We start from the raw sequence: 55,873 nt of genomic DNA on the forward strand, positions 1-55,873 counted from the left end.
AGACGCCCAGGGGCGCGAGGCCGGCCAGGAGCCCTGCATCCTGGCCGAGTGCGGGCGAGCCGGATCGCTCGATCGCCGCCGAGAGCGTGCAGCCCTCCGCCTCCGCCACCGCGCGCACCAGCATCCGCCCCATGCGCCCATCGGCGCCCACCACAACGAGCCGCATCCCGGTTTTTGCCCTCGCCTCGACGTTCAGGGGAGCGAGCCTCGTGGCCCCCTCCCCCGCGTATAGTCCGGACGCCGGCGGCGCCGAAGCCCGGACCGGATCAATCCTTCTCCGGCGCGATCGGCTCAAGCCCGCCGATGTGGCGCTGGGCGTAGAGCGGCAGGCCGATATTCTTGATGAGGTCGAGTTGCGTCTCGAGGAAGTCGATGTGACCCTCCTCGTCCTCGGCGAGGTCCTCGAACAGCCGCATGGACACGCGGTCGTTGATCGAATCCGCATAATGCGCGGCTTCGAGGTAGAGATCGCGCGCGCCGTGCTCGGCCGCAAGATCGCACTCGATGACCTCTTGAACGTTCTGACCGATCCGCAGGGGCTCCAGCTCCTGCAGGTTGGGGAAGCCATCGAGGAACAGGATCCGATCGATGAACCGATCGGCGTGATTCATCTCTTCGATCGATTCCTTGCGCCAGAACTTGGCGAGATCGATGTAACCCCAGTTGTTCAACATGCGGAAGTGCAGCCAGTACTGACTAACCGCAGTCAGCTCGCTGCGCAGGCCACGGTTGAGATACTCGATGACCTTTGTGTCGCCCTTCATAGCCCCCGGACTCCTTGACGTCTTCTTGGGCGGGGGCAGTCACGTCAGGCCGCGACTCCCTCATCCGCAGTTTGGAGTAAAACCAAACTGCAAGCCCGAGTGCAAGCGGCGGTGCAGACATGGCTGCCCTCCGCGCCGTCATCCTGGCCGAGGGCGCTGCGCATGATGGCCCGGATGGTCCGGGCGCAACGCCCGCATTTCGGACTGCATCCGAGGCAGGCATAGACCTGCGCGGGGGTTCGCGGACAGCCCGGACCTGGCGCCAGACACGACCGGACGGCGCCGTCCGAAATGACGTTGCAAGAACAGACGATCATGCGCCTCGCAGATCCCGCCTTCTTCCAGCGCCTCCCGCGTGGACGGGCCGCGCCATTTCGGTGCGCCAGTTTAGAAAAATTGAAAAGTGGCGTCTTTTCAACATCTTACCGGTCTGGCGCCGAAATGGCACTCGATATCCGGCGGGTCAAGGGACGGGATCCGCCCGCACTCAGTTGCACACGCGCACCGTCAGCGGGCGAGCTCGCGGAGCCCGAGGCGGATCAGCACCTTCGCCTCGTCATCGGGGCCGGCCTCCTTCAGCGCGGCGGCGATCGCGGACGCGGCCTGAACCTGGGGGTAGCCGAGGTTGACGAGCGCCGACACGGCGTCCGCGACCGGGCCGGGGGCCGTACCGGTCTCGGCGGCGCCGGCCAGGGCGACCAGGGCCGGATCGATCGGGGCGAAGGCGGGGGCCTTGTCCTTCAGCTCGGCCGCCAGCCTGGCGGCGAGCCGGGGGCCGACGCCGGGCGCGCGGCTGATCGCGCCCTTGTCCCCCGTCGCGATGGCGCCGGCCAGCACCTCGGGCTCCAGCACCGAGAGGACCCCGAGGGCAACGCGGGCGCCGACGCCCTGCACGGTCTGGAGCAGGCGGAACCATTCCCGCTCCGCATCGGACCGGAAGCCGTACAGGCGGATCATGTCCTCGCGGACATGGGTCTCGATGGACAGGTCAGCCGGCTCGCCGACCTTCGGCATGCGCTGGAGGGTCCGCGCCGAGCAGTGCACGATGTATCCGACTCCGGCGACGTCGAGGATGACGAAATCCTCGCCGAACGAATCCACGATGCCCTTGAGTTTTCCGATCATTTTGCGCCTGCCCGCTGTTCGGGATTGCCTACAGAACCCCGCGCGCGTCCGCCAGACGCGCTTGAGTGAGCCGGAACTTCATGAAATCAGGGGCGCCGCGCCGGCCGAGCTCGGCCGGCCGCGGGGGACAACGCCCGGGGGGACGACCATGCGCGCGCCACTTCTCGCCCTGCTGGGCCTGCTGTCCCTCGCCCCGGCCCGGGCGGCGGACGACCCCGCATCGGCCGTTCCGGTCGCGCCGAGCGCGGACCCGAACCAGGTGCGACCGGGGGCCTACGTGCTCGATCCCGATCACGGCAAGATCACTTGGTCGGTCTCCCATCTCGGCTACTCGACCTATTACGGCCAGTTCGCCGGCCTGACCGGAACCCTCACCCTCGACCCGAAGGCTCCGGAGAAGAGCCAGCTCTCGGTCAGCGTGCCCCTCGGCGGCGTGATCACCGGCAGCTCGCGCCTCAACGAGCACCTCGCGGCGCCGGACTTCTTCGACACGGCCAAGTTCCCGTCCGCGACCTTCACCGCCACCAAGGTGGAGCCGACGAGCCCGACCACGGCGCGCATCACCGGGGACCTGACGTTACGTGGCACGGTGAGGCCATTCGCGATCGACGCGACCTTCAATCAAGCCGGCATCCACCCGGTGGATCAGCGCTACACGGTCGGGTTCGACGGGCGTGCGGTGATCAAGCGCTCGGACTTCGGCATCAACGCCTACCTGCCGCTGCTCGGCGACGAGGTGACGTTGCGCATCGAGGGCGAGTTCAAGGCGGCGCCGTAGCGGGTCAGACCCCCGGGCAGACCCGTTGGCGGCTGCCCCGGGCCCGGTGTAGGCAGCCGCCGTCGCAAGGCATCATGAAGGTCGACGATGACTCAATGCGGTGTCGCGAGGGACCGAACGCAGCGCGTTTCGGCGGGGAGCCGCCCCCGTCCGGCGATGATCCTTCTGGCTCAGCTCCTTGCCGGCCCGGCCATCGCGCAAGTGCCGCCCGCGGCCGCTCCGGCCTCGCCCCTCGACAGCTACGCGGATGCCGCCACCACGACGATCATCGCGGAGCAATCCTGCCCCGGCGTGCAGATGAAGGCCGGGCAGCTCACCAACCTGCGCCTCGCGGCCCGGGTCAACACCGGACAGGAACCGGCGCTTCAGGAGAAGCTGCGGACCCGCGCGACGCAGGTCCGCCAGCAACTCGCCGCTGTCGGCCGCGACGCCTGGTGCGCGAACGCCCTGGCGGCGTTCGGGCCGGATGGCACCACCGCCAAGGGCGTCCTCGTGCCGGGCACGCGGTTCCGCTGAGGAAGGCGTCGGAGGATTGACACGCGGTCGCCCCGCCCCTAGTGAGCCCGCATGGCGCGCGGCCTCTCCTCGGGGTCCGCGCGTTTCGCGTTGTCCGGGCCGAGAGCCCGTTCAATGACTTCAAACAAGAAGCCGGTCCAGGGACAGCCGTCCCGGAGGCCGTTCGAGAACACGAGAGAACGATGTTCGCAGTCATCAAGACGGGCGGTAAGCAGTACCGCGTCGCCGCCAACGACACCATCACCATCGCCACCCTGGCCGGCGAGGCCGGCGAGGCCGTGACCTTTGGCGAGGTTCTGCTGTTCGCCGACGGCGCCGGCGCCACCCAGGTCGGCGCCCCGACCCTGTCGGGCATCAGCGTCACCGGCGAGATCGTGCGCCACGGCCGCGACAAGAAGGTGATCGCCTTCAAGAAGCGCCGCCGGCAGAACTCGCGCCGCAAGCGCGGCCATCGGCAGGACCATACGGTCGTGCGCATCACCGGCATCTCGGCCTGAGGCACGGCTAACGCTGGGCGCGTGAGGGTCCCCGGGGATCCGATCCGCGACCGCATCGCAGCAGATCAGAATTCGGAGTTCATCCCATGGCACACAAGAAGGCAGGCGGCTCGTCCCGCAACGGTCGTGATTCGGAAGGCCGGCGCCTCGGCGTCAAGAAGTTCGGCTCGGAGGCCGTGATTCCGGGCAACATCATCGTGCGTCAGCGCGGCACCAAATGGCATCCCGGCGCCAATGTCGGCATGGGCAAGGATCACACGCTGTTCGCGCTGATCCCGGGTCATGTCCGCTTCGAGACGCGCCGCGGGCGCGCCTTCGTGACGGTAGCACCGCTGGACGAGGCCGCGGAATAACAGGCGGGCGCCCGGAGTGGCGAAGCTGGCGTCCCGCCCGGTGTCCCACACCGGACCGGAGACGTCGTAGCCGAGCCCCCGACGGGCCGGATCGGACGGAACACCGGGGAGGATGGGACGCCATCCTCCCCTTCGTCGTCTTGAGGCGGTGCCCCGGAGCTGGGCGCATCGCCCTGCGAGGGCACGATGTTCCCCAATCTGACCCGTGACGATGTCTTCCGGCTCGAGACGCGCCGGCTGTGGCTGCGCTGGCCGACCGCGAAGGACGTGCCGGCCATCGTGACGCTCGCGGGCGAGCGCGCCGTGGCCGAGACGACGAGCCACATCCCCCACCCGCTCGAACGCCACGCGGTTGACGAGTTCCTCGTCACGGTGCGCGGCGCCAACAGCGCCGGGACGGGTCTGACCCTGGCGCTGGCGCGCCGCGAGGCCCCCGGCAGCCTGATCGGGCTGATCGGGATCGCGGGGGCCGAGGACGCGCCGCATCTCGGCTACTGGCTCGGCCGGCCCTGGTGGGGGCACGGGCTGATGAGCGAGGCCGCGGCGGCCCTGGTCCACGCCTTCTTCGCCTATTCGGGCGGAGAGCGGCTGACGGTCGGCGCCCTGCCGGGGAACGGCGCCTCGCAGCGGGTGATCGCGAAGACCGGCTTCCGCTGGGTCGAGCAGCGCTTGACGCCCTGCCCGGCGCGGGGTGGCCAGCGGGCGCTGGACTGGTTCGCCCTTGAGCGTGCCGAGTGGGAGCGCGCGCGGGCGGCGGCCGCTCCGGATCTGGCACTGGCCTCCTGATCGTCCCGCATCCCATATGGAACGCGAGGCCGCTTACGAGCGGCCCGCAGGCATGAGAGACGAACCGTGAAATTCCTCGACGAAGCCAAGGTCTATGTCCGCTCCGGCGACGGCGGTCCCGGCTGCGTCGCGTTCCGGCGGGAGAAGTTCATCGAGTTCGGCGGTCCGAACGGCGGCGACGGCGGCCGCGGCGGCGACGTCTGGGTGGAGTGCGTCGAGGGGCTCAACACCCTGATCGACTACCGCTACCAGCAGCACTTCAAGGCCAAGAAGGGCGAGCACGGCATGGGCTCGAACTGCCATGGGGCCAACGGGGCCGACACCGTGCTGAAGGTCCCGGCCGGCACGCAGATCTTCTCCGAGGATGGCGAGACCCTGCTCGCCGACCTGACGGAGGTCGGCCAGCGGATCCGTCTGGCCAAGGGCGGCAACGGCGGTTTCGGCAACGCCTACTTCACCACCTCGACCAACCGCGCCCCGAAACACGCCAATCCCGGCCTGGAAGGCCAGGAGATGTGGATCTGGCTGCGGCTGAAGCTGATCGCCGATGCCGGCCTCGTCGGATTGCCCAATGCCGGCAAATCGACCTTCCTGGCGAGCGTCACTGCCGCCAAGCCGAAGATCGCCGATTATCCGTTCACAACGCTCCATCCCGGCCTCGGCGTGGTCCGCTCCGACGGGCGCGAATTCGTGCTTGCCGACATCCCCGGGCTGATCGAGGGGGCGCACGAGGGCGTGGGGCTCGGCGACCGGTTCCTGGCGCATGTCGAGCGCTGCCGGGTGCTGCTGCACCTCGTCGACGGCACCACCGAGCATGCCGGCAAGACCTACAAGCTCGTCCGCGGCGAGATCGAGGCCTACGGCAACGGCCTCGCCGAGAAGCCCGAGATCGTGGCGCTCTCCAAGGCCGACGCGCTCGATGCCGAGACGCTCAAGAGCCAGGTGGCCAAGCTGAAGCGCGCCGCGGGCCGCGCGCCGCTGGTCCTGTCCTCGGCGAGCCGGAAGGGCGTACCGGAGGCGCTGCGGGCGCTGCAGGCCGAGATCGACGCCAGCGCCGAGGCGGATCGGGAGCCGGTGGCGGCTTGGCAGCCGTGAGTGACGGAGCGGCGCCTGCGCGATAAGCTGGCGCCGGAGATAGCCCGATGCCCAAGCTGGTGACGATTCGCGACGAGGACTTTCAGCGCGCGCGCAACCTTGCCGGCCGCCTCGGCACCTCGCTCGATGAGACAGTCGCGACCGCCCTTCGAGACCTCGACCGAAACACATCCGGTGAGGGCGAACTGAATTCCGAACAACAGGCCGAGCTCAGGGCGATCCGAGCCCTGGTGGAAGAGGCGCGTCCGCACATCGTACCGGGAGCCTTCAACGATCACGGCTGGCTCTATGATGGGAACGGTTTGCCGGCGTGATCGCGCTGGACAGTTCCGCCCTCGTCGCGATCGCGATCGGCGAACCCGAGGGGCAAATCTTCGATGCGATCATCGTTCGTCGTCGGGCGCTCGTGGGAGCGCCGACGCTTCTCGAAACCCGAATGGTGCTTGGCTCTCTGATGCCGACCTTCGCCGACACGTTTCTCGATCGCCTTATCGCGACGCCGAGCATCCGGACCGTCGACTTCGGTGTGGACACCTACCGAGCCGCGGCCGACGCCTTCAGCCGCTACGGCAAGGGTCGGCATCATGCCGCCTGCCTGAACTTCGGAGACTGCCTGTCCTACGCCGTCGCCAAGGTCTACGCCGTCTCGCTCCTCTTCAAGGGAGACGACTTCATCCAAACCGATCTCGTGCCCGCCTACAGCCCGGCAGCCTGAGCGCGTCACCCCGATCCGGTCTCTGCCCCCAGCCTCGGTGGGCCGCTGTGCTGGACCAAAAACCTCGTCCAAACCGGCCCCGTGCCCCCGTGTGCCAAGAACCATGATCCCGTCCCTCGAAGATTTCCGTCGCGTCGTCATCAAGGTTGGGTCGGCGCTGCTGGTCGACCGCAATGCCGGCCGCCTGCGGCATGCGTGGCTCGCGGCCCTGGCCGAAGATATCGCCGAGCTGCATGTGCGCGGGGTCGACGTGCTGGTCGTGTCCTCGGGCAGCATCGCGCTCGGGCGGACGGTGCTCGGCCTGCCGCCCGGTCCGCTGCGGCTGGAGGAGAGCCAGGGGGCGGCTTCCGTCGGGCAGATCACCCTCGCCCGGCACTGGGCCGAGGCGCTGGGCCATCACGGCATCGTGGCCGGCCAGATCCTGGTGACGCCGCAGGACACGGAGGAGCGGCGCCGCTACCTCAACGCCCGGGCGACCGTGCTCAAGCTCCTGGAGATGCGCGCCGTTCCGGTCGTCAACGAGAACGACACGGTGGCGACCTCGGAGATCCGCTACGGTGACAACGACCGCCTCGCCGCCCGGGTCGCCACCATGATCGACGCGGACGTGCTGGTCCTGTTCTCGGACATCGACGGCCTCTACACCGCGCCGCCGAAGAGCGACCCGGAGGCCCGCCATCTGGCCGTCGTCGACCGCATTACCCCGGAGATCGAGGCGATGGCAGGCGGTCCGGCCTCCGAGCTGTCCCGGGGCGGCATGCGCACCAAGGTCGAGGCGGCCAAGATCGCCGCATCGGGCGGCACCCATCTGGTGATCGCGGACGGGCGTGGAAAGAACCCGCTCAAGGCCGTGCGAGAGGGTGCGCGCTGCACGTGGTTCCTGTCCGGCTCCACGCCGACGGCGGCGCGCAAGACCTGGATCGCCGGATCCCTCGAACCCCGGGGGGCGCTCACGATCGATTCCGGCGCCATGAAGGCCCTCCGGGGCGGCGCCAGCCTCCTGCCGGTCGGCGTCCGGGCCATCGAGGGGAGCTTCTCCCGCGGCGATGCCGTCGAGATCCGCGACCCGGAAGGCCGGGCCCTGGGGCGCGGCCTCGTCGCCTACGACAATGCCGAGGCCGCGTTGATCATCGGTCATCCCAGTGCGCGTATCCCGGACTTGCTCGACTATCCCGGTCGCGCCTGGATGGTGCATCGCGATGACTTGGCATTGTTCTAAGAGTGTTGCGATCGATCTGCATTCGCTCGGTCCAACCCCGTTAAGTATTGTCGTCCTCGGTGCTGCGGCACACTTGTCGGTGCGCCGCGCGATGTGCAAAGACGGCTCCCCTGCCCTGTCGCGCCGATGAGCGGCCGTCGCTACCTGAGGACGCCAGCGTGCCCGTCCTGAATCTGAGATCGGACTTGGCCGAGGCCGATGCCCTGCCGGAGCAGATGGCGGCGATCGGCCGGCGGGCCCGGGCCGCCGCCCGGGGCATGGCCCTGGCCTCGGCCCAGACCAAGGACATCGCCCTGAAGGCGATCGCCGAACGCCTGCGGGCCAACCGCGACGAGATCCAGTCCGAGAACGCCCGCGACGTGGCGGCGGCGCAGAAGGCCGGCCAGAGTGTCGCGCTGATCGACCGGCTCACCCTCGATCCCGGCCGCCTCGCCGCCATGGCGGACGCGGTGGAGAAGATCGGGTCGCTGGCCGATCCGGTCGGGCGCCAGCTCGCCGCCATCGAGCGGCCGAATGGCCTGCTGATCGAGCGGATCGCGGTGCCGCTCGGGGTGATCGGCGTGATCTTCGAGAGCCGCCCCAACGTCACAGCGGATGCCGGCGCCCTCTGCCTGAAGGCCGGCAACGCCGCGATCCTTCGGGCCGGCTCCGACAGCCACCGCAGCGCCATGGCGATCGCCCGGGCGATGAGCCTGGGGCTGGCCGATGCCGGTTTGCCCGCCGACGCGATCCAGCTGGTGCCGACCCGCGACCGGACGGCCGTGGGCCTGATGCTCGCCGGCCTCGACGGCTGCGTCGACGTGATCGTGCCCCGGGGCGGGCGTGGCCTCGTGGCCCGCGTCCAGCAGGAGGCGCGGGTGCCGGTCTTCGCCCATCTCGACGGGATCAACCACGTCTACGTCGCCGCCGGGGCGGACCTCGACATGGCGAAGACCGTGCTGCTCAACAGCAAGATGCGCCGCACCAGCGTCTGCGGCGCCGCCGAGACCCTGCTGGTCGACCGCGCCTGCGCGGACACGCATCTCGCGCCGCTCGTGACCGCCCTGCTCGATGCCGGCTGCGCCGTGCGCGGCGACGCCGCCGTGCGGGCGGTCGATCCCCGGGTGACGGCCGCCTCCGAGGAGGATTGGCACACCGAGTACCTCGACGCGATCATCGCGGTCCGCGTGGTCGACGGGATCGGCGCGGCGATCGAGCATATCGAGACCTACGGCTCGCACCACACCGACGCGATCATCACCCAGAACGATGCCGAGGCGGCCCGCTTCCTGGCTGAGGTCGATTCGGCGATCGTGACCCACAACGCCTCGACGCAATTCGCCGATGGCGGCGAGTTCGGGTTCGGCGCCGAGATCGGCATCGCCACCGGGCGGATGCATGCCCGCGGCCCGGTGGGTGTCGAGCAGCTGACGACCTTCAAGTACCGGGTCCACGGCAGCGGTCAGATCCGTCCGTGACGGCCTGTGAAGGTCCGGCGTGCGGCTGAACCTGCCGCCGAGCGCGCCCGGCATGCGGATCGGCCTCTACGGCGGATCCTTCAACCCCGCCCATCTCGGTCACCGCCACGTGACCCTGATGGCGATGCGCCGGTTGGGACTGGACCGGGTCTGGTGGCTGGTGAGCCCGGGCAATCCGCTCAAGAGCCGCAGCGCGCTGCCGACCGTCGCGGCGCGCTGCGCGCAGGCGCGCCGGATCGCCCGGCATCCGCGCATCGCCGTGACCGGCGTCGAGGCGGCGCTCGGCGTGCGCTTCACCGTTCAGACGCTGCGCTTCCTCAAGCGGCGCTGCCCCGGCATCCACTTCGTCTGGATCATGGGTGCTGATTCGCTCGGTACCTTCCACCGCTGGAAGGGCGCCCCGGAGATCGCACGGCTCATGCCGATCGCGGTGATCGACCGGCCCGGCTCGACCATGACGCCGCTCAGCGCCCGGGCTGCCCGGCGACTCGCGAAGGCGCGCATCCCCGAGGAGGCCGCCTCGACCTTCGCACTGCGCCGCCCCCCCGCCTGGACCTTCCTGCACGGGCCGCGCTCCAGCCTGTCCTCGACAGAGATCCGTAACGGTATGCGCAGCCCCAGCCGGGACGCGACGCCGGCGCGGTTGCAATCGCGGCCCGATGCCGCCAATTTCAGAAAACCCAGCGGGGCGTGACGCCGCGCGGCCCCACGAGGAACCAGGACGCTGCCCGAAACCATCCGCACGGAGACGATCCGCACCCCCGTCCACGCCCCGGAGGAGCCCGGTTTGGCGCGCTCGGAAGACCTCAAGGCCCTCGCCCTCGAATGCCTCGACGAGATGAAGGCCGAGGAGACGATCGCCATCGACCTCGCCGGCAAGACGTCGCTAGCCGACACGATGATCATCGCGTCGGGCCGGTCGCAGCGCCACGTGGGCTCGATCGCCGACAAGGTCATCCAGGAGATGAAGAGCCGCGGTTTCGGCAACGCCCGGGTCGAGGGGATGCCGGCTTGCGACTGGGTGCTGATCGATGCGGGCGACGTGCTCGTGCACATCTTCCGACCCGAGGTGCGCGGCTTCTACAACCTCGAGAAGATGTGGGGCGCGGATCGGCCGGTCGGCCTCGCGGTCGGTTAGGCCGGCGCTTGCGCCTTCTGCTGGCGGCGGTCGGGCGTCTAAAGGCGGGGCCCGAGCGCGAGTTGGCGTCACGATATGGCGAGCGCGCCGGCCAAGTCGGGCGCGGGCTCGGCTTCCCGGCCTGCGACAGCGTCGAGATCCCGGAATCCCGCGCGCGGCGCGCCGTCGACCGCAGCACCGAGGAGGCGACGGCGCTGAGCGCCCTTCTCCCGCCCGGCGGCATCATGATCGCCTATGACGAGCGCGGCCGCGCCGATATCTCCAGCGAAGCCCTGGCGGAGCGCTTCGCCGGCTGGCGCGACGCGTCGCGGCCGGCACTGATGGTGGCGATCGGCGGGCCGGACGGCCTCGACGCCTCAATTCGGTCGAAGGCGGAGCTGATCCTGTCGTTCGGGGCGGCGACCTTGCCCCACGGACTCGTGCGCGTGCTTGCCCTCGAACAGATCTACCGCAGCCTGACCATCCTGGCCGGCCACCCCTATCACCGGGGCGAGGCGGGCTGACGGATCGTGGCTGAGTTCGAGATGGAGAACGGTTGGATCCGGCGGGCGATCGAGGCTGCGCTCCGGCCGCGCGCATCGAAAAATCCCATCCCCGCCCCTCATCCTGAGGTGCCCGCGTTAGCGGGCCTCGAAGGAGGGCTCCAGCCGGCCGCGCGATCCCTGGAGGGCTCCTTCGAGGCCTTCGCTTCGCTTCGGTACCGCAGGATGAGGGGGTTGGGTGGGAGGAGCCGACGCCGAGCCCTGCCCATTCTTCTCTTGGCAGCCACCTGCCTCGGCGCGCCGCTGCACGCCGAGCCCCCCTCCCCCGCGGATGCCGAGGCGACTCAGAAGGCGAGCGAGGAGCGCGACCGTCGCGCCGAGAATCTGAAGCGCGTTCAGGATGCCTTGAACGCCAGCACCACTCAGCGCGCGCAATTCGAGGCCGAGATCGCCGCGATCGGGTCCGACCGGTCCAAGCTCGACTCCGCCCTCCTCGATGCCGGCCGGCAGGCGCAGGCGACCGAGGAGCGGCTGAGCCGCCTCGAAGAGCGCCTGAAGGCCATGAGCGAGAGTGAATCCGCCATCCGGCGCTCGCTCCAGGCGCGCCGGGGCGTCGTCGCCGAGATCCTGGCCGCACTGCAGCGCATGGGCCGGCGCCCGCCCCCGGCGGTTCTGGTGAGCCCCGAGGACATGCTCGCGGCCATCCGGACCTCGATGCTGCTCGGCGCCGTGGTGCCGGAACTGCGCGGCGAGGTCGACACGCTGGCCGCCGATCTCGCGGAAATGATCCGCCTGCGCGGCCTGATCGCCCAGGACAAGGACGGGCTGACCACCGACCTCGCCGGCTGGGCGCGGGAGAAGCAGCGGCTCGAAGCGCTGGTGGCGGCGCGGCGCGCCCGTCAGGCCGAGGTCGAGAGCGGGCTCAGCGCCGAGCGCCGCCGCGCGGCCGAGCTCGGCGCCCAGGCCAAAACCCTGAAGGACCTGATGGACCGGACCGAGGCCGAGGCCGCCGCGGCCAAGCGCTCGGCCGAGGAGGCCAGGGCGGCGGCCGAACGCGAGGTGAAGGCGACCCAGGAGCGATTTGCCGCGGCAGGCTTCCGCGATCCCGCCCGGCTGGCACCGAAGGTGCATTTTGCCGAGTCGCGGGGCGAAGTGCCGCGGCCGGTGAGCGGAAAACTGGCGCGGGGCTTCAATCAGCCCGACGGCAACGGCGGAACCAGCCGCGGCGTCTCGTTTTCGACCCGTCCCAAGGCGTCGGTCTCGTCGCCGGCCGACGGTTGGGTGCAGTTCGCGGGTCCGTTTCGGTCCTATGGCCAACTCTTGATCATCAACGCGGGCGACGGCTACTATCTCCTGCTCGCGGGGATGGAACAGATCAGCGTCGAGGTCGGCCAGTTCGTGCTCGCGGGCGAGCCGGTCGGCAGCATGGGCGAGAAGGGCGCGGGCTCCAGCGGGTCCGAGGGCGATCCCACCCTGTACGTCGAGTTCAAGAAGGACGGCGGCTCCATCGATCCGGAGCCGTGGTGGGCGAAGAGCCCGAAAAATACGGTACTTGGCGAGAAGGTTCGCGGCTGATGCGCAAGACTTCCCTGATCATGCTCGGCGCCTTCCTGGGTGCCGGCACCTCCATGGTGGCGACCCAGACCGACTTCCTGTCGGGCCCGCGGGCGGTGGCCGCATCGGCCGAGACTTATCGCCAGCTCAGCCTGTTCGGCGACGTCTTCGAGAAGGTCCGCACGGACTACGTCGAGAAGCCCGACGAATCCAAGATGATCGAGGCGGCCGTCAACGGCATGCTCGCCTCGCTCGACCCGCATTCGAGCTACATGGACGCCAAGGCGTTCCGCGACATGCAGACCACGACCCGCGGCGAGTTCGGCGGGCTCGGCATCGAGGTCACGATGGAGGACGGCCTGATCAAGGTCGTCACGCCGATCGACGACACGCCGGCCGCCAAGGCGGGCCTGCTGGCGAACGACATCATCACGCAGATCGACGACGACCAGGTCCAGGGCCTCACCCTGAATCAGGCGGTCGACAAGATGCGCGGGCCGGTGAACTCCAGCGTGAAGCTGAAGATCAGCCGCAAGGAGTCGAAGGACCCGATCGACGTCACGCTCACCCGGGACGTGATCAAGATCAAGCCGGTGCGCTCGAAGGTCGAGGGCGGCGACGTCGCCTATATCCGCCTGACGCAGTTCAACGAGCAGACCTTCGACGGCATGCGCGCCGCGATCGACAAGCTGTCGAGCGATATCGGACCCGACAAGATCAAGGGCTACATCATCGACCTGCGCAACAACCCGGGCGGCCTGCTCGATCAGGCCGTGATGGTGTCGGACGCGTTCCTGGATCGCGGCGAGATCGTCTCGACCCGCGGCCGCAACCCCGACGAGACCCAGCGCTTCTCGGCCAAGGCCGGCGACCTCACCAAGGGCAAGCCCGTGGTGGTGCTGGTGAACGGCGGCTCGGCCTCGGCCTCCGAGATCGTGGCCGGTGCCCTTCAGGATCACAAGCGCGCGACCATCCTGGGCACCCGCTCCTTCGGCAAGGGCTCGGTGCAGTCGATCATCCCGCTCGGCGGCTCGGGCGCCCTGCGGCTGACCACGGCGCGCTACTACACGCCCTCCGGTCGCTCGATCCAGGCGAAGGGCATCGAGCCCGATGTCGAGGTGACGCAGGACGTGCCGGACGAGCTGAAGGGCAAGGACGAGACCAAGGGCGAAGCCGGGCTGAAGGGCCACCTGAAGCAGAAGGATACCGACGAGCGGGGCGGTTCCTCCGCCTACGTCCCGCCGGACCCGGCCAAGGACAAGCAGCTGATCGCGGCCGTCGACTTCCTGCACGGCATTCAGAAGGGCGCCGCCAACGGCACGCCGAGCGCGCAGCAGCAGCAGAAGCCGATGCCGAACTGATAGACAGGGCCGGAAACGGCGTCTTTCGATCCCGTCCGGAATCTATTCCGGGCGGGATTTTCATGTTCAGGATCCGAAATTAGCGGATCGTTAACCATACCGGCCCGCAATAGTGCTCGGAATCCGCGTCGCTCCGGCGCGGCTGGAATCGCGATTCCGCATCGAGCGCCGCTTGACCGAATCCACCGACGATATCCTCACGCGGCCCCTCGGGGTGCCGGAGGCCAAGGCGCCGGACCAGCCCGACGGGCGGTTCGGCAGCGTCGTCGCGATGCTGCGCCGACCGAAGGTCGCGGCGGGTTCGATCGCGGCGGCCCTGGCGGTATCGCTCGGCCTCGTCATCGCCCTCGGCGATCCCCAGGGCGGTGAGCCCCGCGCGGAGGCCGTCATCGTGATCCGCGAGGCGCCGGCGCGGCCCGCTGCCCCGGTCGCCGCCGCGGAGGCGCCGGTCGCCACCACGGCGCCTGGACAGGGACAGCTCCAGCGCAGCGCGGAGGAGATCGAGACCGCCTCGGGCGTGACGGTCGTGCGCCCGCTGGGCTCCGGCCCGACCGATGCCGTCGTGATCCGCGTCCCGCCTCCGAGCGCACCCCGGCTGACGGCCGCACCGGATTCGCGTATCACCGAGCCCAGCCGGCACGGTGTCCTGCCGAAGCTCGGCGAGGGCCGGGTGCGCGCCCTCGACGTCTACGCCCGCGCGGAGGAACCCGGCTCGGGCCCGCGCATCGCCGTCGTGGTGACCGGCCTCGGGGTCGGTCAGGCCGCCACCGCCGGCGCCACGGCCCGCCTGCCGGCGGCCGTCAGCCTCGCCTTCCTGCCCTACGGCAGCGAGGTGGAGCGTGCCGCCGCCCGGGCCCGCGACGCCGGACACGAGGTCTTCCTGCAACTGCCCATGGAGCCGTTCGACTATCCCGACAGCGATCCCGGCCCTCAGAGCCTGCTCACGGCCCTGAAGGGCCCCGAGAACGCCGACCGGCTCGGCTGGGCGCTGGCCCGCTTCCCCGGCTATGTCGGCGTCGTGAACTTCATGGGATCGAAGCTGATGGCGGATACCGCCTTCGAGCCGATCCTGCGCGAGATCGGCGCACGGGGCCTCGGCTTCCTCGACGACGGCACGGGACCCAAGCCGGCGACTGCCCCCGCCAACAAGACACGGACACCGGTCGCCCGGGCCGAGATCGTCCTCGACGCGACACCGCGGGCCGAAGCAATCGACGCGGCCCTGGCACAGGCCGAGGCGCGCGCGCGCGCCAACGGTTTCGCCCTCGTCTCGGCCAGCGGCGCCGCGTTGACCGTCGATCGAATCGCGCGCTGGGCGCGGGACCTCGATACCCGCGGATTGCGACTCGTCCCGGCCAGCGTCGCCCTGCGCGGCGCCCGCGACAAACGCGTTTCTACGGCCGATTGAGTGCCGGCAATAGCGGCTCCCGCACAAATGAATTTCGCGCCGGGACGACGCCCGAGAGACCGCGGTGGCGTTGCGGCGGCCCGCGCCGCTGACCTATGGTCCGGCCGATGACCACCGATCTGGATCCGGGCAGCCTGCCCTACCGCCCCTGCGTGGGTGTCGCGCTTATCGCACGGTCGGGCGGCGTCTTCGTCGGGCGCCGGAGCAAGGACGCGGGACCCGAGCACGTCGCCGGCCCGCATATGTGGCAGATGCCGCAGGGCGGAGTCGACCCGGGCGAGGATCCGGAGGCAGCGGCCCGCCGGGAACTCTTCGAGGAGACCAACGTCCCGCCGGAGGCGATCCGTAAGCTCGCGGAGATCCCGGACTGGCTCCCCTATGATCTTCCGCTCGACGTCGTGAAGCAGGCTTGGAAAGGGCGCTATCGCGGACAGACGCAGAAATGGTTCGCCTTCGGCTTCGAGGGCCACGAGGATCTGATCGACGTGCTCCATCCGGGCGGGGGCGCCCACAAGGCGGAATTCGACGCGTGGCGCTGGGCGCGGTTCTCCGAGCTGACGGACCTGATCATTCCGTTCAAGCGCCCGGTCTACGAGCGGGTGGTGGCGGCCTTCTCGGGCCTCGAACGCTGGGCGGACGCGCGGTGACGCGTCGGCCGGGATCCTGAACCATGCGCTGGCTCGCGGTTCTGCTCGGGCTCGCCCTCGCGTGGCTCGCCTTCACCGCGAGCCCGCTCTGGTCGCTCTACGATCTCGCGCAGGCCGTGCGCCGGCACGACACCGCGTATGTCGAGAGCCACGTCAACTTCCGGACGCTGCGCCTGTCCCTGGTGCGGCAGATCACGGCGGCAATGCGCACCGCCTCGGAGAGCGACCCGGACATCGAGCCGCGGGACCGCCAGCGCCTCAACGATGCCGCATACGGCCTCGCGCTCGCCCTGTCGGAGACGATGATCACGCCCGATACCGTGATCGACCTTCTCGCCAATGGCTGGCCGGACAAACTCGATCTCGAGCGACCGGCCGGGACCCGTCCCGAAGGACTTGCGATCCGCAATCTCGGACGCCTGCTTCCCTACTTCACCGCGATGGAGATGCGTGGTTTTCGCGCGGTGGTGATGCCCGTCCCCCCGGAAGCTCCCCGCGGTGAGCGCACGCGCATCCGGCTGCGACTGCGCGGGTTCACATGGCGTCTGGTCGATATCGAGATGGCCGGAACGCTGCGCGATCAGATCGCCGCCAAACTCGGGAAGGCCCTCGCCCGGGCGAAGATCGGCGCGAGTGCCGGCGAGGAGCGCTGATCGTCGAAAGCCCGCTGCGGCGCCGTCATTTCGCCTTCGGAGGCGCGGCCTCCTTCGGCTCGCGCGCCTCGATCAGGCTCTCGGCCTTGTCTTCGTCGGTGTCGCCGCCTTGCTCGATGGTCTTGCCCGGGTCGGCGAGAAGCGACTTCGCGACCCCGAGCAGCACCTCGCACTCGCCGGGAAACTTGTAGGTGTCGAGCACGATTGCGGCGTCGCGCAGCGTGCGCAGGTCCCGCACAAGTTGGGCATTGGCGTCGGACCGCAGCGCGCTCTTGGCCGCGATGGCCTCCTCGATCTGGGCCCCCTTCACGTCGCAGGCCGCGACGGCGGGCCCCACCGACGACGCCAGCGCAAGACCGAGTGCAGGAACGAAGCGCCACATAGCGGGGGTCCTCGGAGATCCAGTCAGGCGTGGAGAAGGGCGGCGTTCAGCACGTCGCGGGTGAGGGCCACGATCTGGCTCGGCCGATAGGGTTTCGGCACGAACACCGAGCCCGGTACGGCATCGCGGCTCGCGAGGCCATCGCGGCCGCCGGAGGTATAGACCACCGGCAGATCCGGGCAGAGATCGCGGGCGCGTCGTGCGAGGGCAAGGCCGTTCGTGTTGCGGGCCAGATCGATATCGGTGAAGAGCATGTCGACGCTCTCGCTGGCCAGGATCGCCTCGGCCTGCCAGGCATCCGCCGCAATGAGCACGTGATAGCCGGCGTCGAGGAGCGTTTCGGCGGCCAGTTCACAGACGTTCGGCTCATCTTCGACGATCAGGATCGTGGCGGATGCCGGGTCCGGAACGGGGATGGACGGACAGGCAAACGCGGCGGCAAACGGAACCATGACGCAACTCCCACTCACCCGGCGGGGGCACGGTGTCCCCCGACCGGATCGCAGGGGCAACGGCCCCTCCCGACACGGTGTTCACCCTGTTTCGATCGAATTGCACGGGTTTGGTGAGTGGCGCGTTAACCGCCCTTCGATGGTGCTAAACGAAGCGATCCGAATGGTTAACAGGTCGTTACCGCGGTCGGACCGGGAGGCGGGATCGTGAACCGGACCTATCAGCTGGGGCTCGGTCTTCTCCTAACGGGTCTCGCCGGATACGTGGACGCCCTCGGCTTCGTGCGGCTCGGCGGCCTCTACACCTCGTTCATGAGCGGCAACACCACGCAGCTCGCGGTCTTCGGCGCGGAGGCCGATCCGCACCGGATGGTGCTCCCGGCGATCCTGATCTTCGCCTTTCTCGCGGGTTCGGTGCTCGGCAGCGGGCTCGCGATCCTCGTGCCGAGCCGGTGGACGACGCCGGTGGTGCTGGCCTACGAAACGCTGCTGATCCTCGGCGGCCTCGGGCTCGGCCTCGAATCGCCGGAGCTTGGCCTCGCTGCCGTCTTCGTCGCCGTGGCGATGGGTTCGCAGAATGCCGTGCTCGCGCAGGTCAAGGGTTTTCGCGCCGGCACAACCTTCGTCACCGGTGCCCTGTTCAGCCTCGGGCAGAAGATCGCCCAGGCGCTGACCCGGACCGGGGATCCGCTGGGATGGGTCGGAGACGGCTTGGTCTGGCTGTCCCTGCTCCTGGGGGCCTTCCTCGGCGCGCAGGCCTACGCGCTGTTCGCCCTCTACGCCCTGATCGCGCCGGCGGCCCTGTCCGGCGGCCTCGCGCTGGTGACCGCGATCCTGGTCTTGCGCGCAAGCGCGGCTGCCGCGAAGGTCCCCGCGCCGTGAAAGCGCCGTGAAAGCGCCATGACAGCGCCATGAGAGCATCTTGAGCAGCACCTTGAGCAACCCGTCCCTCACCCAGCACGTCACCGCGCTCGATCCCGGCGCGCACGTGATCGCGGCCCACGTCCTGAAGGATGTTCCGGCCCTGGCGCTCAGCGACGGCACCGTCGCTCTGATGCGGGACGGGAGCCTGACGCGGCTTTCCGTGCATCCCGAGGCCGGCATCCTGGTGGCGGCCGGCAGTGCCGATCGCCTGCTCACAGGTGGCGATGACGGCCGCGTCGTCGCGATCCGGGCCGACGGTGCGATGGACCAGGTCGGCTCCGCGAAGGGCGGAGCCTGGATCGACGCGCTCGCGCTCCATCCGGACGGCGCCGTGGCGTGGTCGGCCGGGCGCAACGTCGTGGCGCGGGATGCCAAGGGGCGCGAGCGCAGCTTCCAGGCGCCCTCGACCGCACGCGGGCTCGTCTTCGCGCCGAAGGGCTACCGTCTGGGGGTCGCCCACTATAACGGCGTCAGCCTCTGGTACCCGAACCTGGAGACGCCGGCCGAGGTGGTCGGTTGGAAAGGCTCGCATATCGACGTGACGTGGTCACCGGATGGGCGTTTCGTCGTGACCACGATGCAGGAGAATGCCCTGCACGGCTGGCGGCTCCAGCCCGATCGCGGCCACATGCGGATGTCGGGTTATCCGGGCAAGGTCCGCTCGGTGGCGTGGTCGTCGGACGGCCACTGGCTCGCCACCGGCGGCGCCGAGGCGGCGATCGTCTGGCCGTTCGACTCGAAGGAAGGGCCGACCGGCAAGCCCCCGCGGGAATGCGGTGTCCGCCCCGCGCGGGTGTCCCGGGTCGCGTTCCACCCCAAGGCACCGGTTCTGGCCATGGGCTACGAGGACGGCTGCATCCTCCTGGTCCGGTTCACGGACGCCGCCGAGCTTCTCGTGCGGCCAGCCGTTCCAGGCAGCGGGATCACGGCACTCGCCTGGGACGGGCGCGGCAGCCGGTTGCTGTTCGGCTGCGGCGATGGACAGGCGGGCCTGCTGACGCTGCCTGCGTGAAGGCGACTGGAACCGCCCCGGGCGGCGTGCTCTTTGTCGGTGATCGATTCGGCACGCTGGAGGTCTGACGTGTTCCGCGTGTTCCGCACCCTCGGGCTCGCCCTCGGCCTTCTCGGCGGCGGGATCGCCGCTCAGGCGCCCGAATTCGCGCAGCAATACGCCCAGCGGCTCGGCGGCGCAGCCGACGAGCTGCGCCGTCAGGTGGCCGTGCTCGAATCCGATGCGCAGGCGTCGGGCACGACCCGGGATGGCGCCGTCGACCGGCTGCGCAGCAACCCGGATCAGCTCGTGGCCCGGCGCGGCGCGGCGGCGCAGGCCGACATCGCCCGGCTCGCCCGGCTGAGCGCACAGCAGCAGGCCCTGGCCACGGCGACGAGCCCGCTGGGCCGCGTCGTCGCGATGCTGCGCGATCCGGACGTGCCGGTCGCCGAAGCGGCGTATCGGGACTTCAGCCCAGCCATCCCGACCGGCGCCGACGGTCTGGCGGCGGGCCTGATCGGATTCTTCGCCGCCTGGGGCGGCTGGCGCATCGTCTCGGATGTCGGCCGGCGGGCGCTGCGGCGGCGGCCGCGCGAGACCGCCACCGCGGCGTGACGGCACGCACGGGGCGAAGTGTGGCGCCGCGTCTACAGCAGCTTGCGCGAGCCTTGCGTATCGAGCACAGAACCGGCCGTCCCGGTCCGGTAGAAGGCGCAGAATGCCGCGCGCGTCGCACTCGACCCTCGCCGATCCAGCGCTCGACGCCGCCGCCCTGCTGCGGCGCCTCGGCTTCTTCGGCCTGTTCGTGGTGCTGCCGGTGCTGGCTCAGGTCGCCCGGCGCGCCTCGGTGATCCTGGCGCCGATCGCCGTCATCCTGCTGATCATCGCCAGCGTGATCGACCGGCGGCAGCGCCCGGTCCGTCCGGCCGCCCGACGCCTCCTCACCACGCCGGCGTTCCTGGCCGGTATGCTCGTGGTGCTCTGGTCGGCCCTGTCGCTCACGTGGACGCCGTTCCTCGGGCCGGCCCTGGAGCGGCTCGTCAACCTCGCGGCCACGATCGGGCTCGCGCTCCTGGGCTATCTCGCCCTGCCCGACCGGATGCGCTCGGCCAATCTCTACCTGCTGCCGCTGGGCGTCGTGGCCGGGGCGATCGTGGCGATCGTGCTCGGCCTGTTCGGCGCCCACATGGCGCCGGCCGGGACGGAGGATGACGGTGCGCTGGATCGCGGCCTCGTCCTGCTGATCCTGCTCCTCTGGCCCGCCTTGGCTTGGCTGCGGTCCCGGCGCCGCGACCGCGAGGCGCTGGCCTTGGCCCTCCTCGTCGCCCTCGCGCTCACCGTGCAGCCGGACGCGACGCAGATTGCCGCCCTGGCAGTCGGGGCCGTGGCGTTTGCGGTGACGAGCCACCGGCAGGCGCTCGGCGTGCGGCTGACCGCGATCTCGTCGGCCGTCCTGCTCGCCGTCGCGCCGCTGCTGCCGTTCCTGGCGCGGCCGATCGGGGCCGCCGTGTTCGGGCCGCTCGCGCCGACGGTGCTGTCGCTCAAGAGCTGGCAGAAGGTGGTGACCACCGATCCGGTTCGCCTGATCACCGGCCACGGCTTCGAGACCGCGTTGCGCGGCCGCCTGGTCGGTCTGCTCCCGCTGAACGCGCCGACGACCGCGCTGTTCGAGTTCTGGTACGAACTCGGGATCGTGGGGGCGCTCGCCGCCGCCTTCGCGCTCTACGCCTCGATCCGGCGGGCCGGGCGCGACGGGCCGGCCCTGGTTCCCGGCGCGATGGGCTGTTTCGCGGCGGCCTTCACGGTGGCGTGCCTCAGCGTCGGCCTCACCTCCATCTGGTGGCTGACGACGGTCGCCATCGCGGCCGTGGTGTTCGTGTCGGTGGAGCGGGGCCAGTTCCGCACCAGCCGCCCCAAGGTCGCCAAGCTGCACCGCGTGATCGCCGGCGGCGGCTGAGCGTCAGCGCTGCAGGAACCCGTGGAGGCGGATCCAGGCCAGGAACAATCCGGGCCAGGCGGCGACCGGCGTGCCGGGCGCCCCGAGCCCGAATCCGTGGCCGCCGCGCTCGAACAGGTGCAGTTCGGCGGGAACCCGGGCCTTGCGCAGGGCCGCGAACATCAGGAGCGGATGGTCGGCCACCGCCACGGGATCGTCGATCGCCTGGGCCAGGAAGCACGGCGGCGTCTCCGGGCCGACCTGGAGATCGACCGAGTAGGTCTTCATCTCGGCCGGCGTGACGTCGTCGCCGACCAGGATCCGGCGGGTATGGGTCCGGTCGAATGGCTTGCGCATCGTGATGACCGGATAGATCAGCCCGGCGAGGGCCGGCCGCACGGGTTGGGCGTCGACGCCATCCTCGGCCGGGTAGAGATTTTGCGCGCTGCCGACCGCGGTCTCGCCCATCAGGTGGCCGCCGGCCGAGAATCCCAGCACCCCGACGCGCGCCGAATCGATGCCGAACTCCGTCCCCCGCGAACGCACCAGGCGCAGGGCGCGCTGGGCGTCTTGGCGCGGCGCGTCGGGGCCGGAGCCCCAGCCTTCGGCGGGCAGGCGGTAGATCAGCAGGAAGACCGTGATGCCGGCCGCGTTGAGCACGCGCCCCACGGGGACGCCCTCGTTGCCGATGGCGATGAACTCGTAGCCGCCCCCGGCCGCGACGATCATCGCGGCGCCGTTGGCATTGGCCGGCCGCATGACCAGCAGGCAGGGTCGCGCCACGCGAACGATATCGCCGACCACGCCTTCGACATAGCGGAAGCCGTCCGCGTCGGGTCCGCGGCCACCCCCCGGCGGTTCCCCGGGCCAGAGATCGATGACCTGGAGGTCTGCACCGGGCAGGGAGCGCGGCAGGCCGCGGATCGCCTCGTGCGGGGCGATGTCCGGCGGCCCGTCCGTCGCGGCCTTGGCGGAATGCAGGCCGGCGATGCTCCCGAGCCCGGCGAGCAGGAGGCGGCGGTCGAGACGCAAGGCTGACTCCGGGCAGCGGGATCGGCGGGGCCGCGGGTCCAACGCGGTCGGCGGCGATGGGCTCCCGGCGTCGCCCCGCTCAGCCGTTCCGCACGATCACCGCCACGTAGAAACCGTCCGTGCCAGTCCGGTGCGGGCTCATCTGGATCCCGTGGGTCGTGGTGCGCACCGCCTCGCGCAACGCAGCAGGACCGGCCGCGAGCACATCGGGCGCCGCGACGATCGAAAACCGCCCGCGCCAGCGCGACAGCAGGCCGGAGACCGCCGCATCGTTCTCGGCGGACAGCAGGGAGCAGGTGACGTAGACGATGCGCCCGCCCGGCCTGACCAGCCGCGCCGCACGATCGAGGACCTGGGCCTGCTCGGCCGTGCGCATCGCGAGGCTCCCAGGGCGCAGGCGCCATTTGGCATCGGGGTTGCGCCGCCACGTCCCGGAACCCGTGCAGGGGGCATCGACCATCACCCGGTCGACGGTGCCGTCGAGATCCTCCAGCACGTCGGCCCGGGCCTTGCCGCTCCGCGGGGTCCGTACCTCGGCCGCGGCGCCCGACCGGCGCAGGCGCTCGTGGATCGGCGCGAGGCGGCGCGGGTCGCCGTCGGTGGCGATCAGGCGGACGGCGTTTCCCGTCTGGGCCGCCAGCGCCAGGGTCTTGCCGCCGCCGCCCGCGCAAAGATCGACGATGGTCTCGCCGGCCCGCGGCGCGGCCAGAAGTGCCGCCAGTTGCGAGCCCTCGTCCTGGATCTCGTACCAGCCCTCCAGGAACGCGCCCTCGACATGGAGCGCCGGGCCGCGCCCGTCGGCTCCGATCGGGATCCGCAGGCCGTGAGGCGCGTGGGGCGTCGGCGCCGCCCCGAACGGCGCGAGCGATGGCAGGATGTCGTCGCGCGGGCCGCGCAGCGCATTGACACGGATGTCGAGGGGTGCGCGGCGGGCGAGGGCCTTCAGCTCCGGAATCAGGTCGTCGCCGAGCGTGTCGGCGAGATCCGGCAGCACGAAAGCGGGAGCGTCGCCCGCGACGTCCGGCGGCGCATCCTGAAGCGTCGCGGTGTCGAGCCGCGCGCGCTCGTCGGCGGTCAGGGGCTCCGGTGCGAAGCGCTCGCCCGAGAACAGGGCCGCCACGGACTGCGCGGCGAGACCCTGCTGCAGCCGCAGCGCCCCGATCAGCACGGCGCGCGGAGATTCTGACCCCATGATCCAGGCTGCCGACGACCGGCGCCGCAGGGCGTCGTAGACGAGGCTGGCAATGCCGGCCCGGTCGCCCGAGCCGGCGAACCGGTGCGCCAGCCCCCAATCCTTCAGGGCATCGGCGGCCGGGCGACGGCGCTCGGCGATGTCGGTGAGCACCTCGATGGCGGCGGAGCAGCGGGCGGCGGGTGTCAGGAGTCTGGTCCTTTCGAATGGGTCAAAGCCGTCGCGAAACGGCCACGCTTGCCCCGCGATGCCGCCACCTTACGGCCGAGCTTCGGGCACGTTCCCGGCTCAGATCCCGATCCTGGCAGCTCGCTGGGCGAGCCGCTGCGTGTCGTATGGCATCCATTGGCTACCGACCAGGGCGGTTCGGTGCCAACTCGCTTCGGGAGGTCTTCAGCCCATGTCGTCCGCCGTTCGTATCGCTCTCGCCGCCCTGGTCGCGGCCTCGCTCGCCGCCTGCGCCAGCGCGCCCGCGGCCCAGCCGGATCTCACGGCGCCGCCGCGCCGCCCGGTCGATGCCAAGACGCAGCTCGAATACGGCAATCCGCCCGGGCCGCCGCCCGGCCGCTACTGACAGGAAGCGGCTCAGGCCGCCTCCCGCCCCCGGCGCGCCTCGTAGGCCTTGAGGCCGGTAAAGACGAGCGTGAGCAGCGGAAAGACCGACCCCGGCGCGAGCCGGCGGCCGCGGGCGATCAGGTCGCCGATCACGTGATCGGCCTCGATCCGCCCGCGATTCTCGATGTCGCGCAGCATCGAGGCCGTGAAGGTCGAGCCGGCGGCCGTGAGCTGCCCCCGCGCCCGCTCGGCCACCACGCCCCGCGGCGCGTACCCGCTCGCCGCCGCGATAGCGGTGCATTCGGCGTGGAGTTCCGCCATCACGTCCGCACCGCCCGGCGCCGCCACGATGTCGCCGACCGCGGCGCGCATCAATGTCGTGGCCCCCGCGAGCGTCGCGAGGAAGACCCACTTCTCCCACATCTCCAGCAGGATCGTCTCGCTCAGCCGCGGCTGGAACTTCAGCCCGCGCATGAGGGCGTCGACTGCCTCGATCCGGGCCGAGCGCGACCCGTCCCGCTCGCCGTAGGTGATGCTGCACAATTCGCTCATGTGGCGGATCGCGCCGTCCGGCGCGAGCGTCGCCGCGATGGCGCAGGAGCCGCCGAGCACGCGTCCGGCGCCGAACCGGGCATCGAGCGCGTCGAGATGGGCGAGGCCGTTCAGCAGCGGCAGGATCGCGGTCTCCGCCCCGACGGCGGGTGCGAGATCCGCGATGGCGCTGTCGAGGTCGTAGGCCTTGCAGGACAGGACGATCAGGTCGAACCGTCCGGCCCCCGCCAGCCGGTCGGCCGTCACGGTGGGGGGCTTCGGGATGTGCAGGTCGCCGAGCGGCGAGCGGAGCCTCAACCCGTCCGCGGCGAGCTTTTCCGCCCGGGCCGGCCGGACCAGGAAGGTCACGTCGGCGCCGGCTTCGGCCAGCCGCGCGCCGTAATATCCGCCGGTCGCGCCGGCTCCGACGATCAACGTGCGCATCGATTCCTCATGTCCGCGACGGATAGTTCGGGCTTTCCCGCGTGATCGTCACGTCGTGGACGTGGCTCTCGCGCAGGCCGGCATTGGTGATGCGGATGAAGCGCGCGCGTTCCTGGAAATCCGGGATGGTCGCGCCGCCGACATAGCCCATGGCGGCGCGCAGTCCTCCGGCGAGCTGGTGCAGGACGTTGCCCACCGGGCCCTTGTAGGGCACCTGACCCTCGATGCCCTCGGGCACGAGCTTGTGGGTGTCGCTGACCTCGGCCTGGAAGTAACGGTCGGCCGAGCCGCGCGCCATCGCGCCGACCGAGCCCATGCCGCGGTACGACTTGTACGAGCGGCCTTGGTACAGAAAGACCTCGCCGGGTGCCTCGTCGGTGCCGGCGAGCAGCGAGCCGAGCATCGCCACCGAGGCCCCCGCCGCGATCGCCTTGGCGAGGTCGCCGGAATACTTGATGCCGCCGTCCGCGATCACCGGGATGTCGGCCTCGGCGGCCGCCTCGACCGCCTCCATGAGCGCGGTGAGCTGCGGCACGCCGACGCCCGCCACGATGCGGGTCGTGCAGATCGATCCCGGGCCGATGCCGACCTTGATGGCGTCCGCGCCGGCATCGATCAGTGCCTGCGCGCCCTCGCGGGTAGCGACGTTGCCGGCCACCACCTGCACGGCGTTCGAGAGCTGCTTCACCCGGGCCACGGCGTCGAGCACCTTGATCGAGTGGCCGTGGGCGGTATCGACCACGATCACGTCGCAGCCGGCATCGATCAGGCGCTCGGCCCGCTCGAAGCCGCTGTCCCCCGTGGTGGTGGCGGCCGCGACGCGCAGGCGGCCTTGTTCGTCCTTAACGGCGAACGGATACGTGACGCGCTTCTCGATGTCCTTGACGGTGATCAGGCCGATGCAGCGGTAATGGTCGTCGACGACCAACAGCTTCTCGATCCGGAACTGGTGCAGCAGCCGCTTGGCCTCGTCCTGGGTCACGCCCTCGCGGACGGTGATCAGGCGGTCCCGGGTCATCAGCTCGGCGACGGGCTGGGCCGAGTTGGTGGCGAAACGCACGTCCCGGTTGGTCAGGATGCCGACGAGCTTGCCGCGCGAGCCGTTCGGTCCGCGCTCGACCACCGGTATGCCGGAGATCCGGTTCCTCTTCATCACCTCGAAGGCGTCGGCGAGCGTCTCGTCCGGATGGATGGTGATCGGGTTCATCACCATGCCGGACTCGTACTTCTTCACGAGGCGCACCTGCTCGGCCTGCTCCGGCGGCTCGAGGTTGCGGTGGATCACGCCCATGCCGCCGTTGGCCGCCATGGCGATGGCCATCGGCGCCTCGGTCACCGTGTCCATCGCGGAGGCGAGGATCGGCAGGTTGAGCGGGATGGTGCGGGTCAGCCGGGACGCGACGTTCACCTCGGTCGGCATCACCGAGGAAGCGGCCGGCCGCAGGAGCACGTCGTCGAAGGTCAGGCCCTCGATGATCGATGCGGTTTCTACTCGGGCCATGTGCCAACTTTCCTCGGACGGCAGCGCGTGAGGTCGCGCAGCGGGATCGGGTTGGCAAGTGCCAGTATCACGCGCGTCGCGACCGCGCCAATGCGCGCGTGCCGCGGCGCAACGCGAAAACACGCATGGCTCACGGGTTTCTGCCGTGCGTGAACAGGCTTTTCCGCCGGCGACAGCGCGAAGCGTCCGTGCCTTCGAGTACGCCGAGTTGGCTCGGCGCCTTTCCTCGCTGGTAACGCGCGCCCTTTCCCGGACAGGTGGAGCGAAGCGGAACCTGATCCGGGATCCAGCACGAAAAGCGCCGCGTCAGCGGCACAGGTTGTATCAGATCGACGCTTCGCGAAGTCCTGTGCTGCATCCCGGGTCGCATTCCGCTTTCGCTCCACGCGCCCGGGAAAGGGACGGTGCACAATCGGTCCGACGCGATGTCTTCGGTGATCGACACCACTTCGTGAAAGGGCTGCTCTCACCGTCCATGCGCACGTAGCGAAGCAGCCCGCTACCGCACCGCCGGCGCCCCCGGTCCCTTGTCAGTGTATTCCGGAGGCAGGCCGATGTAGTCGCCGAGAATCCCGTCGATCCCGGGGGCCCGGCCGAAGGCCTCGCAATCCGGGTCTAGGGGCGCCTCGCCCAGCGTCGTGATGCGGATGCGGTCCCAGGTCGGCAAAGTGTTGGGGGCCGCGAACGGGTCGTCGCCGGTGGCCAGCATGTAGCCGAAATCCTGGCCGAACTCGCCCGCGAGATCGTAGGCGTCGCTGGCGCGGGAGTAGCGCGGCTGGCTCGTGAAGGAATTCGCCGCCCCGCCCCACACCATGGCGGCGCGCTGCTCGCGGCGGCGATCGAGCGCCTCGGCCTCCACGGTGAGGCTGCCGAGCCCGATCGGGATCCGCGGGATCGGGACGCGTCCCACGCCCTCGGCCGCGCTCAGCCCGAACTGCGAGGCGACCGTGATGCCGGCCGAGCCCGCGATGGTCGCGCCGGCTCCGAGCAGATCCGTCGGATCGACCCGCGTCACCTGCGCCCGGACGGTGAGATCCGCGTCGCGCCCCGACACGATGTCGTACTTGAGCGACAGGTCGTAGCAGAGCGCCCGGTCGGCGGCGTTGGCGATCAGCCGCCGCTGGGCCTTGGTGAGCGGGCCCGCGCCGGTCACGTCGGCGTGGAACGCCGTCGGGATGATGCGCACCGTGCGGGCCGCGGCGAGGACCGGCCGGTCGACGTAGATCCGGGAGGCGGAGGCGACCTGATCGCTCGCCTTCAGGCGGTCGTAACGCGTGAGGGAGCCGCGATCGTTGAGGAGGACGGTGCCGCAGGCCGCCACCATCGAGAACAGGGCGACGCCGGCGGCGATCCGCGGCAGGGAACGGGCCTTGCTGGGGCTGGACGACATCGAACTCCTCATGGACCTTCCCTGCGGACGGACCCCTCTCGCAGACCGATCTCACGGCCGCGTGAGGGGAACTTGGCCATTCGACCACCCTCGCAACAGGTGTCGCTGCCGACCGACACAACCTCTGTTGCAGTATGGATACATTCGCGAAACACGCGGATGCGAGTTCGCGCGTCGCGCGGTGCAACCGGCACGGCGCGACGCGCGTCTGCCCTGTGATGTCCTCCGCCACCTCAAGACCGTTCTGGATTGTCCCGCTGACGGTCGCCACCGCGCTGTTCATGGAGAACACCGATTCCACGGTGATCGCCACGGCGCTGCCGAGCATCGCGGCGAGCCTGAACGAGGATCCGATCGCCCTGAAGCTCGCCCTGACTTCCTATCTGGTCAGCCTCGCGATCTTCATCCCCGTCAGCGGCTGGATGGCCGACCGCTACGGTTCCCGCACGGTGTTCCGGGCGGCGCTCGTGGTGTTCATGGCGGGCTCGCTGGCCTGCGCGGCCGCCAACGGGCTGGCCTGGTTCGTCGCCGCGCGGTTCCTGCAGGGCATGGGCGGCGCCATGATGGTGCCGGTCGGGCGGCTCGTCGTGCTGCGCAGCGTGCCGAAATCGCAGCTCGTCACGGCTTTGGCCTACCTCACCTTCCCCGCCCTCGTCGGCCCGGTGCTCGGGCCGCCGGTCGGGGGGCTGATCACCACGTGGTTCGACTGGCGCTGGATCTTCTTCATCAACCTGCCGATCGGCTGCGCCGGGATCGTGCTAGCGACCCTGTTCTTCGAGGATATCCGCGAGGCGGAACGGCCGCCGCTGGACATCCTCGGCTTCCTGCTGCTCGGCACCGGTCTCGCCGCCCTGATGCTCGGCCTCGCCTCCCTGGGGCGGCACCTGCTGCCGGCTTCGGTCTCGTGGGGGTGCCTCGGCGGCGGCGCGATCCTGCTGCCGCTCTACTGGGTGCATGCGCGGCGGGTCGATTACCCGATCGTGCGGCTCGACCTGATGGAGCGCGCGACCTTCCGGGTCGCGGTGCTCGGCGGGAGCCTGTTCCGGATCGGCACCGGGGCGATCCCGTTCCTGCTGCCGCTGATGCTGCAGGTCGGGTTCGGGCTCGACGCGCTGCATTCGGGCCTGATCACCTTCGCGGCGGCGGCGGGCGCGATGTTCGTGAAGACCCTGGCGCCGAAGATCCTGCGCCGCATGGGTTTTCGGACGCTGATGACGTGGAACGCCCTGCTGGCCTCCGCCTTCCTGGCGGTGAACGGCTTCTACACGGCGCAGACGCCGCACTGGATCATGGTGGCCCTGCTGTTCGTCGGCGGCTGCTCGCGCTCGGTCCAATTCACCTGCGTCAACGCCATCGCGTATGCCGATCTCGAATCGCGTGAGATGAGCGCCGCCACGAGCTTTGCCAGCGTCTGCCAGCAGCTCTCGCTGAGCCTCGGCGTGACGCTGGGTGCGCTGGCGCTCGAAGGGACCGCGGGACTGCATGGCCGGACGCAGATCGAGGCCGCCGATTTCGGCCCGGCCTTCTTCGCCGTGGCGGTGATCTCGGCGGCGTCCGTGATGGCCTTCCGCAACCTGTCGCCGGATGCCGGCGCCGAGATCTCCGGCCGCCGGATGGTCGCCGAGACGCCGTCGGCCGCGACCGAGATGCGTCCGCGGCACGGTTGATAAGCCTCTGACCGGCCGTCCAATCTATGACCTCATCCTGAGGCGCCGGAGCGTAGCGCAGGCCTCGAAGGAGCCCTCCAGCCGGCCGCGCGATCCCTGGAACCCTCCTTCGAGGCCCGCTTCGCGGTCACCTCAGGATGAGGGGGCAGATGGGATCGGCCCATCAGCGATTATGCCGCCGCCCGGGCGGGCGCGCGGCCGGAGGATCGCTTGCCGCCGCCCCGTGCAGCCGGGGCTTTGCCGGCGGATTTCCCGGCGGCGGGCTTGGTACTCGGCGCATCCGCACCGGCCCGCCAGCCCTGCCAGCTCCAGGCGCCGGGACCCGTCAGGGCATACATCAAAAAGCCGCCCGCGAGGCCGAGATCGGCCAGCAGGAGCGTGCGCTCGGCGACGGCCGCCGGGCCGATATAATGCCAGAACGCGTGGAGCACGAAGGCCGTCAGCGTCGCGAAGGCGGCGAGCGCCAGCCCAATGAGCCGCGGCAGCACGCCGAGGACCAGCGCCAGCGGCCCGAACACCTGCACGATCACGGCACCCGTCGCCACCGCGTTGGGGAACGGCACGCCGCCCCCAGCCAGCGTCAGCGCGAAGCCCGAGACGTTGAGCGCCCGCGCGATCCCCGTGGGCAGGAGCGCGGCGGCGAGCAGCAGCCGCGCGGCGAGAAGCGTTCCGTTCTGGGCGCGGTCGATCATCGGGGGTCCGGTCGGCGGAGAGACGCTCTGAGCTTGGCCCCTGCCGCTGAAGACCCGGTTAAGCCTGCCCCTCAGCCGGCGACGCCGCCGCGGAACAGGCGGCCATGCTCGGTCCAGGCGACGACCATCAGCGCCAACCCGCCGAGCATCGCGTAGCCGATCCCCACCGGCAGCACCGTCCCGTCGAAGGCCTGGCCGATCAGGAAGCCGCAGAGGGCGCCGAGCATCGTCGTGTAGAAGCCGAGGAACGAGGAGGCGGTGCCGGCGATGGCGCCGAGCGGCTCAAGGGCCAGCGCGTTGAAGTTCGGCATCGCGAAGCTGATCAGGAACTGATTCAGCGCCAGGATCGCCAGGAACAGCCAGAGCGGCGGATGCCCGTGATAGGCGAGCCCGACGCCGACCTGCACCAGCCCCACCAGAGTGAACGCGATCACGCCGCTGTGCGACATCGCCCGCATCCCCAGCCGCCGAACCACGCGGGCGTTGATCAGCGTCGCGGTTCCCATCGCGCCCGCCACCAGCCCGAAGGCCAGGGGAAAGAGCGGGCCGAGATGGTACAGGCCGGTGTCGAAAACCTGCTGGGCCGAGCCGACATAGCCCATGATGCAGCCGGTCAGGAGTCCGAGCGCCGTGGCGTAGCCGACGGCGACGCGGGTCATGAGCGTCAGGCGGATCGCCGCCCAGGTCGCGGCCGGCGAGAGCGGGCGGCGGTATTCCGGATGGAGCGTCTCCGGCATGCGCCAGGAGAACCAGACGGCCAGCCAGAAGGCCAGGACCAGCATCGACACGAAGACGTAGACCCAGGAACCCAGCGCCAGCATCATGCCGCCGATCGCCGGGGCGATCATCGGCACGATCAGGAACACCATCATGGTGAGCGACATCACGCTCGCCATCTCGCGCCCGGCGAAGCGGTCGCGCACGATCGCCACCGACAGCACCCGCCCGCCCGCCGCCCCGATGCCCTGGATGATCCGGGCCGCGAGCAGCCAGCCGAAGCTCGGCGCCACCATGGCGAGGCCGCAGCCGACAACGTAGACCGCGAGGCTGGCCAGCAGGACCGGCCGCCGCCCGATCGCGTCGGAGATCGGCCCATAGACGATCTGCGCGAAGCCGAAGCCGATCATGTAGACGTAGACGAGGAGCTGCAGCCGGTTCGGATCCGCGACGGCGAAGCGCGCCTCGATCGCCGGGAAGGCCGGTAGCAGGTTGTCGATCGAGATCGCCGTCACCGCCATCATCAGCGCGATCAGGGCGACGAACTCGGTGAAGCCCGGGCCGGACCAGGGGCGCGGCGCGCGCGCGTCCTGGGCCGGCGGCACGGGCCGGATCGCGATGGTCAAGGCGGGCTCTCGGGCTCGGCGGGAACGGACCGTTCAGGGCGCTCCCATCGCGGCACGCTTATGGCGACCGAGCCCGCACGGTGCAGTTCAGGCCGGCATCGGGCGCAGGGCCGGCTCCTGCGGCCTGCGTCCCACGAAGCCCGCCATCAGCGCCGCCACGAGGCAGAGCAGCCCCGCCGACACGAAGGCGCCGAGATAGGTGCCGGTGTCGGTCCGGACCAGACCGGCGAGCCAGGCCGCCGAGGCCGCGCCGATCTGGTGGGCGGCGGCGATCCAGCCGAACATCAGCGCGGCGTTCTCCTCGCCGAAGGACTTTCCGGCAAGCTGGACGGTCGGCGGCACCGTGGCGATCCAGTCGAGCCCGTAGAACACCGCGAAGAGCGACAGGCCGTAGAAGCTGAGATCGAACGAATAGGGCAGGAAGATCAGCGAGAGGCCGCGCAGGCCGTAGTACCACGCCAGGAGCTTGCGCGAATCGAACCGGTCGGTGAGCCAGCCCGAGGCCGTGGTGCCGATCAGGTCGCAGATCCCCATCAGCGCCAGCAGGCCCGCGGCCGTGACCTCGGCGATGCCGTGGTCGATGCAGGCGGGGATCAGGTGCGTCCCGATCAGCCCGTTGGTGGAGGCGCCGCAGATGAAGAAGGTGCCGGCGAGCAGCCAGAAATCCTTGGAGCGCAGGCCCGTCCGCAGGCCGCGCAGCGCCCGGACGGCCGGATTCTCGGTCAGGACCGGCGTCGGCGTCACGGCGGTCTCGCCGTAGCGGGGCAGGCCGAGATCGGCCGGCCGGTCGCGCAGCAGCAGGGCGACGAGGGGGATCAGCGCCAGCGTCGCGACCGCGACCACCAGCGAGACCGAGCGCCAGCCCTGCCCGACCGCCAGGGAGGCCAGAATCGGCAGGAAGACGAGTTGCCCCGTGGCGCTGCTGGCCGTGAGCATCCCGAGCACCAGCCCGCGCCGCTTGGCGAACCAGCGCCCCGCCACCGTGGCGCCCAGCACGTTGGCGACCATGCCGGAACCCGAGCCGACCACGATGCCCCAGAGCAGCACCATCTGCCACGGCGCGGTCATCAGACTGGTCGCGGCGGTGCCGATCGCCAGGATGAGCAGCGCGGTGCAGACCGAGCGCCGCAGGCCGAACCGCTCGATGATCGCCACCGCGAACGGGCCGATCATGCCGTACAGGAAGATGTTGAGCGCGATCCCGACGCCGATCGTCGCCACGCTCCAGCCGAACTCGCGCTCCCACGGCACGATCAGCACGCTCGGCGTCGCGCGCACGCCCGCGCCGACGAGCAGGGCCAGGAACGTCACCGCAGCGACGATCCACGCATAATGCAGGCGCGGCACGGGGTTCTTCGCGGTGAGGGTTGGCATGGTCGGGCTCCGGGGGCGGATACAGATCGATCAGGAGGCGGCGATCAGGGCCTCCGCCACGGCCGAGACCGTCGCGGGATCGACCCGGGCGTTGATGCGGGCCTGAGCCTCGCGCCAATAGGGTGTCGCCGCCGTGAGCGCATCGCGGCCGGCGGCGGTCAGCGCCACGATGCGCGCCCGGGGATCCTCAGCACCGGGCGTGACGACCACGAGTCCGCGCCGCTTGAGCGGGTCGAGGTTCCGACCCATCGTGGTCCGCTCCAAAGCCGCCTCGGTGGCGAGGCGGGTGATCGGGATCGGGCCGAGGCGATCAAGGTATCTCAGCAGCGCGAACTGCGTCACCCGCAAGCCGGCCGGCTTCAGGGCCGCGTCGTAGGTCGCGGTCAGCGCCCGCGTGGCACGGCGCAGGGCGGAGCAGGTGCAGGGCTCGTTCGGCGCGTCGCTCATCGCATAGGTGTATATGCACCTATGCGGCGGCGGGCAAGCGGACCCTGACGGTTCGCGCGGATCGACACGCCTTGGCCGGCAAAGCTGAGGGGCGTGTCATCGACATGGCGGACCACGCTGCTATCGCTTGGGGGATGACCCGGTCCGGGAGGAGCGCGATGACACTCGAGACGGCGACGGCCCTGTCCTCCTCGGAGCAGAAGTCCGCCCGCACGGGGTTGATCGAGGCGGCCGCCGAGATCGTCGGGCAGCAGGGTGGACCGGGCGGCTTCGTGCGCGATCTGTTCGGCCGCGTCACCCCGGAGGATCTGGCCCCCTACCCCGCCGATGCCCTGGCCGATCTCGCGGCCCGAGCCCGGGCGTTCCTGGCCGAGCCCCACCGGCCCGGCGAGCCCGCCCGGATGCGCCTGAACGACGTCGAACTCATCCGGGACGGGCGCCGCCGCGAGGCGACCATCCTCGAAGTGATCAACGACAACCGCCCGTTCCTGCTCGATTCGACCCTGGCGGAACTCACCGAGCGGGGCCTGTCGCCCGATCTCGTCGCGCACCCGATCCTGGGCGTCGAGCGGGATGCCGGGGGCGCCCTGATCCGCGTGGTCGGCGAGACCACCGCGGACGCCCATGGCAGCCTCGCCCGCGAGAGCTTCATCCATATTCACCTCGACCGCCTGGACTCGGAGGCCGGCACCCGGCTGCTGGAGGCCCTCGCGGCGGTCTATCGCGATGTCGCCCTGGCGAGCGACGACCGCGACGCCATGCTGGCGCGCCTGACCGCGCTCACGGCGCAGCTCGGCCGTTCGCCCACCCCGATGCCGGAGGGCGAAACCGAGGAAGCGCGCGCCTTCCTCGAATGGCTGCTCGACGGCCAGTTCCTGCTGCTCGGGATGCAGGAGCACGGGATCGACGGCGAGGCGCATCCCATCGTCGAAGGTTCGAGCCTCGGCGTGCTGCGCGATCCCGGCGCCACCCCGCTGCGCCGGGGCCGGACGCCCGTCGATTACACGCCCGAGATCCTCGCCTTCCTGGAGGAGCCGCAGCCGCTCATCATCACCAAGGCGAGCGTGAAGTCCCGGGTCCACCGCTCCGCCTATCTCGACTATGTCGGCGTCAAGCTGTTCTCGGGGGCGGGCAAGCTCTCGGGCGAGGTGCGGATCGTCGGCCTGTTCACGGCCTCGGCCTATGCCAGCCCCGCCCGGGAGGTGCCGGTGCTGCGCCGGAAGGTGGAGGCCGTGGTCGCCCGCGCCGGGCTCGATCCGACCAGCCATGCCGGCCGCAGCCTGCTGGCGGTGCTGGAGAGCTACCCGCGCGACGAACTGTTCCAGATCGACGGCGAGCGGCTCTACCGGTTCACCCTGGCGATCGCCAACCTCGCCGACCGGCCGCGGATCCGCGTGCTGTCGCGGCCGGACCGGTTCGGCCGCTTCGTCTCGCTCCTCGTCTACGTGCCGAAGGACCGTTACGATTCGACGGTGCGCGCCCGGATCGGCGCCTACCTCGCCGAGACCTATGGCGGTCGGCTGAGCGCCGCCTATCCGGACTTCCCCGAAGGCCCCCTCGCCCGGACCCACTACATCGTCGGCCTGCCCGATCAGGGCGCGCCGGAAATCGACCCGGCGAGCCTCGAAGCCGGCATCGCCGCCCTGATCCGAACCTGGGGCGATGCCCTGCGCGCCGCCCTCGCTGAGCGCCAGGGCGGCGACCGGGCGCGGCTCCTCGCCGGCCGGTACGGGGAGGCATTCTCGGCCGCCTACCGGGACAATTTCCAGCCGGAGGTCGCCGTCGACGACGTCGCGATCCTCGAAAGCTTAAGCGAGGCGCAGCCGCGGGCCGTGCATCTCGGCCGCCGCGGATCAGATTCGGCCGCGCAGGTGCGCCTGAAGGTATTTTCGCGCGGGACCGCGATCGCCTTGTCCGACCGGGTGCCGGCGTTGGAGAATTTCGGCTTCCGCGTCATCAACGAGCGCACCTATCGGGTCGCGCCGTCGGGCGCTGCCGAGGCCGATCGGGTCTGGCTGCACGACATGCTGCTCGAGCGCGCCAGCGGCGCGCCGATCGAGCTGGCCGCGCTGGAGCAGCCCCTCGAAGCCGCTTTGCTCGCCATCGCGGAGGGCGCGGCCGAGTCGGACGGCTACAACCGGCTGATCCTGGAGGCCGCGCTGGAGTGGCGGGAGGCGGCGCTCCTTCGGGCCTTCGGGCGTTACCTGCGCCAGCTCCGCATCCGCTACGGCCAGGATTACCTCGCCGGGACGCTGAGCCGGCATCCCGGGATCGCCCGGGCGCTCGTGAACCTGTTCCGGATCCGGTTCGATCCCGCCGCCGAGGGCGGCCGCGCCGCCCGCTCGGGGGAGGTGCGCGGCGGCATCGAGGATGCGCTCGCCGATGTGTCCAGCCTCGACGACGACCGGATCCTGCGCCGCTTCGTCAACCTCGTCGAGGCGGCTCTGCGGACCAACTTCTTCCAGACCGGTCCGGACGGGAAGCCGCGGGAGACGATCAGCTTCAAGTTCGCTTGCGCGAAAGTCGCCGGCATGCCGCTGCCGCGGCCCCTGTTCGAGATCTTCGTCTATTCACCCCGGGTGGAGGGCGTGCACCTGCGCTTCGGCTACGTCGCCCGCGGCGGCCTGCGCTGGTCCGATCGGCCGGAGGATTTCCGCACCGAGATCCTGGGTCTCGTGAAGGCCCAGCAGGTGAAGAACGCCGTGATCGTGCCGGTGGGCGCCAAGGGTGGCTTCTTCCCGAAGCGCCTGCCGCCGCCGACCGACCGGGCCGCCTGGATGCAGGAGGGCACCGAGAGCTACCGGATCTTCATCCGCACGCTGCTCGAACTCACCGACAACATCGTCGACAACGCGATCGTGCCCCCGCCCGACACGGTGCGGCACGATCCCGACGACGCATATCTCGTGGTCGCGGCCGACAAGGGCACCGCCACCTTCTCCGACATCGCCAACGCGCTCTCGCTGGAGAAGGGCCACTGGCTCGGCGACGCCTTCGCGTCCGGCGGCAGCCAGGGCTACGACCACAAGGGCATGGGCATCACGGCCCGCGGCGCCTGGGAGGCGGTGCGCCGCCACTTCCGCGAGATCGACGTCGACGTACAGGCCGATCCGATCACCGTGGTCGGCGTCGGCGACATGTCGGGGGACGTGTTCGGCAACGGCATGCTGCTGTCGCAGAGCCTCCGGCTGATCGCGGCCTTCGACCACCGGGACATCTTCCTCGATCCGAATCCCGACGCAGCAACGAGCTTTGCCGAGCGGCGGCGTCTGTTCGATCTCGGCCGCTCCTCCTGGGCGGATTACGACCGGGGCCTGATCTCGCAGGGCGGCGGCGTCTTCCCGCGCAGCCTGAAGACCATCCCGCTGTCCGAACAGATCCGCGCGGCCCTGGGCTTCGACCGGCCGGAGGCCACGCCCACCGAATTGATGCAGGCGATCCTGAAGGCACCGGCCGATCTGCTCTGGTTCGGCGGCATCGGCACCTATGTCCGCGCCACCACCGAGACCGATGAGGATGCCGGCGATCGGGCCAACGACGCCGTGCGCATCACCGGGCCGCACCTGCGGGCCAAGGTGATCGGCGAGGGCGCCAATCTCGGCCTGACCCAGCGCGGGCGCATCGAGGCGGCGCGGGCGGGCGTCCGGCTCAACACCGACGCCATCGACAACTCGGCCGGCGTCAACACCTCGGACGTCGAGGTGAACATCAAGATCGCCCTGATGATTCCAGAGCGCGACGGGCGCCTCAGCTACGAGTCCCGCAACGCCCTGCTGGCCGCCATGACCGACGAGGTCGGCCACCTCGTGCTGCGCAACAACGAATTGCAGACGCTCGCGCTCTCCCTCGCCCAGCGCGGCGGCCTCGGCGAGACCGGCTTCGCCATGCGGACCATGCAGGCGCTGGAGGCCGAGGGGCGGCTCGACCGGGCGGTCGAGTTCCTGCCGGACGACGCCGCGCTCACCGAGCGCCTGCGCCGCAACGAGGGGCTCACCCGGCCGGAATACGCGGTGCTGCTCGCCTACGCGAAGCTCTCGCTGCACGACGCGATCCTCGACAGCGCCGTGCCGAACGACCCGTATTTCGAGCGGGAATTGCAGCGCTACTTCCCGAGGGCCCTGCGCGAGCAGTTCCCGGATGCCGTGAAGGGGCATCGGCTGCGCCGCGAGATCATCTCCACCGCGCTCGCCAACATCATCGTCAATCGGGGCGGCCCGTCCCTGGTGACGCGCCTGGTCGACGGCACCGGCGCCGACGCCGCCACCATCGCCAAGGCCTACGCGGTGACGCGGGACGCCTTCGGCCTGATGGAACTCAACCTCGCCATCGACGGCTTGGCGGGCCGGATCTCCGGCCAGGGCCAGCTCGGCCTCTACGCCGAGGTGCAGGATCTCCTGATGAACCGGATCGTCTGGTTCATCCGCAACCTCGATCTCACCGGCGGCCTCGCCCCGGTCGTCGCGCGCTACCGGGACGGCATCGCGGCGGTCGAGGCGGCTTTGCCGAAGGCCCTCGACGAGACCGCGCGGGCCGCGATCGACGGCCGCGCCGCGGACCTCGGCGGGCTCGGCATGGCGCCGGCCCAGGCCCGGCGCCTCGCCTCCCTCACCGCCCTGGTCTCGGCACCCGACATCGTGCGGGTCGCGGAACTGAGCGGCCGGCCGGTGGAGGAGGTCGCGGCGACGCATTTCGCCCTGGAACACGCCTTCCGCCTCGACGACCTCGCGGCTGCGGCGCGGGATGTCCCGGTGGCCGACACGTTCGACCGCGTCGCCCTGGAACGCGCCGCGGCCGGCATCGCCGCCGCCCATCGCAAGCTGACCGCCGAGGTCGTGGCCGATCTCGGCGCGGGGCCGAGCGCGGTCGAGGCCTGGGCGAAGACGCGGGGCGCATCGCTTGCGCGGATCCGTGAGGCCGTGGACGCGATTCGCGCTTCCGGCCTCACGGTCTCGAAGGCGACGGTGGCGGCGAGCCTGCTCGGGGATCTCGTGCGGGCGGATTAGACGGACGGGCGTGCGGCTGCCTTCGCCCCATAACACCGCCCGTTCCAGGGGTTGGGGAACCGCTTCGATGCCACCTCATCGTGCGGGTCGTGCACGAACCCGTCCCCGGGGGCATGCATCGTCAGCGGAAGGCGACCCGGGATCCGGCGCAGGACGTCCCGCAGCGTCTCTGGATCGCCGTGTGCCGTCGGCGCGGCGCTTTGTGGGCTTGAACCCGGATCGGGTATTGCGGTCGCTCCGCCGATCCGGGAAAGGGCCGCTCGTGATTGGCTCAGGAGCGCTGACCCGCGCCGCGCACGCGGCCGGACATCGGAAAGGGCTGCCCCCAACCCGTCAGGACGAGGGAGACGGATGGGATCGGCCGAGTACCCGCACCGAGCGGCTGACCGCCGTCAGGGTGAGACCGAGGCCCGCCAGCGACACCGCGGCCGCGATCACGGGCAGTTCGCCGTAGCCGGCCCCGAGCGTCAGGGCCGTACCGCCGATCCAGGCGCCCGTCGCGTTGCCGAGGTTGAAGGCGCCCTGATTGAGCGTGGAGGCGAGGTTCGGCGCGTCGCTCGCGGCCTCGACCACCCAGATCTGAAGCGGCGAGACCAGCGCGAAGGCCAGCCCCGACCAGAGGATGAGCGCCGCGACGGTCGCCACCGGATGGTGCGCCACCACCGCCAGGGTCAGCAGGACCGCCACGATGCCCAGGATGCTGACGATGATCGTCGCCATCTGACCCCGGTCGGCGAAGTGCCCGCCCGCGAGGTTGCCGAGGGTGAGGCCGACCCCGGCGGCGAACAGCACGCCGGTCACCCCCTGCGGCGTGAACCCGCTCACGGTGGTGAGGAACGGCGTGATGTAGGTGAAGACCGTGAAGAAGCTCACCGAGCACAGCGTCGAGATCAGCATCGGCCGCAACACCGGCCAGCGGCCGAGCGCCCGGAACTCGCTGACGAGACGTCCGCGCGTACCGGGTAGCCCGGTCGGCACACAGAGCTGGATCGCCGCGCCGGCGGCGAGGCCGATCACCACGACGGCCCAGAACGTCGCGCGCCAGCCGGCAGCCTGACCGAGGGCGGTGCCGAGGGGCACGCCGAGCACGTTGGCGAGGGTCAACCCGGAGAACATCAGCGCGACGGCCTGGGTGCGCCGCTCGCGCGGCACGAGATCCCGCGCCACGACGGCGCCGATCCCGAAGAAGGCGCCGTGCGCGAACGCCGTGACGATCCGAGCCGCCATCAGCAGCGCATAGCTCGGAGCCACCGCACAGCCGAGATTGCCGAGCAGGAATACGCCCATCAGCGCCAGCAGGGCCGTCTTGCGCGGCAGGCGGGCGGTCGCGATCGCGACGATCGGCGCGCCCACGACCACCCCCATCGCGTAGCCCGAGACGAGGTACCCGGCCTGCGGGATGGTAACGCCGAAGCTCTGGGCGACCTCCGGCAGCAGACCCATGATCACGAATTCCGTCGTGCCGATCCCGAAGGAGGCGACGGCCAGGGCAAGGATCGGCAAGGGCGGCACGGCGAGACTCTCCGGCGCGGTACGCATCTGATTGTGCGAAGCAGCATGGAGAGGATGACAGCCTCGTGGCCGCTGCCTAGCCGCACGGACGCGCCGCACGGTTGCGCGAGGCGCAAACGGCTTCAATCCCGTCGATCATAAGGGTTACGGCCAGCACAGCGCCGTCGCCCCAGACGATTCCTCGGCCTCAGGGCGTATGCCGGCGCGGGCTCACGACCGGGCTGGCCTCTGCACCGACACCGAGCCGTCGCCCCGGCGGCCGAACACCTGTCCGGCGTGGCATCTGACCGGGGAGGCCCCGCGCGAGGATGCGCGCTACTCGGCCGATACCTTCTTTCGCGCGCGTGACTTCGGCGATGTTGCCGGTGGCTCGTCCACGACCGACGCCGCAGCGCCGCTGTATTTCCGGCGTTGTTGTCCGAGCCCGAGGGCACGGGCCAGATCCGACCGCTGGGCGGAGTAGCTGGCCGCCGTCATCGGGTAATCTACCGGCAGCCCCCATTTCGCGCGGTACGCCTCGGGCGACAATCCGCGCAACGTCAGATGCCGACGCAGCGTCTTGTAGGGCTTTCCATCCTCGAAGCTGACGATGTGATCCTTGGTAATCGATTTGCGGATCTGCGCCGGGGTTAGTTTCTCAACCGGACCGCTAGAACCGCCCTGCACCGAAGCAAGTTGGCTCAAAGCGCCATGCACGATGTCGATCAGGCCCGGAAGATCGGTCGAGGGCACGGAATTATTCGACACGTAGGCCGCGACGATATCAACCGCGAGCTCAATGCGGCTCGACTGTTCATACTCTACGTTTCCGCCCATGGTTGGCCCCCGTCAATCCAACTATCTAGATCGATCAATCCCTATTGGGCACGATCGAAATCTGTCCGATCTTAGCGGATCGTGATGCAGATCTCAATCGAATGATTGTTGCGGCGAAGTCAGTCCGCCGCGAGTTTCGAAAGCTGCCTCCTGACCCCGTTGACGTGACATTAACCACGCCGCGCTAGCCTGCATTAACCATACCGATGACGTTTATCGCTGCGGTATGGACAACGAATCCCAGCATTTGATGCACGGGATATTTGTGGAGACCGGGATCAAGTGCGGACGGCGCGGCCTGATCGGCGGGAACGGCACGAGAAGCGGCTCGCATACGCGGCCCTGGCGCTGGCGGTCGCGGCATCGCCGACCGCCGCCCAGCGCTTCGATGCGATCAGCCCCGTCGCTGGGCAGCCGGACAATCCGGGCGTCGGCCTCGACACGGCACCGAACGGGCTCCCGGCGCTCAGGCGGCGGTTGCCAGACGGCCTGTCGCGCGATGATGGCCGCGGCTCGCCGGGCGGAGACGCGACCGGCGGGGATCAGACCGGTGGCGACAGCCTGCGTTCACCGCTCTCGCCCGCGATCCCGGTACAGGGGCAGCCTCAGCCCGGCACTTCGCAACTCGACACCCGCGCCACGAGTGGCGGCCAGCGCACCGGCGGGAGTTCGACGGCACCGAGCAATCTCGCCCCATCGGCCTTGCTCCGGTCGCGGGCCGCACCGCCGCGTCGACTTGGAACCGCGACCCGGAGGATCACCCAGGAGATCACGCAGGTTCCGAGCCCCTCGCTCAGGCTGACGCCGATCATCCAGCAGCCGGTGGTCGGTGTCCCGCTGCCGCAGGCGTCGACGCCGTTTCGGCCGATCCTGCCGCTCCTGGCCAATACCCCTGCCCTGGGCCTTCTGACACCGGGCTTCATCCTAGGGACGGATCTCGCGCGGCCGATCCCCACGGATCCGGCCTACGCGCCGATCGGCTACCAAGTCGGCAGCTTCACGGTCCTGCCGAGTTTCGCGCAGAGCCTCGGCTACGATTCGAATCCCGACCAGACCACCCGGCAATACGCGCGCGGATCGGTGGCGCTTCGCACCGACGCGGCGGTCGATTTCCAGAGCAACTGGGCGTCGAGTTCCCTGCAGGGCTCCCTGCGCGGCGCGTATCTGGAGACGCCCCAGAACGAAGCCGCCAGCCGCCCGGCCGCCGACGGCGTCGTGCGCTGGCGCCTCGACGCGAATCGCGATCTCCACATCGACGCGGAGGGGCGCTTCCTGGTCGACACGCAGCGGACGGGGAACCCCAACCTTCAGGTCGCGACCGCCAATCTGCAGGCCGCCTCGTCCACCAGCCGGCCGCTGCTCGCCGTCTACGGCGCATCGCTCGGCGCGACCGAGACGTTCAACCGCCTGTCTGTCACCCTACGCGGCTCGATCGACCGCTCGGAATTCGACAATGCCCGGCTCTCGGATGGGACCATCATCAGTCAGGCCGATCGCAACCTCAATCAGTACAGCCTCCAGTTGCGCACCGCCTATGAGGTCAATCCGGACTTCAGCCCCTTCATCGATATCCTGGGCGATACCCGCGTCTACGATCTGCGTCAGGACCAGAACGGGATCCGGCGCGACTCGGATGGGATCTCGGTGCTGCTCGGGGCGAGCTTCGGCCTGCTGCGCACGCTCACCGGCGAGGTTTCGGCAGGCATCCAGCACCGCGAATATGTCGACCCGACCCTGCGCGCGATCGATGCGCCGCTGATCAACGCCGCACTCGTCTGGTCGATGAGTCCGCTGACGACGGTTCGCCTGACGGCCGCCACCGGCGTCACCGAGACGACGATCCCGGGTTCGAGCGGCATCCTCACGGATGTTGCGACGCTCGAAGTCCAGCACGACCTGTTCCGCAACCTGTCGCTGGTGGTGGGCGGCTCCTTCCTGAAGAACACCTACCAGGGCAGCACGATCCGCGAGAACGGCGTCTCGGCGACCGCGCGCCTCGATTACCACCTGACCCGGTGGCTTACCCTGCGGGGAACCTACATCTACCAGCAGATCAACAGCACGGTGGTGGGGTCGAGCTTCAGCGACAACACCTTCCTGGTCGGCTTGCGGGTGAATCCGTAGGGCTGCTCAGAACCGCTCCGTCCAGGGCCGCAGTTCCAGCTCCGACGTCCACGCGCTCCGATCCTGCCGCAGCAGGTCGCGATAGGCCCGCGCGATGGCATCCGGATCGAGATGGCTGTCGGGCGCATCCGCGGGCTCGCCGCCGCGGGCCGGATTGCGGATCGCGCCGTCGATGACGACGTGCGCCACGTGGATCCCCTGCGGCTGCAACTCGCGGGCGAGGCTCTGGCCGAGGCCGCGCAGGGCGAACTTCCCCATGGCGAACGGTGCCGAACCGGCGAAACCCTTCACGCTCGCCGAGGCACCGGTCAGGAGGATCGCCCCGTGGCGGTGGGGCAGCATGCGTCGCGCCGCGGCCTGCGCCACGAGGAAACCGCCATAGGCGCTGACCATCAGCGCATCCGCGACCGCGGCCGGGTCCAAGTCCGCCACCGGGCCGCGCAGCCGGCCGCTGGCGTTGTAGACGACCACGTCGGGCGCGCCCCCGAGCGCCGGCTCCAGGCGGGCGAACAGCGCCTCGACCTGCTCCGGCCGGGTCGCGTCGCAGGCATGGACGGCGGCCCCCGTCTCCGCGGCGAGGCCGGCGAGCTTCTAGACGTTGCGGGCGGCGAGGCCGATCCGCATTCCCTCAGCCGCCAGGAGACGGGCGAGGGATGCGCTGAGGCCTGAGCCGGCCCCGACGATCAGGGCGCGGGAATAGGCTGGTATCATGGCGCTGTCCTCTGGATCGGGCGCGATGTCCCGCGATCATACCCGCTTCGCCGCGAAGAAGTCCCGGAGAAGTGCAGCGGCCTCGCGCTCACGGAAGCCACTATAGACCTCCGGCGCGTGGTGGCATGTCGGCTGATTGAACACGCGCGGCCCGTGCTCGACACCGCCGCCCTTCGGATCGGACGCCCCGTAATAGAGTCGCCGGATCCGCGCGAACGTGATCGCGCCGGCGCACATCGGGCAGGGTTCGAGGGTCACATACAGGTCGCAGCCGGTCAGCCGTTCCTCGCCGAGCGCCGCACAGGCCGCCCGGATCGCCAGGATCTCCGCGTGCGCGGTCGGATCCCGCAGGGCTCGGGGGCGGTTATGGGCGACGGCCAGCACGGTTCCATCCCGGACCACGACGGCCCCCACCGGCACCTCGCCGGCCGCCGCCCCCTGGCGGGCCGCCGAGAAGGCAAGTTCGAACGCCGTCGTGATCCCGGGCTGAATCCTTGTGTCAGGCGTCATGGGGCTGGTGTCCCGAGCGGTGTGGGCGCCCGCGTGATGCCGCCGTATTGATCCAAAGCAATGTTAAGACCGGGAACATTCGCACGACCGTGACCGTTCTTAGCGTCTCGTGCGGCGTCGCCGCAGGACCATAAAAGGACAACGCCATGAGCAGCACCACGGACAAGATCAAGGGCGCCGCCAACGAGGCTCTCGGCAAGGCCAAGCAGGGTCTCGGCGACGTGACCGGCAACGGAAAGATGAAGACCGAGGGTGCGGCCCAGGAGCTCAAGGGCAAGACCCAGGGCACGGTTGGCAGCGCCAAGGACACCGTCAAGTCGGCGACCGACAAGCTCTGATCGCCGCGGGATGATCGGAACGGGACCCGCCGAAGGCGGGTTCCCACTCAGATTCGGCTCGTACAACGCGAGGTTGTCATGATCGGTTGGGCTGTCACGTTTCTCGTCGTCGCACTGGTCGCAGCTCTGCTCGGCTTCGGCGGCATCGCCGGCACGGCCATGGAGGCCGCCAAGATCGTTTTCTTCGTCGCGATCGCCCTGTTCCTGATCTCGGCCGTCTTCGGGGTGATGCGCGGCCGCTCACCGCGGATCTGACGCGCGGTCGTCTGGGGCCACGCGATCCTGGTCCGCGCGATCGTCGCCGACGCACGAAAGGGGCGTTCCGTCGGAGGACGCCACTTTGCGTTTCGGCAGCCTGCCGGAACGGTCTTCAAGACCCGTCTCGCCTGTCGGTATCGGCTCTGGTAAGGCCCGGAGCATGAGCGACATGCCGAACGACGACAGACCGGAGGGTTCCGACCGTCCGGAACTCGAGAACCCACAAGCCCGCCCCTGGAGCCCGGCGACCGATGCCGGGCGCGCCGGTGATCCGGCAACAGGGGCTGCCAAGCCGGTGAAGGCGAAACAGCGCGCGGGTCAGCAGACGCCCGAGCCGGATGCCGATGCCGCCGCATCCACGTCCGCTGCCCCTGAACCGACGCCGCCCGGCGAGCGCATCGCCAAGGCGATGGCGCGGGCCGGCGTGGCCTCGCGGCGCGAGGCCGAGACGATGATCTTGGCCGGCCGGGTGAGCGTCAACGGCGAGACCCTGACCTCGCCAGCCCGTAACATCACCGACGACGACCGGATCCTGATCGACGGCGAGCCCATGCCGTCGCGCGAGCGCAGCCGCCTGTGGGTCTTCCACAAGCCGCGCGGCGTCGTGACGACGGCCCGCGATCCGGAAGGGCGGCAGACGGTCTTCGACGTCCTGCCCGAGGATCTGCCCCGGGTCGTCGCGGTCGGCCGTCTGGACATCAACACCGAGGGGCTGCTGCTTCTCACCAACGATGGCGGCCTCGCCAAGGTCATCGCCCACCCCGAGACGGGCTGGCTGCGCCGCTACCGCGTCCGCGCCCACGGCGACGTCGATCAGGCGCAACTCGACCGGCTGTCCAAGGGCGTCACCATCGACGGGATGGAGTACGGCCCCGTGGAAGCCATGCTGGACCGCGTCCAGGGCGACAACGTGTGGCTCACGCTCGGATTGCGCGAAGGCAAGAATCGCGAGGTCAAGCGCATCCTCGAACATCTCGGGCTTTCGGTGAACCGGCTGATCCGGCTGTCGTTCGGGCCGTTCCAGCTCGGGGATCTCGAGGTGGGGCTTGTGGAGGAGGTTCGGACCCGGGTCCTGAAGGATCAGCTCGGCAAATCGCTGGCCGAGCAGGCGGGCGTGGATTTCGACAGCCCGGTGCGCGAGCCGATCACGCCGTTCGGCGGGCCCAAGGCCGCCGACCGCGGTGCGAAGGGCGATCTGGAGGGCGCATCGCCCCGGCGTAACGCCGCCCGGCCCGCGCCCGCACCGCGCGTGGCGACGGGCGGATCCGGGTCGGGCCCGCGCAAGGCCGCGTGGCGGGATGACGACGCCGGCAAGCCGCGGGGCACGCGCGTGCCCCGCCGCGGCGCCGATCCGCGCGCCGCACAGGCCGCCGCGGCCGAGCGCGGGCGGGAGCGTGTGGGCTCGATCCGCGCGGGAGACCGCAGGGTGGTCGTGGAGCGCCTCGCGGCCAGCCCGGTCGAGGTCGAACAGCCGGCGAAGCCGCGCCGCCGCTACGCCGATGACGGTCCGCCGGGGGCGCAGCGCGGGGCAGGCGGCGGTCCCGGGCGTGCCGGCGCCACCGGGGTCGAGCGCACGTCCGCACCGCGCGGCGAACGCGCACCGTCGCCCCGCGGCCAGGATAATCAGGGCGAGCGGCTGCGCCGACCCGCGCCCCAGAGCGCCGAGGGTGGATGGGGCGACGCAAGACGTGATGCGCGACCGCAGAGCAAAGGGGCCCCGCGGCGGGAGCGCCCGTCCGATGGATCTCCGGGTCAGGGCCCGGCCCGCGGCAAGGCTGGTTTCGGGGCCCAGGATCGCCGGCCGGCCGGCGGCAAGCCGGCTTTCGGCGGCGCCAAGGCGGGCGGTGCGCGGCCCGGCGGCAAATCCGGCGGTTTTGCCGGCAAGGGATCCGGCCGGGGTGGCCCCGGAGGCGGTGGGCGGCCCGGAGGGCGGCCGCCGGGTGGCGGCAAGCCCGGCGGCACCCGCCCGCCCCGCGGCACGCGATGAGGATCGTCGGCGGCGCTTGGCGCGGCCGCCGCCTCTCTGCTCCGCGCACCGATGCTATCCGGCCCACCTCCGATCGCCTCCGGGAATCGCTCTTCAACGTGCTGGCGCATACCCACCCGGAAGTCTTGTCCGGAAGCCGTGTGCTGGATCTGTTCGCCGGCACCGGGGCCCTGGGTTTGGAGGCTCTCTCGCGCGGTGCGGCCTATGCGCTCCTGGTCGATGACGGGAGCGAAGCCCGCGGCGTGATCCGGTCGAACATCGAGGCCCTCGGTGCGGAGGGTCAGACGCGGCTCTTCCGGCGCGATGCGACCCGACTGGGGCCGGCCGGGGCGGCGGGACAGTTCTCGCTGATGTTCTGCGATCCGCCTTACGGTCGCGATCTCGCGCCCCGAGCCCTGGCCAGCGCCGTGGCCGGCGCGTGGCTTGCGCCCGGCGCCCTGGCGGTGGTGGAGGAGGCCGAGGCCGTTCAGGTGATCTGGCCCGCGGGTTTCGCCGAACTGGACAGGCGTACCTATGGGGATACCGCCGTCACCCTCGCCCGGTTTGCTGGCTGAGGGGCTCGGGTCGATCCTCGGGACCACCGACGTCCGCGCCGAAATGAATCGCGAGCCACACGGTCGGGGATTCGGTCCGCTCGACGCGATGGCGCCGGTGGGGCGCGATCAAGATGGCGTCGCCGGCGATCAAGCGCCGCGGTTCCGTCTCGTCGGCGAATCGCAGGTCGGCCGAACCCGCCAAGACCGCAACCCACTCGGCATGCGGTTGGTCATAGTGAAACCCCGGCGGGCTCGCCTGCCCGGTCGACACGATGCGGTCTACCCGCAGGCCCGGCGCCGAGAGCAGCAGCGACACGACCTCATCCGCCCCACCCGACGGCAGGTCGGACAACAGGTGGACGATGTCCGCCGGATCCATTTCGGGCCGCATCTCCGACGCCGCAGCATTTCGCGAGGCTGCCCGGTGCTGGCGCGCCGGTCAACGGGATGCGGCTAGGCCGTGTCGGGACGCAGGGCGCTCGGTCACGGCTCCGGATCGCCGCTCCGAATCCTGACGCCGAGGTGTCCTGACGCGCCGTCAGCCCCGCATCATCCGCAGGCGCTCTGCGTTCAGGCGCCCTGCGCCGCGTCGCCGACCGATCGCGGCTCCGCGGACGCACTGCAGACAGCCAGATTCTGACCGATGCGTGCCGCGGACTTCACGAGGCTCAGGACATCGCGGCGCATCTGGTCGTCGGCGATCTGGTTGTAGGCCCGCAGGAGTTCGACGGCCCCGCTCACGCGCAGCAGCGACGGACCATTCTCGGTCGTGCTTTCGGGTTCCGGCTCGAAGAAACTCGATACCGGCACGCCGAGCCGTTCGGCGATCGCCTGCAGCCGGCCCGCGCCGACGCGGTTCTTGCCGGTTTCGTACTTCTGAACTTGCTGGAAGCTAACGCCCAGCGCGCTGGCCAAAGCCGATTGGCTCAACCCGTTCGCCGCGCGCAGGAACGCGATGCGGCTGCCGACGCCGTGATCGATCGCCGTGGTCTGCTTCGGCTTGGGACTGGGCTTGGCCATCTTCGTAAGTCCGAACATCATTTCTGTTGGCGGGCATGCGCGGTCGCGACCCGAGCCGCCGGCTACAACACAGTGCTGCTGGAGCGTGCGGCACAGATTCTAGCCTGCCCTCGGTAGATGCCACAGCCAAGCCCGCTGTGCAACGAAAGGTCACGTCCACCAGATCTAAGATACCAAAAATGGTCAATTGACCTGACAGGCGAGAGCTTCCGCTCCGGTCGAGCGGGATCGCCCGACTTATTTCACTGGGACCGGGCTACGCAAAACTTACGGACGAAATATTTGCAGCCACAGCCGGATTGCGCCGTCGTCAGATTACCATGCGGCGAATTCATTGGTCGATCTCTCGATGGCTGTAGAACCGCCGGATCGCTGATCCAGGACGATCTCAGGGCGGCGGTCCGAGCCAGCCCGTGACGATCGCGAGTTGCTGCTCGTCCAGGAGCGCGGGGGCATGCCCGCAATCTGGTATCTCGACGCGCTCGGTCGGAGGTCCCCGCCGTGTCATCTCGTCGGCAGTCGAGGCGAGAAGCAGCTCCGAATGCGCCCCGCGCAGCAGCAGGACCGGACACCGAATCGCGTCCCAGTCACGCCACATGCTGACGCTGTAGACCCGGCCGGGCCGGAACGCGTCGCCGATGCCGGGATCGTAATGGGGCCGCCAGCCGCCGTTCGACTCCCGGAAGAAGCTGTGCTTTGCGATGTGGCGCCACTGCTCGTCGGTCAGCGGCCCGAACGATCCCAGCACGGTGCGCAGGCGCGACTCGCCCGAAGCGAGGTTGTGGTGCAGCCGTGGCGCGTCGCGCAGGCGCGAGCCGATATGGCGGATCGGCGCCCAGGGCAGGAACGGGCCGATATCGTTGATCACCATCCGACGGATCGGCGTGTTCGCAGCGGCGGCGAGCACCATGCCGGTCAGGCCGCCGAGCGACGTGCCGACCCAGTCGATCGTCCCGGGCGCCCCTAGATGCGCGATCAACGCCGCCATGTCGGCGGCGTATTGCGGCAGGCCGTAGAGTTCCGGATCCTTGAGCCAACCGCTCAAACCCCGCCCCGGCAGATCGGGGCAGACGACCCGGTAGCCCTTCTTGGCCAGCAGATAGCCCAGCGGATCGAAGTCCCGGCCCTGCCGGCTCAGACCGTGGACGCAGACGACCACGTGCGGCGAGTCCTGGTCGCCCCACTCGACGTAGGCGATGCGGTGGAAGTCGTGGGGCGCGTAGGCGAAGAACGCACCCGTCCGGAACGGCACGTCGGCCTGGCTCAGATCGTCGAGCCGCGGCATCGGTGCCGTCGGCGCCACCGCGTCTGGGGTCACGGTGTTTCGGTGCGCGCGGCGGCCTCGCGGGCGAGCCGGCTCGTCGTTTGGTGGAGGTCGACCATCTGGTCGGTCAGCCGGCGCGCCTGCTCCTGGAGGAAGGCAACGTTCAGGGTCGCGACCTCCCGGGCATCGGCGGCCTTCGCCACCCGCTCGGCGAAATCGAGGTTGGCGCGGATGTTCGTGTCCGACGCCACGAGCATGCGGTGGCCGATCTCGCGCATCGCCGCCAGTGTGTGGCTGGCATTGTCCTCGAACGCGTTGTAGAGCCGAGCCCCGGCCGCCTCCCACTGCTCGCGCATCCTGCGTGCGCCGGCCCCATTGCTCTCGCTGAGCTGATGGGCGGTCTCGCGGCTGGAGCCCATCACGGAACGCCAGCCCTCGAAGGTCTGGGCCATCGATGCCTCGAAGGCGTTGAGCGCCATTTCGCCGGCTTCGGCAAAGCGCTCGTAGGCCTCGCGCGCGCGCGCCACGCCGCCCTCGGCCAAGGCACGCCCCGCCTGGGCGGGTACCATCGGCAGGTTGTCGTTCCCCACGGTCACCCCCTCCGCCGGGCCGGATCGGCCAAGCCTACGAAATGGGCATCCGCCAGAGACGCCGCGCCGTCAACCACGCGCCGTAACAGAAGCGCGGCGAGGCACCGCGACCGGGTGCACCGGCGATTGACAGTGCGACCCGGCGGGAAATCATCGGCGGGCGGAGCGAACGCCACGCCCGCCGCCCGATCAGAAGGCAGACCGATGACGGAGTTCGAACCGCGGCCCGCGCCGGCCCGCGATGCAGGGGGCCATCCGTTCGAGCGCGATCTCGACCGGACGCCGGCCAATTACGTCCCCCTGACCCCGGTGAGCCTGCTGGCGCGCGCCGCCGCCGCCGTCGGCGCCCGAGTCGCCGTGATCGACGGCGACCGGCGCCTCACCTACGGCGATCTGTACGCCCGTTGCCGGCGCCTTGCCTCCGGCCTCGCGTCACGGGGGATCGGCAGGCTCGACACCGTGGCGATCCTGGCGCCGAACGTCCCCGAGATGATCGAGGCCCACTTCGCCGTACCGATGCTCGGCGCCGTCCTCAACCCGCTGAACACGCGCCTCGACGCCGCGACGATCGCATTCTCCCTCGCGCACGGGGGCGCCCGCGCGCTGATCGTCGAAGCCGAGTACGCGGATCTGGCGGCGCAGGCCCTCGCGGAACTCGGACGGCCCCTGCTGGTGGTGGCGATCGGCGCCACCGAGATCGCCGATGCCATTCCCTATGAAGCCCTGCTCGACGCGGGCGATCCGGACTACGCCTGGGCCGGCCCCGCGGACGAGTGGCAGTCGCTCTGCCTGCTCTACACCTCCGGCACTACGGGCGACCCGAAGGGGGCGGTCTACAGCCATCGCGGCGCCTATCTCCAGGCGCTCGGCAATGCCGTCACCTTCGGGCTGACCGCCGAGAGCGTGTATCTCTGGACGCTGCCGATGTTCCATTGCAGCGGCTGGTCGTACCCCTGGGCGAGCGTCGCCGCCTGCGCTACCCAGATCTGCCTGCGCAAGGTCGAGCCGGCGGCGATCTTCCGGCTGATCGCGGAGCACGGCGTCACGCATCTTTGCGGCGCGCCGATCGTGCTGTCGATGATCGCGCACGCGCCGGAGGCCGACCGCGTGACCTTCCCGCAGCGGGTGCGCTGCGCGGTGGGCGGAGCGGCGCCATCCTCGACGATCATCCGCACCATGGAAGAGCTGGGCTTCCAGGTGCTTCACCTCTACGGCGCGACCGAGAGCTACGGCCCCGCCACCGTCTGCCTGGCGCAGCCGGACTGGACGGATCTCAGCGAGGCGGACCGCTACGCCCGCATGGCGCGCCAAGGCGTGCCGCTCGCGACGCTCGAGGCCGCGCAGGTTGTCGATCCGGAGACCGACCGGCCGGTGCCGCGGGACGGCATGACGGTCGGTGAGATCTGCCTGCGCGGGAACACCGTGATGAAGGGCTATCTCGGCAATCCCGAAGCCACCGCGCGGGCACTTGCCGGCGGCTGGTACCGGACCGGCGACCTCGCGGTCTGGCATCCGGACGGCTCGGTCGAGATCAAGGACCGGGCGAAGGACATCATCATCTCGGGCGGCGAGAACATCTCCAGCCTGGAGGTGGAGGAGGTGCTGATGCGCCATCCCGCGGTGATGCTGGCGGCCGTTGTGGCCCGGCCCGACCCCACCTGGGGCGAGAGCCCCTGCGCGTTCCTGGAAGTAAAGCCCGGCACGGAGCCACCGACCGATCGGGAGCTGATCGCCTTCTGCCGCGAGCGGATGGCGCGGTTCAAGGTGCCGAAGACGGTGCTGTTCGGGCCGCTGCCGAAGACATCGACGGGGAAGATCCAGAAATTCGTGCTGCGGGATCGCGCGCGGGGGCTGTGAAGAAGCCCCCTGGATCGTCCACCCCACGCCCTCATCCTGAGGTGCCCGCGTCAGCGGGTCTCGAAGGAGGGCTCCAGGGATCGTGCGGCCGGCTGGAGGGCTCCTTCGAGGCCTTCGCTGCGCTCCGGCACCTCAGGATGAGGTCGAGATTTGGATTTTCCGAAGCTCGTGTATCCGGTGGAGGCTTACCCTCCCGACACAGCCGGCTTCCACACCCGCGCGGACACCGCCGCGGCCGCTTCCAGGGCTGCGTGGAGATCCGGATCGGCATCGCGCGCGCCCGCCCGGATCGCCGCGACCAGGGCCTCGGCCGAGCCCCCGCTCAGGACATCCGCGCCGGTCGCGCGCAGGCGCTCAGCCTCGGCGATCTCCCGGGCGGCGATGCCGATCGCGTTCGCCACCATCAGGGCGACGTAGCGCGGGCGGCCGGTCAGACCGGGGATGACCTCCTCGGTCAGCGCCCGGCGGGCGGCATCGAGGAGGGCGGCGCCGGAGGGTTCGTCCTGCATGCTCAGCTCCATGCCGCGGGGGCGGTCGCCCGCAGGATCGCCCGTTCGAGTTCCGGCACCATCCGGCCGGTGAGCGCCAGTTCGAGGGAGAACTCGCGGCCGGAGACGTGGCGCGCGCCCTGCTCCAGGGCGATCACCGCCCAGCGCAGATGCGCCATCACCTCCCAATAGGCCACGCTCTGGGGATCGATCGGCCTCCCGCCCGCCTCCGCGTAGCCCCGGTAGAAGGCCGCGCGCGAGCCGATGCCGCCGGCCTCCAGATCGGGCCGGCCGAAGCGCCAGCAGGCGGCGCAGAACCAGCCGAGATCCTGCGCGGGATCGCCCCAGCCGGCAAATTCCCAATCCAGCACGGCCGTGAGGCCGGTCTCATCGACCATGTAGTTGCCAGTGCGGAAATCCCGGTGCACGAGGGTCGGCGCCGCGCAAGCGGGCGCGCGACGTTCGCCCCAGCGCAACCCCCACTCGATCGCTGGCCGCCGGGCGCCGATGCCGTCGAGGTTTTCCCGCAGCCGCGCGATCTCGGCCCGGGCCGGGTCCGGGTCCGGCGCGCCCAGGAAGGCGAGCGATGCGGGCACCGCCCTGGGGTCGAGCGCCGCGTGGATCCGGGCGAGTTCCCGGCCCAGCGCTTCCGTCAGGCGCTCGCGGTCGCCGCCCAGCGTCAGGTCCTTGGCGATGCGCGGACCCAGCCCGACGCCCTCCACAAGCCCCATCAACGCGAAGGGCGCGCCGATCACCGCCGGATCCGCGCAGAAGCCCACCGGCTCGGGCACGCGCACGCCCGCTTCCCAGACCGCCTCCAGGATGCGGAACTCCTCGGCGCGGGACCGGCTCGACGCGATCGTGGCGGGGGCATCCATGCGCAGCACGAAGCCGCGCTGCTCTCCGCCGAACCGGCAGCGGACGAGGCGGTTCTCCTGGATCGAGCCGCCGCCGAGCGGACGCATCTCCTCGATCACCAGATCCGGGCGGTCGAGACGCCCGGCGATCCAGCCGCGCAGCCGTTCCTGCTCCATTTGCTACAGGCCCGAGACGAGGTGGCCGCCATCGACCGCGACGACGCTGCCGGTCATGTAGGCCCCGGCCTTCGAGGCGAGGAGCAGGAGCGGCCCGTCGAGCTCGGCCGCCTCGCCGAGCCGGCGCTGCGGCACGCGCTTGATCAGGGCCTTCCCGGCCTCCGAATCGAAGAACGCGTCGTTGAGTTCGGTCTTGATGTAGCCGGGCGCCAGGGCGTTGACCCGGATCCCATGGCGCGCCCATTCCAGCGCGAGACTCTTGGTGAGCTGGACGACCCCGGCCTTCGAGGCGGCGTAGGGCGCGAGCCCGCCGGTGACACGCAGTCCGAGGATCGACGCGATGTTGACGATGCTGCCGCCCGCGCCGTGCCGGACCATCCGCTTCCCGGTCACCTGAGCTACCAGCCAGACGCCTTTGAGATTCGTGTCGAGCACCGCGTCCCACTCCGCCTCGGCGAGGTCGAGGGCGGGCTTGGTCGCGGTGATTCCGGCATTGTTGACGAGGATCTCGACCGGTCCGAACCGGGCCTCGGCCTCGTCCAGCGCCCGCTCGACGCTGCTCACGTCGGTCACGTCCATCACGACGGCGTGGGCCTGCCCGCCCGCCGCCGTGACGCTGGCGACGGTCTCCGCCAGGGCGTCGGCCCGGCGCGCGCACAAGGTCAGCCGCGCCCCGGCCCGAGCCAGTGTTCCGGCGAAGTGGCGGCCGAGCCCGCTGGAGGCGCCGGTCACCAGAACGTGCTGGCCGGTGAGGTCGAACAGGTCCGTCATCTCAGTGCAGCCGCTCGAACGCCACGGCGATGCCCTGCCCGCCGCCGATGCACATGGTCGCGAGCCCGTAGCGGCCACCGGTGCGGGCCAGCTCGTAGAGCGTCTTCACCGCGATGATCGCCCCCGAGGCGCCGATCGGGTGGCCCAGCGCGATGGCGCCGCCGTTCGGGTTCACCCGGGCGGGGTCGAGGTCGAGGGCGCGGGACACCGCGCAGGCCTGGGCCGCGAAGGCCTCGTTCGATTCGATCACGTCGAAATCCGCAGGCCGCATCCCGGTCCGGTCGAGCAGCCGCCTTACCGCCGGGACCGGGCCCATCCCCATCTCGGACGGGTCGACGCCCGCATGGGCGTAGCCGACGATCCGGGCGAGCGGCCTCGCGCCATCCCGCTCGGCTTGCGCCGCGCTCGACAGGACGAGGGCCGCGGCGCCGTCGTTCAGCCCCGAGGCGTTGCCGGCGGTGACGCTGCCGGTCTTGGAGAAGGCCGGCCGCAGCTTGGCCAAATCCTCGGCGCTGGTCGGCTTCGGGTGCTCGTCGGTGTCGAACGCGACGGTCTCGCGTTTGCTTTGGACCGCGACGGGCAGGATCTGATCGCGGAAGACGCCTTCCCGGATCGCCCGGGCGGCCCGCGCCTGGCTCTCGGCCGCGAAGGCGTCCTGCGCCTCGCGGGAGACACCGTAGCGCGCGGCGATGTTCTCGGCGGTGACGCCCATATGGCCGTTGCCGAACGGATCGCTCAAAACGCCGATCATGTAGTCGACGAGGGCGATATCGCCCATGCGCTGGCCGGTGCGCGCCGCCTTCACGATATGCGGGGAACGGCTCATGTTCTCGGCGCCGCCCGCCACTGCGATCTCGGCATCCCCGAGCAGGATCGATTGCGCCGCCGACACGATCGCCTGCAGGCCGCTGCCGCAGAGCCGGTTGACGGTGAGCGCTGGCACCTCCTTCGGCACCCCGCCCTCGATGGCGGCGACCCGGGCGATGTAGGCGTCCCGCGGCTCGGTCGGGATCACGTGGCCGAACACCACGTGGCCAACGCGCTCCGGCGCCGTACCGGACCGCTTCAAGGCTTCCGCGACGCAGAGCGCCCCCAGTTCGGAGGGCGGCGTGCCCGCGAGCGCGCCGCCGAAGGTGCCGATCGCGGTGCGAACCGCGCCTGTGATCACGACATCGGTCATGGTTTCGGACCTTCCTCCTCTGGCCGGTCACTCAAGAGCCGCAAATCCGCGCGAACCGGCGCCAGGATTCCATCCGGCTCCCTCATCCCGAGGTGCCGCAGCGTCGCGGAGGCCTCAAAGGAGACCTCCGCGACGCTCCCGAATCCCTGGAGCCTTCTTCGAGGCGGCTTCGCCGCACCTCAGGATGAGGGCGCGGCTTGGAGATTGCCGCATGCCGGAACGCACGGCCATTCACGTCCCGACATCCCAGGACCAGAACGCGTCGCCCTCGGCCTCCAGGTTGCGGTTGAGCACCATCTTGTGGACCTCGTCGGCCCCGTCCACCAGCCGCGCCTGTCGTGCGTAGCGGTAGATCCATTCGAGCGGGGTGTCGGTCGAGTAGCCCCGGGCGCCGTTGATCTGGATCGCCACATCGGCCGCCGCGTGGAGCAAGTTGGCCACGTGAACCTTGGCCATCGAGACCTCTTTGCGGG

At 70.5% G+C, this 55,873-nt stretch carries 58 protein-coding genes and 1 pseudogene (2 of these 59 cut by a window edge); 31 read left to right on the plus strand and 28 right to left on the minus strand.

The genetic code is table 11. The features are described from left to right. The 4 genes from dapB to ruvA all read right to left on the minus strand — a co-directional run. Positions 1-166: the 5' portion of a 4-hydroxy-tetrahydrodipicolinate reductase gene (dapB, locus tag MKK75_RS15930; RefSeq protein WP_244043529.1), read on the minus strand. It extends 632 nt beyond the left edge of the window; only the first 166 of its 798 coding nucleotides appear in the window; its start codon is at positions 164-166; its stop codon lies beyond the left edge, outside the window. Between the two features lie 100 nt (positions 167-266). Continuing rightward, complete coding sequence (gene bfr, locus MKK75_RS15935; RefSeq protein WP_244043530.1) at positions 267-764, minus strand: bacterioferritin; 498 nt, start codon at positions 762-764, stop codon at positions 267-269. 44 nt (positions 765-808) lie between these two features. Beyond that, positions 809-1,081: a bacterioferritin-associated ferredoxin gene (locus MKK75_RS15940; RefSeq protein ID WP_244043531.1), complete on the minus strand. Its 273-nt coding sequence runs from the start codon at positions 1,079-1,081 to the stop codon at positions 809-811. Positions 1,082-1,271: 190 nt separating this feature from the next. Beyond that, on the minus strand, positions 1,272-1,889 hold the full coding sequence (ruvA, locus tag MKK75_RS15945; RefSeq protein WP_244043532.1) for a Holliday junction branch migration protein RuvA: 618 nt from the start codon (positions 1,887-1,889) through the stop codon (positions 1,272-1,274). Between the two features lie 148 nt (positions 1,890-2,037). Here ruvA and MKK75_RS15950 point away from each other — a divergent pair, with 148 nt between their 5' ends. The 18 genes from MKK75_RS15950 (at position 2,038) to MKK75_RS16035 (ending at position 16,548) form a co-directional block, all read left to right on the plus strand. Then, entirely contained in the window at positions 2,038-2,667 is a 630-nt protein-coding gene (locus MKK75_RS15950) for a YceI family protein (RefSeq protein ID WP_244043533.1), read from the plus strand. A gap of 156 nt (positions 2,668-2,823) precedes the next feature. Then, the gene (locus MKK75_RS15955; protein ID WP_244043534.1) at positions 2,824-3,183 is read left to right on the plus strand and encodes a hypothetical protein; all 360 of its coding nucleotides are present in this window, start codon (positions 2,824-2,826) and stop codon (positions 3,181-3,183) included. Positions 3,184-3,365: 182 nt separating this feature from the next. Next, complete coding sequence (gene rplU / locus MKK75_RS15960; protein WP_238286425.1) at positions 3,366-3,680, plus strand: 50S ribosomal protein L21; 315 nt, start codon at positions 3,366-3,368, stop codon at positions 3,678-3,680. An 86-nt stretch (positions 3,681-3,766) separates the two neighbouring features. Then, positions 3,767-4,033 carry a 50S ribosomal protein L27 gene (gene rpmA, locus MKK75_RS15965; protein ID WP_244043535.1) on the plus strand — a complete coding sequence of 89 codons (267 nt, stop codon included), beginning with the start codon at positions 3,767-3,769 and terminating at the stop codon, positions 4,031-4,033. A gap of 186 nt (positions 4,034-4,219) precedes the next feature. Further along, positions 4,220-4,819: a GNAT family N-acetyltransferase gene (locus MKK75_RS15970; protein WP_244043536.1), complete on the plus strand. Its 600-nt coding sequence runs from the start codon at positions 4,220-4,222 to the stop codon at positions 4,817-4,819. Between the two features lie 66 nt (positions 4,820-4,885). Then, positions 4,886-5,914, plus strand: a complete 1,029-nt coding sequence (obgE, locus tag MKK75_RS15975; protein ID WP_244043537.1) for a GTPase ObgE — start codon at positions 4,886-4,888, stop codon at positions 5,912-5,914. Positions 5,915-5,961: 47 nt separating this feature from the next. Then, entirely contained in the window at positions 5,962-6,228 is a 267-nt protein-coding gene (locus MKK75_RS15980) for a hypothetical protein (RefSeq protein WP_244043538.1), read from the plus strand. Beyond that, positions 6,225-6,629, plus strand: a complete 405-nt coding sequence (locus tag MKK75_RS15985; protein ID WP_244043539.1) for a type II toxin-antitoxin system VapC family toxin — start codon at positions 6,225-6,227, stop codon at positions 6,627-6,629. The genes MKK75_RS15980 and MKK75_RS15985 overlap by 4 nt, the downstream gene beginning before the upstream one ends. Before the next feature lie 103 nt (positions 6,630-6,732). Further along, positions 6,733-7,848 carry a glutamate 5-kinase gene (gene proB, locus MKK75_RS15990; protein WP_244043540.1) on the plus strand — a complete coding sequence of 372 codons (1,116 nt, stop codon included), beginning with the start codon at positions 6,733-6,735 and terminating at the stop codon, positions 7,846-7,848. Positions 7,849-8,006: 158 nt separating this feature from the next. Further along, entirely contained in the window at positions 8,007-9,305 is a 1,299-nt protein-coding gene (locus MKK75_RS15995; RefSeq protein ID WP_244043541.1) for a glutamate-5-semialdehyde dehydrogenase, read from the plus strand. A 19-nt stretch (positions 9,306-9,324) separates the two neighbouring features. After that, positions 9,325-9,999 (plus strand): nicotinate-nucleotide adenylyltransferase, encoded by a 675-nt coding sequence (locus tag MKK75_RS16000; protein ID WP_313901864.1) that lies wholly within the window; start codon positions 9,325-9,327, stop codon positions 9,997-9,999. 93 nt (positions 10,000-10,092) lie between these two features. Then, positions 10,093-10,443 carry a ribosome silencing factor gene (gene rsfS / locus MKK75_RS16005; protein ID WP_244043542.1) on the plus strand — a complete coding sequence of 117 codons (351 nt, stop codon included), beginning with the start codon at positions 10,093-10,095 and terminating at the stop codon, positions 10,441-10,443. Positions 10,444-10,451: 8 nt separating this feature from the next. Further along, positions 10,452-10,946, plus strand: a complete 495-nt coding sequence (gene rlmH, locus MKK75_RS16010) for a 23S rRNA (pseudouridine(1915)-N(3))-methyltransferase RlmH (RefSeq protein WP_244043543.1) — start codon at positions 10,452-10,454, stop codon at positions 10,944-10,946. Positions 10,947-11,201: 255 nt separating this feature from the next. Beyond that, the gene (locus MKK75_RS16015; protein ID WP_244043544.1) at positions 11,202-12,500 is read left to right on the plus strand and encodes a murein hydrolase activator EnvC family protein; all 1,299 of its coding nucleotides are present in this window, start codon (positions 11,202-11,204) and stop codon (positions 12,498-12,500) included. Then, positions 12,500-13,840 carry a S41 family peptidase gene (locus MKK75_RS16020; RefSeq protein ID WP_244043545.1) on the plus strand — a complete coding sequence of 447 codons (1,341 nt, stop codon included), beginning with the start codon at positions 12,500-12,502 and terminating at the stop codon, positions 13,838-13,840. Before MKK75_RS16015 ends, MKK75_RS16020 begins: the two co-directional genes overlap by 1 nt. 172 nt (positions 13,841-14,012) lie before the next feature. Further along, positions 14,013-15,248, plus strand: coding sequence for a divergent polysaccharide deacetylase family protein (locus MKK75_RS16025; RefSeq protein ID WP_244043546.1), 1,236 nt, complete (start codon positions 14,013-14,015; stop codon positions 15,246-15,248). 95 nt (positions 15,249-15,343) lie between these two features. Next, positions 15,344-15,895 carry an RNA pyrophosphohydrolase gene (locus MKK75_RS16030; RefSeq protein WP_244043547.1) on the plus strand — a complete coding sequence of 184 codons (552 nt, stop codon included), beginning with the start codon at positions 15,344-15,346 and terminating at the stop codon, positions 15,893-15,895. Between the two features lie 23 nt (positions 15,896-15,918). After that, on the plus strand, positions 15,919-16,548 hold the full coding sequence (locus tag MKK75_RS16035; RefSeq protein ID WP_244043548.1) for a DUF2939 domain-containing protein: 630 nt from the start codon (positions 15,919-15,921) through the stop codon (positions 16,546-16,548). 25 nt (positions 16,549-16,573) lie between these two features. Here the strand turns inward: MKK75_RS16035 and MKK75_RS16040 are convergent, their stop codons facing one another. Together MKK75_RS16040 and MKK75_RS16045 are read right to left on the minus strand one after the other, a co-directional pair. Continuing rightward, positions 16,574-16,930, minus strand: a complete 357-nt coding sequence (locus MKK75_RS16040) for a photosystem reaction center subunit H (RefSeq protein ID WP_244043549.1) — start codon at positions 16,928-16,930, stop codon at positions 16,574-16,576. A 23-nt stretch (positions 16,931-16,953) separates the two neighbouring features. Beyond that, positions 16,954-17,382, minus strand: coding sequence for a response regulator (locus MKK75_RS16045; RefSeq protein WP_244043550.1), 429 nt, complete (start codon positions 17,380-17,382; stop codon positions 16,954-16,956). 207 nt (positions 17,383-17,589) lie between these two features. Between MKK75_RS16045 and MKK75_RS16050 the strand changes: the two genes are divergently transcribed. From MKK75_RS16050 to MKK75_RS16065, 4 genes are all read left to right on the plus strand, one after another. Then, positions 17,590-18,264: a YoaK family protein gene (locus MKK75_RS16050; protein ID WP_244043551.1), complete on the plus strand. Its 675-nt coding sequence runs from the start codon at positions 17,590-17,592 to the stop codon at positions 18,262-18,264. A 40-nt stretch (positions 18,265-18,304) separates the two neighbouring features. Further along, positions 18,305-19,318, plus strand: coding sequence for a WD40 repeat domain-containing protein (locus MKK75_RS16055; protein ID WP_244043552.1), 1,014 nt, complete (start codon positions 18,305-18,307; stop codon positions 19,316-19,318). Between the two features lie 69 nt (positions 19,319-19,387). Continuing rightward, complete coding sequence (locus MKK75_RS16060; protein ID WP_244043553.1) at positions 19,388-19,912, plus strand: DUF2937 family protein; 525 nt, start codon at positions 19,388-19,390, stop codon at positions 19,910-19,912. Between the two features lie 103 nt (positions 19,913-20,015). Then, entirely contained in the window at positions 20,016-21,254 is a 1,239-nt protein-coding gene (locus MKK75_RS16065; protein WP_244043554.1) for a peptide ABC transporter permease, read from the plus strand. A 3-nt stretch (positions 21,255-21,257) separates the two neighbouring features. On the opposite strand, the gene MKK75_RS16070 is transcribed toward MKK75_RS16065, so the two are convergent. Both MKK75_RS16070 and MKK75_RS16075 read right to left on the minus strand, forming a co-directional pair. Further along, positions 21,258-22,265 (minus strand): alpha/beta hydrolase, encoded by a 1,008-nt coding sequence (locus tag MKK75_RS16070; RefSeq protein ID WP_244043555.1) that lies wholly within the window; start codon positions 22,263-22,265, stop codon positions 21,258-21,260. Between the two features lie 79 nt (positions 22,266-22,344). Next, positions 22,345-23,706 carry an RsmB/NOP family class I SAM-dependent RNA methyltransferase gene (locus MKK75_RS16075; protein WP_409567579.1) on the minus strand — a complete coding sequence of 454 codons (1,362 nt, stop codon included), beginning with the start codon at positions 23,704-23,706 and terminating at the stop codon, positions 22,345-22,347. A gap of 151 nt (positions 23,707-23,857) precedes the next feature. On the opposite strand from MKK75_RS16075, the gene MKK75_RS16080 reads away from it, so the two are divergent. Then, on the plus strand, positions 23,858-24,031 hold the full coding sequence (locus tag MKK75_RS16080; protein WP_244043556.1) for a hypothetical protein: 174 nt from the start codon (positions 23,858-23,860) through the stop codon (positions 24,029-24,031). Positions 24,032-24,042: 11 nt separating this feature from the next. Here MKK75_RS16080 and panE read toward each other — a convergent pair whose 3' ends face one another. From panE to MKK75_RS16095, 3 genes are all read right to left on the minus strand, one after another. After that, on the minus strand, positions 24,043-24,987 hold the full coding sequence (gene panE, locus MKK75_RS16085) for a 2-dehydropantoate 2-reductase (protein ID WP_244043557.1): 945 nt from the start codon (positions 24,985-24,987) through the stop codon (positions 24,043-24,045). Positions 24,988-24,994: 7 nt separating this feature from the next. Then, entirely contained in the window at positions 24,995-26,488 is a 1,494-nt protein-coding gene (gene guaB, locus MKK75_RS16090; RefSeq protein WP_244043558.1) for an IMP dehydrogenase, read from the minus strand. A 499-nt stretch (positions 26,489-26,987) separates the two neighbouring features. After that, positions 26,988-27,878, minus strand: a complete 891-nt coding sequence (locus MKK75_RS16095) for a DUF3313 domain-containing protein (RefSeq protein WP_244043559.1) — start codon at positions 27,876-27,878, stop codon at positions 26,988-26,990. 218 nt (positions 27,879-28,096) lie between these two features. Between MKK75_RS16095 and MKK75_RS16100 the strand changes: the two genes are divergently transcribed. Beyond that, a complete protein-coding gene (locus MKK75_RS16100; RefSeq protein ID WP_244043560.1) occupies positions 28,097-29,545 on the plus strand; it encodes an MDR family MFS transporter in 1,449 nt (482 codons plus the stop codon). A gap of 170 nt (positions 29,546-29,715) precedes the next feature. Here the strand turns inward: MKK75_RS16100 and MKK75_RS16105 are convergent, their stop codons facing one another. The 4 genes from MKK75_RS16105 to MKK75_RS16120 form a co-directional block, all read right to left on the minus strand. Then, positions 29,716-30,237, minus strand: coding sequence for a DoxX family protein (locus MKK75_RS16105; RefSeq protein ID WP_244043561.1), 522 nt, complete (start codon positions 30,235-30,237; stop codon positions 29,716-29,718). Positions 30,238-30,308: 71 nt separating this feature from the next. Next, positions 30,309-31,475: a multidrug effflux MFS transporter gene (locus MKK75_RS16110; protein WP_244043688.1), complete on the minus strand. Its 1,167-nt coding sequence runs from the start codon at positions 31,473-31,475 to the stop codon at positions 30,309-30,311. 192 nt (positions 31,476-31,667) lie between these two features. Further along, positions 31,668-32,954, minus strand: coding sequence for an MFS transporter (locus MKK75_RS16115; protein WP_244043562.1), 1,287 nt, complete (start codon positions 32,952-32,954; stop codon positions 31,668-31,670). Between the two features lie 30 nt (positions 32,955-32,984). Next, positions 32,985-33,401 carry a MarR family winged helix-turn-helix transcriptional regulator gene (locus MKK75_RS16120; protein WP_244043563.1) on the minus strand — a complete coding sequence of 139 codons (417 nt, stop codon included), beginning with the start codon at positions 33,399-33,401 and terminating at the stop codon, positions 32,985-32,987. A 158-nt stretch (positions 33,402-33,559) separates the two neighbouring features. Here MKK75_RS16120 and MKK75_RS16125 point away from each other — a divergent pair, with 158 nt between their 5' ends. Next, positions 33,560-38,404: an NAD-glutamate dehydrogenase gene (locus MKK75_RS16125; RefSeq protein WP_244043564.1), complete on the plus strand. Its 4,845-nt coding sequence runs from the start codon at positions 33,560-33,562 to the stop codon at positions 38,402-38,404. 333 nt (positions 38,405-38,737) lie between these two features. On the opposite strand, the gene MKK75_RS16130 is transcribed toward MKK75_RS16125, so the two are convergent. Further along, a complete protein-coding gene (locus MKK75_RS16130; protein WP_244043689.1) occupies positions 38,738-39,916 on the minus strand; it encodes an MFS transporter in 1,179 nt (392 codons plus the stop codon). Positions 39,917-40,231: 315 nt separating this feature from the next. After that, positions 40,232-40,732 (minus strand): MucR family transcriptional regulator, encoded by a 501-nt coding sequence (locus tag MKK75_RS16135; RefSeq protein WP_244043565.1) that lies wholly within the window; start codon positions 40,730-40,732, stop codon positions 40,232-40,234. Positions 40,733-41,014: 282 nt separating this feature from the next. Between MKK75_RS16135 and MKK75_RS16140 the strand changes: the two genes are divergently transcribed. Then, positions 41,015-42,856 (plus strand): outer membrane beta-barrel protein, encoded by a 1,842-nt coding sequence (locus tag MKK75_RS16140; protein WP_244043566.1) that lies wholly within the window; start codon positions 41,015-41,017, stop codon positions 42,854-42,856. 6 nt (positions 42,857-42,862) lie between these two features. Here the strand turns inward: MKK75_RS16140 and MKK75_RS16145 are convergent. Next, positions 42,863-43,567: pseudogene (locus tag MKK75_RS16145) on the minus strand (SDR family oxidoreductase). 36 nt (positions 43,568-43,603) lie between these two features. Further along, the gene (locus MKK75_RS16150) at positions 43,604-44,077 is read right to left on the minus strand and encodes a nucleoside deaminase (protein ID WP_244043567.1); all 474 of its coding nucleotides are present in this window, start codon (positions 44,075-44,077) and stop codon (positions 43,604-43,606) included. A gap of 146 nt (positions 44,078-44,223) precedes the next feature. Here MKK75_RS16150 and MKK75_RS16155 point away from each other — a divergent pair, with 146 nt between their 5' ends. From MKK75_RS16155 to rsmD, 4 genes are all read left to right on the plus strand, one after another. After that, entirely contained in the window at positions 44,224-44,415 is a 192-nt protein-coding gene (locus MKK75_RS16155; RefSeq protein WP_244043568.1) for a CsbD family protein, read from the plus strand. 78 nt (positions 44,416-44,493) lie between these two features. After that, entirely contained in the window at positions 44,494-44,670 is a 177-nt protein-coding gene (locus MKK75_RS16160) for a DUF1328 domain-containing protein (RefSeq protein ID WP_043348682.1), read from the plus strand. 163 nt (positions 44,671-44,833) lie between these two features. Then, positions 44,834-46,660 (plus strand): pseudouridine synthase, encoded by a 1,827-nt coding sequence (locus MKK75_RS16165; RefSeq protein WP_244043569.1) that lies wholly within the window; start codon positions 44,834-44,836, stop codon positions 46,658-46,660. Continuing rightward, the gene (gene rsmD / locus MKK75_RS16170; RefSeq protein WP_244043570.1) at positions 46,657-47,214 is read left to right on the plus strand and encodes a 16S rRNA (guanine(966)-N(2))-methyltransferase RsmD; all 558 of its coding nucleotides are present in this window, start codon (positions 46,657-46,659) and stop codon (positions 47,212-47,214) included. The genes MKK75_RS16165 and rsmD overlap by 4 nt, the downstream gene beginning before the upstream one ends. On the opposite strand, the gene MKK75_RS16175 is transcribed toward rsmD, so the two are convergent. The 4 genes from MKK75_RS16175 to MKK75_RS16190 all read right to left on the minus strand — a co-directional run bounded on the left by MKK75_RS16175 (position 47,189) and on the right by MKK75_RS16190 (position 50,022). After that, positions 47,189-47,575 carry a cupin domain-containing protein gene (locus MKK75_RS16175; RefSeq protein WP_244043571.1) on the minus strand — a complete coding sequence of 129 codons (387 nt, stop codon included), beginning with the start codon at positions 47,573-47,575 and terminating at the stop codon, positions 47,189-47,191. The genes rsmD and MKK75_RS16175 overlap by 26 nt on opposite strands. A gap of 191 nt (positions 47,576-47,766) precedes the next feature. Next, the gene (locus tag MKK75_RS16180) at positions 47,767-48,216 is read right to left on the minus strand and encodes a helix-turn-helix domain-containing protein (protein ID WP_244043572.1); all 450 of its coding nucleotides are present in this window, start codon (positions 48,214-48,216) and stop codon (positions 47,767-47,769) included. Positions 48,217-48,604: 388 nt separating this feature from the next. Beyond that, the gene (locus MKK75_RS16185) at positions 48,605-49,534 is read right to left on the minus strand and encodes an alpha/beta fold hydrolase (protein ID WP_244043573.1); all 930 of its coding nucleotides are present in this window, start codon (positions 49,532-49,534) and stop codon (positions 48,605-48,607) included. Next, complete coding sequence (locus tag MKK75_RS16190) at positions 49,531-50,022, minus strand: phasin family protein (protein ID WP_244043574.1); 492 nt, start codon at positions 50,020-50,022, stop codon at positions 49,531-49,533. The genes MKK75_RS16185 and MKK75_RS16190 overlap by 4 nt, the downstream gene beginning before the upstream one ends. 252 nt (positions 50,023-50,274) lie before the next feature. Here MKK75_RS16190 and MKK75_RS16195 point away from each other — a divergent pair, with 252 nt between their 5' ends. Then, a complete protein-coding gene (locus MKK75_RS16195; RefSeq protein WP_244043575.1) occupies positions 50,275-51,927 on the plus strand; it encodes an AMP-binding protein in 1,653 nt (550 codons plus the stop codon). Between the two features lie 185 nt (positions 51,928-52,112). Here the strand turns inward: MKK75_RS16195 and MKK75_RS16200 are convergent, their stop codons facing one another. From MKK75_RS16200 to MKK75_RS16220, 5 genes are all read right to left on the minus strand, one after another. Then, positions 52,113-52,436, minus strand: coding sequence for a DUF6285 domain-containing protein (locus MKK75_RS16200; RefSeq protein WP_244043576.1), 324 nt, complete (start codon positions 52,434-52,436; stop codon positions 52,113-52,115). Positions 52,437-52,438: 2 nt separating this feature from the next. Continuing rightward, positions 52,439-53,449, minus strand: coding sequence for a phosphotransferase family protein (locus tag MKK75_RS16205; protein ID WP_244043577.1), 1,011 nt, complete (start codon positions 53,447-53,449; stop codon positions 52,439-52,441). A gap of 3 nt (positions 53,450-53,452) precedes the next feature. After that, complete coding sequence (locus tag MKK75_RS16210; RefSeq protein ID WP_244043578.1) at positions 53,453-54,220, minus strand: SDR family NAD(P)-dependent oxidoreductase; 768 nt, start codon at positions 54,218-54,220, stop codon at positions 53,453-53,455. A gap of 1 nt (position 54,221) precedes the next feature. Next, positions 54,222-55,400 (minus strand): beta-ketothiolase BktB, encoded by a 1,179-nt coding sequence (gene bktB, locus MKK75_RS16215; RefSeq protein ID WP_244043579.1) that lies wholly within the window; start codon positions 55,398-55,400, stop codon positions 54,222-54,224. Positions 55,401-55,631: 231 nt separating this feature from the next. After that, on the minus strand, positions 55,632-55,873 hold the 3' portion of the coding sequence (locus tag MKK75_RS16220; protein ID WP_244043580.1) for an acyl-CoA dehydrogenase family protein. It continues 964 nt past the right edge of the window; 242 of the gene's 1,206 nt are visible here — the last part of the coding sequence; its start codon lies beyond the right edge, outside the window — the gene reads right to left on this strand; the stop codon is at positions 55,632-55,634.

Source organism: Methylobacterium sp. J-030 (assembly GCF_022829545.1).
GTDB lineage: Bacteria > Pseudomonadota > Alphaproteobacteria > Rhizobiales > Beijerinckiaceae > Methylobacterium.

What these genes read in the sequence shown, in the direction of transcription:
- MKK75_RS16165 (WP_244043569.1), top strand. Translation starts at nt 44,834, where the DNA reads ATGAGCGACATGCCGAACGACGACAGACCGGAGGGTTCCGACCGTCCG.
- MKK75_RS16200 (WP_244043576.1), bottom strand. Translation starts at nt 52,436, where the DNA reads ATGCAGGACGAACCCTCCGGCGCCGCCCTCCTCGATGCCGCCCGCCGG.
- MKK75_RS16120 (WP_244043563.1), bottom strand. Translation starts at nt 33,401, where the DNA reads ATGAGCGACGCGCCGAACGAGCCCTGCACCTGCTCCGCCCTGCGCCGT.
- MKK75_RS16030 (WP_244043547.1), top strand. Translation starts at nt 15,344, where the DNA reads ATGGTCCGGCCGATGACCACCGATCTGGATCCGGGCAGCCTGCCCTAC.
- MKK75_RS16100 (WP_244043560.1), top strand. Translation starts at nt 28,097, where the DNA reads ATGTCCTCCGCCACCTCAAGACCGTTCTGGATTGTCCCGCTGACGGTC.
- proB (WP_244043540.1), top strand. Translation starts at nt 6,733, where the DNA reads ATGATCCCGTCCCTCGAAGATTTCCGTCGCGTCGTCATCAAGGTTGGG.
- MKK75_RS16210 (WP_244043578.1), bottom strand. Translation starts at nt 54,220, where the DNA reads ATGACGGACCTGTTCGACCTCACCGGCCAGCACGTTCTGGTGACCGGC.
- MKK75_RS16095 (WP_244043559.1), bottom strand. Translation starts at nt 27,878, where the DNA reads ATGTCGTCCAGCCCCAGCAAGGCCCGTTCCCTGCCGCGGATCGCCGCC.
- MKK75_RS16065 (WP_244043554.1), top strand. Translation starts at nt 20,016, where the DNA reads ATGCCGCGCGCGTCGCACTCGACCCTCGCCGATCCAGCGCTCGACGCC.
- MKK75_RS16020 (WP_244043545.1), top strand. Translation starts at nt 12,500, where the DNA reads ATGCGCAAGACTTCCCTGATCATGCTCGGCGCCTTCCTGGGTGCCGGC.
- MKK75_RS16175 (WP_244043571.1), bottom strand. Translation starts at nt 47,575, where the DNA reads ATGGATCCGGCGGACATCGTCCACCTGTTGTCCGACCTGCCGTCGGGT.
- ruvA (WP_244043532.1), bottom strand. Translation starts at nt 1,889, where the DNA reads ATGATCGGAAAACTCAAGGGCATCGTGGATTCGTTCGGCGAGGATTTC.
- MKK75_RS15970 (WP_244043536.1), top strand. Translation starts at nt 4,220, where the DNA reads ATGTTCCCCAATCTGACCCGTGACGATGTCTTCCGGCTCGAGACGCGC.
- guaB (WP_244043558.1), bottom strand. Translation starts at nt 26,488, where the DNA reads ATGGCCCGAGTAGAAACCGCATCGATCATCGAGGGCCTGACCTTCGAC.
- rpmA (WP_244043535.1), top strand. Translation starts at nt 3,767, where the DNA reads ATGGCACACAAGAAGGCAGGCGGCTCGTCCCGCAACGGTCGTGATTCG.
- MKK75_RS16115 (WP_244043562.1), bottom strand. Translation starts at nt 32,954, where the DNA reads ATGCCAACCCTCACCGCGAAGAACCCCGTGCCGCGCCTGCATTATGCG.
- MKK75_RS16195 (WP_244043575.1), top strand. Translation starts at nt 50,275, where the DNA reads ATGACGGAGTTCGAACCGCGGCCCGCGCCGGCCCGCGATGCAGGGGGC.
- MKK75_RS16035 (WP_244043548.1), top strand. Translation starts at nt 15,919, where the DNA reads ATGCGCTGGCTCGCGGTTCTGCTCGGGCTCGCCCTCGCGTGGCTCGCC.
- MKK75_RS16180 (WP_244043572.1), bottom strand. Translation starts at nt 48,216, where the DNA reads ATGGCCAAGCCCAGTCCCAAGCCGAAGCAGACCACGGCGATCGATCAC.
- MKK75_RS15950 (WP_244043533.1), top strand. Translation starts at nt 2,038, where the DNA reads ATGCGCGCGCCACTTCTCGCCCTGCTGGGCCTGCTGTCCCTCGCCCCG.
- panE (WP_244043557.1), bottom strand. Translation starts at nt 24,987, where the DNA reads ATGCGCACGTTGATCGTCGGAGCCGGCGCGACCGGCGGATATTACGGC.
- MKK75_RS16080 (WP_244043556.1), top strand. Translation starts at nt 23,858, where the DNA reads ATGTCGTCCGCCGTTCGTATCGCTCTCGCCGCCCTGGTCGCGGCCTCG.
- bfr (WP_244043530.1), bottom strand. Translation starts at nt 764, where the DNA reads ATGAAGGGCGACACAAAGGTCATCGAGTATCTCAACCGTGGCCTGCGC.
- MKK75_RS16155 (WP_244043568.1), top strand. Translation starts at nt 44,224, where the DNA reads ATGAGCAGCACCACGGACAAGATCAAGGGCGCCGCCAACGAGGCTCTC.
- MKK75_RS15955 (WP_244043534.1), top strand. Translation starts at nt 2,824, where the DNA reads ATGATCCTTCTGGCTCAGCTCCTTGCCGGCCCGGCCATCGCGCAAGTG.
- MKK75_RS16150 (WP_244043567.1), bottom strand. Translation starts at nt 44,077, where the DNA reads ATGACGCCTGACACAAGGATTCAGCCCGGGATCACGACGGCGTTCGAA.
- MKK75_RS15980 (WP_244043538.1), top strand. Translation starts at nt 5,962, where the DNA reads ATGCCCAAGCTGGTGACGATTCGCGACGAGGACTTTCAGCGCGCGCGC.
- MKK75_RS15940 (WP_244043531.1), bottom strand. Translation starts at nt 1,081, where the DNA reads ATGATCGTCTGTTCTTGCAACGTCATTTCGGACGGCGCCGTCCGGTCG.
- MKK75_RS16205 (WP_244043577.1), bottom strand. Translation starts at nt 53,449, where the DNA reads ATGGAGCAGGAACGGCTGCGCGGCTGGATCGCCGGGCGTCTCGACCGC.
- MKK75_RS16040 (WP_244043549.1), bottom strand. Translation starts at nt 16,930, where the DNA reads ATGTGGCGCTTCGTTCCTGCACTCGGTCTTGCGCTGGCGTCGTCGGTG.
- rplU (WP_238286425.1), top strand. Translation starts at nt 3,366, where the DNA reads ATGTTCGCAGTCATCAAGACGGGCGGTAAGCAGTACCGCGTCGCCGCC.
- bktB (WP_244043579.1), bottom strand. Translation starts at nt 55,400, where the DNA reads ATGACCGATGTCGTGATCACAGGCGCGGTTCGCACCGCGATCGGCACC.
- rsmD (WP_244043570.1), top strand. Translation starts at nt 46,657, where the DNA reads ATGAGGATCGTCGGCGGCGCTTGGCGCGGCCGCCGCCTCTCTGCTCCG.
- MKK75_RS16105 (WP_244043561.1), bottom strand. Translation starts at nt 30,237, where the DNA reads ATGATCGACCGCGCCCAGAACGGAACGCTTCTCGCCGCGCGGCTGCTG.
- MKK75_RS16045 (WP_244043550.1), bottom strand. Translation starts at nt 17,382, where the DNA reads ATGGTTCCGTTTGCCGCCGCGTTTGCCTGTCCGTCCATCCCCGTTCCG.
- MKK75_RS16135 (WP_244043565.1), bottom strand. Translation starts at nt 40,732, where the DNA reads ATGGGCGGAAACGTAGAGTATGAACAGTCGAGCCGCATTGAGCTCGCG.
- MKK75_RS16125 (WP_244043564.1), top strand. Translation starts at nt 33,560, where the DNA reads ATGACACTCGAGACGGCGACGGCCCTGTCCTCCTCGGAGCAGAAGTCC.
- MKK75_RS16160 (WP_043348682.1), top strand. Translation starts at nt 44,494, where the DNA reads ATGATCGGTTGGGCTGTCACGTTTCTCGTCGTCGCACTGGTCGCAGCT.
- MKK75_RS16110 (WP_244043688.1), bottom strand. Translation starts at nt 31,475, where the DNA reads ATGGCGGTGACGGCGATCTCGATCGACAACCTGCTACCGGCCTTCCCG.